Below are 57,671 nucleotides of genomic sequence, written 5' to 3' on the forward strand. Positions count from 1 at the left end.
GGGATCGTCCGGTCGCTGGCGGCCCGGAAGTTCGACGCGAGCTGACCGGTGCCGATCCTGCCGGGCTAGTCCGGCAGGATCGGCACCGTCACACCCTGATCCCGGCCCAGCAGCACCGCGCGGGTGACGGCCGAGGAACCGAAGCGGTCGCGGAGGCTGTCGAGCGTGCTGTCGAGCGAACTGCTCGTGTACGGGTCGAACGGCAGCGCCAGCTGTTGCGGGCAGTCGTCCTCGAGGTTGGCCACCGCGACTCCGACGAGGGTGATGCCCTGGCGTTCGATCATCGGCATCGCGTTGTTCAGCAGGCCCCGGGCCGTCGTGAGGATCGTCTGCGTCTGAGCCGACGGCTGCGCGAGTGTGTGCGAACGCGTGACCCGGGTGAAGTCGTCGAACCGCAGCCGGAGCACCACCGTGCGCCCGACCCGCTTGCCGCGGCGCAGCCGGCCGGCCACCCGGTCGACCAACGTCACCAGCGCGGCGTCCACGTCCTCCCTCGACTTCGGTCTGCGCCCCAGAGCGTGCTGCGCGCCGACGGATCTCCGCCTGCGCCCCACCTGCACGGGACGTGGATCTCGTGCCCACGCGAGCGCGTGGAGGTGGTGGCCCGCCGCGGGTCCGACGACGGACACGAGCAGCTCTTCGGGATAGTGGGCGAGCTGCCCGACGGTGGCAATCCCGGCGTCGCGGAGCTTGACCGACGTCACCGCCCCGACACCCCACAGCCTTTCGACCGGCAGCGGATGGAGGAACTCGATCTCGTGGTCCGGCGGCACGTGCAACAGTCCGTCGGGTTTGCCCACCGCGCTGGCGACCTTGGCGAGGAACTTCGTTCTCGCGATTCCGACCGTGATCGGCAGACCCACCTGCTCGCGTACGTCGCGGCGCAGACGCGCCGCGATGTCGACCGGCGCGCCCGCGATCTTGCGGAGACCGGCGACGTCGAGGAAGGCCTCGTCGATCGACAGTCCCTCGACCAGGGGCGTCGTCCGGCCGAACACCTCGAACACCGCCTTGCTCGCGGCCGCATACGCCGACATTCGTGGGCGCACCACGACGGCGTGCGGGCACAGGCGCAGCGCCTGCGCACCGCTGCTGGCGGTGCGCACCCCGTACGCCTTCGCCTCGTAGCTCGCGGCCAGCACGACGCCGCCGCCGACGATCACCGGACGCCCCCGCAGGCCGGGGTCGTCCCGTTGCTCCACCGAGGCGTAGAACGCATCGAGGTCGGCGTGCAGGATGGTCGCCTCGGCGCCACTCGAGATGCGCGGGCGCGGCGAATCGGACACGAACATATGTTCGCATCGACCACCGACAGAAGTCGAGCGTCGTTCAGGCCGACAACAGTGTTCGCAGTGCGGTGGGTGTCTCGCCGAGGTGGGCCCGGATGGTCCTGGTCATGTGCGCCTGATCCGAGAATCCCAGGCCAGCGGCGAGGCCGGCGAGGTCACGGTCGCCGTTCTCGATCCGCTCGAGCGCCCGCCCGACGCGAACCCTGTTGCGGTACCTGGTGAGCGAGACGCCCATGACTGCACTGAACGCACGACTGAGCGCGAACGGTGACACCCCGAACCGCTCGGCAAGCGGTATCAGACCGTCCGAGCCGGGCTCGTCGTCGAGGACCGCCGCGCGGGCAGCCGCGGCCACTGCGTGGTCCGGAATGCCGCCGCGCCGGTGTGAACACGACCGCGCCCGCGACGCGGCGAGCGCGGCAACCGTGACGAGCCGGACGACCTCCTCGGCGAGGGCGAAATGGACGTCACCGGTCCGGCCGGCACGGAGCAGGCGTCGATGAAGAAGATCGACGCGGGCATCGACGTACACATCCGAACGGCCGAGCGTCCAGTCGTCACCGGCGATCGCACGCCAGAGCTCGGGCCGGACACTGATCGACGTGCACCGGTCTCCACCGGCGGGGTGCGCGAACTGTTCCACTTCGCCCGGTACTCCGAGATACGCGACGGTCGTGTCGGCCATCGACTCGCGTCTGCCGATCCGGCGAACGAATCGGCCGCCGCGGACGAGCACGAACCGGTGATCATCCCGCACTTCCACGTCCGACCAGCCCGGGTGCACGGCGCAGCAGTCCACCGCCCAGACGCTAACGCCCGGCAGACGTGCGACCTCGCTCACCGCCACAACGGGGACGTTACCCGTGGGGCCCGACACCTTCCCGCACATGCGATGGCCTGCAAGGATCTTCAATCCTCACGGCAGTTCCTCGCGGCAGGCTGGAGTCATGTCATACATCTACGAGTCCACCCACATCGATGTCACGCCCGCTGCCGCGTGGGACGCTCTGCGCGACTGGGGTGCGTTGCACACGCGGCTCGCCGCGGGTTTCGTCACCGCTTCGGTGATCGATCGGGGAGATCGGGTCATCACGTTCTTCGACGGTTCCGTCGTCCGGGAGCGTCTCGTCTCGTGCGACGAGGACGCGCGCCGACTGGCCTGGTCGATCGTCGACGGCCCCTACCGGCATCACAATGCTTCCGCCCAGGTGAGCGACGACGGCCACGGCGCGACCGTGTTCGTCTGGATCGCGGACATCCTGCCCGCGACTCTCACGGACCGGACCGCGGAGATGATGGAATTCGGCATCGACGCCGTTCGGCGGACCCTCGAAAGCGCCGATCGCGTCGTCGGCACCCGGTGAGACACCGACGGCCCGATCCGGTTCAGGAGGACTGAGCCGGATCGGGCCGCGCGGATGCTGATCTGTGCAGGTTCTACGGTGAGGCGATTGCCGCGCTCATCACGCGGATGGCACTCACGAGACCGTCGATGAGGTCTCCGTCGCCGAACGACGACACGGCGGCGGTGGCGCCGAGCTGAGCGACCCGGTCGGTGACCCGGTTGGCCACGGCCCGGCCGCTGCGGATCTCGACCGTCCGCTGGTTGGGCGAGACCGCGATGAGCACGGACCGTTCCGCCTCGGGCGTCGTCGGGAACAGCGCGTCGGCGCCGGCCGCGGTGTCGTCGCCGAGGTCGCCGATGTACGCGTTGAAGCGCACCTTCGTCTTGCGGGTGCCTTCGGTGAGGGCATCGTCGAGGCGGACGAGTTCGTCCGTCGTGAACGGCAGGTCGTCGGTGAACGGCTCACCGACGCGGTGCACGCCCGAGATGCGACCGCTGGAGGTCACGACGCTGCCGACAGGCAGATTGTCCGCGGATACCGCGGACGCGGGAATCAGGTCACCACTTGCCACTTGCCGAGCCTCCAATCAGGTCTGCCGAACCGGCGTGCGCGCCGTGGTGTCCGCCGTGATGACCGTGCGTGGTCACCTCGTCGACGGCGCTCCACAGCACCGGCGCGTGCGTCCATTCCTCACCGAGGTGGAACGCGGGCGGCACGGGGCCCGGCGTCTTCTTGCCGACGAACGACATCCCCGCGAAGAAGGCGGTGATCAACGCCGGAATTCCTACGAATATCAGCACTGTCTCGAGAATGCTCACAACGCAAACGGTAGCCCAGAACCGTGCGAGGGGAAGCGTCAGGGCCGAACTTCGCGAAGCGGACGCGCGGAACGCTCAGGCGGCGCCTTCACCGAGGTAGGGCATCCAGGACGGGTGCAGGTCCTTGGTGGACGCCAGCAGTCGCCAGTGCGGCCCCGACGGAGGCACGAGGGAGGCCCTGAGCGTCCAGCCGAGTTCGGTCAGCAACTTGTCTGCCTTGCGGTGGTTGCAGGGCGCGCAGCAGGCCACGCAGTTCTCCCACGAATGCTCGCCGCCGCGACTGCGGGGAACTACGTGATCGACGGTCTCGGCCTTGGCGCCGCAGTAGGCGCACCGGAACCGGTCCCGGTGCATGAGGGCTGCGCGGGTCATCGGAACGCGGGCGCGATACGGGACGCGGACGTAGTTCCGGAGGCGGATCACGGACGGCACCTGTACGGACCACTGCTCGGAGTGGACGACCGGGGCCTGGGGATCCTCGTGGACGGTATCGGCCTTACCGCAGGTCATCAACACCACGGCGCGGCGGGCAGGAAGGGCGGTGAGCGGCTCGTAGGTGACATTCAGGAGAAGCACCCGGCGCTTGATCCAGAGCGGAACCGCATTCTCGCCCGGGAAAGAAGGCTCTGCGCTGTGCGCGGAGCCTTCGGTGATCACTTGTAAAGCAAACGCCCCTGAAACCCCGGCACTCCGGGCATCAGTGGGCACGAGTTGTCGGTGCGCGCGGGCGCTGTGTCGATTCTTCATGCGACCTCCGGGAGATTGCCACCAAGTGCACCATGAATTGCCTGCTCGTGCACGTCCATTTCCGACAAAAATGCAGGACGTTCGGTGAACAGACGGTGACGAAGACCGTTCGCGCCCGCACGTGCACAATGGAAGGCGCCATGACTGACGTGCAGCAGACCTTCTACGAGGCGGTGGGCGGAGCGGAGACGTTCCGCAAACTCACCGCGCGCTTCTACGAGGAAGTCGCCAAGGACGACATCGTGCGGCCCCTCTACCCCGAGGAAGACCTGGGCCCGGCCGAGCGCCGGATGCGGATGTTCCTCGAGCAGTACTGGGGCGGACCGCACACCTATTCGGACGAGCGCGGCCACCCACGACTGCGGATGCGTCACCAGCCGTTCAAGATCGGCCCGATCGAGCGGGACGCCTGGCTCCGGTGCATGCACACGGCCATCGCGTCGATCGACACCGGAACCCTCGACGACGCCCACCGCAAGGCCCTCTCCGAGTACATGGACATGGCCGCGGCGTCGATGGTGAACTCCGCCTTCTGAAACCGCCCCGCCTCGATTACGCCGGTCGAGTCGTGGTGCGGGCGATCGTTTGGCACGATGGGCGTTTGTGAGCACTCCCGCCGAAACGTCCGCCGACGACACACAGCCGGCACCCTGGTGGTCCGACGCCGTCTTCTACCAGATCTATCCCCGCTCGTTCGCCGACGCGAACGGTGACGGTGTCGGCGACCTCCACGGAGTGCGGGACAAGCTGGGATACCTCGAACTGCTCGGTGTCGACGCCCTCTGGCTGAGCCCGGTCATGCGCTCCCCGATGGCCGATCACGGTTACGACGTGTCCGATCCCCGCGACATCGACCCACTGTTCGGTGACCTCGCGACCATGGACGCACTGATCGAGGCCGCGCACGCGCGCCAGATCAAGGTGACGATGGACCTGGTACCCAATCACACCAGCGTCGAGCACGAATGGTTCGGCGCCGCCCTGGCCTCGCCGCCGGGCAGTCCCGAACGGAACCGGTACATCTTCCGCGACGGTCGCGGTGAGGACGGCGCAGAGCCGCCCAACAACTGGCCGAGCATCTTCGGCGGGCCGGCGTGGACGCGGATCACCGAGGCCGACGGCAAGCCGGGCCAGTGGTACCTGCACATTTTCGCGACGGAACAGCCCGACCTGAACTGGGACAACCCGGAGGTCGTCGAGGATCTCACGAAGACGCTCCGGTTCTGGCTGGACCGCGGCGTCGACGGATTCCGCATCGACGTCGCGCACGGCATGGCGAAGCCGGAAGGTCTGCCGGATCATGACTGGTCCGCCAACGAACTGCTGCAGAACTCCGACGACGATCCGCGGTTCGACAACCCCGCGGTCCACGACATCCACCGCGGCATCCGCAAGGTCCTCGACGAGTACCCGGGCACGATGGCGGTCGGGGAGATCTGGGTTCGCGACAACGAACGCTTCGGCGAGTACATCCGGCCCGACGAACTGCATCTCGGGTTCAACTTCCGGCTGGCCGAGGCCGAGTTCTCGGCGGAGACGGTCCGGGAGGCGATCGAGAACTCCCTGACCGCCGTCGACCAGGTGGGCGGGACACCCACCTGGACCCTGTCGAACCACGACGTCGAACGGGAAGTCACCCGGTACGGCGGCGGCGAGATCGGCACGGCACGCGCCCGGGCCATGATCCTCGTCGAACTGGCGCTGCCGGGTGCGGCGTTCCTGTACAACGGCGCCGAACTCGGCCTGCCCAACGTCGACCTGCCCGATTCGGCGCTGCAGGACCCGGTGTGGGAACGGTCCGGTCACACCGAACGCGGCCGCGACGGCTGCCGTGTGCCCGTTCCGTGGGAGGGCACCGAACCGCCGTTCGGATTCAGCACCGGCGAGCCCTGGCTGCCGATGCCACCCGAGTGGGCGGACCTCACCGTCGAGTCGCAACTCGAGGACGTCACGTCGACGCTGTCGCTGTACCGGGCCGCACTCGAACTGCGCTCGCTGCGTCCGGAGTTCTCCGGGCCCGGGGTCGACTGGTACGGGAGCCCCGCCGGCTGCTTCGCCTTCCGCAGGCGCGGCGGGCTGATCTGCGCCCTCAACGCCACCGGCGCACCGATCTCGCTGCCACCCGGCGAGGTGCTGCTCAGCAGCGCGCCGCTCGTCGAGGGACAGCTCCCACCGAACGCGGCTGCGTGGCTCATCTGACCCGCACTCCCGCAGTTGCCGCGGTCGTCGCAGCATCGATCCTGTTCGCCACGACGGGAACCGCGCAGGCTCTTGCGTCCCGCTCCCTCGGATACGACCTCGACCCGCTGGCCGTCGGCTCGGCCCGGGTGGTGGCCGCGGGTGCGCTCCTCGCGGCGTTCGCGGCTCTGCGGGGCGGACTCGGGTTCGGTGACGGCTCCGGGATGCGCGGGTACGTGCCCGCCGTGTGGGGCGGGATCGGGGTCGCGGCGTACCAACTCGGCTTCTTCAGTGGCGTGCAGAGTGCCGGGGTGGCGGCAGGAACCATGATCGCGCTGGGTTCGGGCCCCGCGTTCACCGGTGCACTGCAATGGGCGGTGCACCGGCACCGTCCCGGTCCGGTGTGGGCCGTGTCCACCGTCATCGCGGTCGCCGGCATGGCGTTGATCGTGGCGGGCACGACGGGCGGCTCCGACTCGGCCGGGATCCTGGCGGGAGCACTGCCTGCGCTGATCGCCGGCCTCGGGTACGCCGCCTACACGGTTGCCGGGTCGTCGCTGCTCGCCGCGGGTGCGAGTCCCGAGGCGGCGATGGGACAGATGTTCGGTCTCGGTGGACTGTTCCTGATCCCCGTGCTCGTCGCGACGTGGCCCGGCGGCCTCGACACCGGGCCGGGCGCTGCGGCCGCGGTGTATCTGGCGATCGTCCCGACCGTGCTGGCGTATCTGCTGTTCGCCGCCGGTCTGCGGCGGCTGCCACCCGCGACGGTCGCGACGCTGACGCTCACCGAACCGGTGGTCGCGGCGCTGCTCGGGACCGCGGTGCTCGGCGAGCAGTTGACCCTGGTCGCGGGGCTGGGCATGGCGGCCGTCGTCGCGTCGCTCGCCGTTCTGGCGACCAGCACGCTGCGGTCCGGCTGACGGCGCGCTACCGCGCGACCGACAACGGAATCCCCCCACCGCGGTGCCGGTAGATCGACCCGAACCGGGCGTCCACCCGCAGCCACGACGCGGTGGCACGCACCCGGACCAGTTCGGCGGCGTCGATGCGCTCGAGGTCGATGTCGGCGGTAAGCCGATCCGAGCCCGCGTGCGGAACGAATCCCATCGCGGTGAGAGCGAACACCACCCGCATCGGGATGCCGACGGTGTGCTCCGCGCCCTCCACCTGCAGGACTTCCTGGTCGAGGAGTGATGCGGGCGGTCCGTGGCCGCTGCCGTGCTCCTGCGCCAGGGCCGCACCGCGCTGCGCGAGGTCGACGAGGACACGCGCCGGGACGTCGTCGAGGTGGACGAAGCCCTCCGTCGGAGGCAGAGCGCCCCGCCACGCCGAATCCATCGAAAACCCGGGATCGATGTCGGCTGCGGTCGCCGCTTCGAGGGCGGCGAGCAGTTGGTCGCCGGCAGCCGACGTGTCGTCGGGGGTGATGGTCCCCGCGACCGTGCGCACCGCCAGCGCGTCGAAACCGGTTGCCGCCCAGATCGTCAGGCGGCCGGGTCCCCGTTGACGCAGACGCACCACCGTCGACTCGTCCAACCGGACCACCCGCGTGAGGAACGTGGCGAGATCACCGCGTTCCGTCGCGTCCGGGATCGACAGGACGCGCTCATGCACGCTGCCAGCTCTCGAGGTACGCACGCTCGACGTCGGTGATTCTGCGCAGTCGCTGGGTGTCGATGTCGAACGCCGCGATCTGCGTGGAGGCGATGATGGACGGCGCGACCGAGACGTCGACGCCCTTCGGGCGGACCTCGTAGTTGATCGTGAAATCGACCGCGCGCACCTTCTCCACCCACATCAGGACGTCGAGCGGTGAATCGCTGTGCCGGAGTTGCCCGCGGTAGCGCACATGGAGGTCCGCGATGACCGCGCCGTCACGCAACGTGACAGTGGGCCGGTCGTCCTCGAACAGCCAGGGAATCCGCGCCTCCTCCAGCAACGTCACCATCCGTGCGTGGTTGATGTGCTGGAAGACGTCCATGTCCGACCATCGAACTTCGACCTCCGCGTGAAAGCCCTCGCTCAACGTCATACCTCCGATCGGGTGCCCATACCTCGCACCATGCTGCGTACCTGACGCGCCGCCACCGAGAGCGTCGCGAGGTCAAGGGTCCCAGACTCGAAAATTTCGGTGAGAGCGGACCTCGCCCTGGCCAGCCGGGACGCGTTCGTCGACTCCCAGTCGTCGATCTTCTCCTGCGGCGTCTCGTGAGGTTCACCACCCAGGAGCACTTCCATCGTGAGCTGACGCAGCGAACTGTAGAGGTCGTCGCGCAACGCGAGGCGGGCCAGCGAATGCCAGCGGTCACCCCGCGCGAGAGTGGACACGGCGCTCAGCAGCCAGTCGATGCCGAGGTGCGCGTCGAGTTCGTAGTACAGCTCGGCGACCTCGTCGATGTCGCGTTCGGCGATGTCGGCGATGTCGCTGATGTCGAGCAGGCAGAACTTGTCCAGAAGCCGGAACACCTCGAACGCGAGGTCCTCGGGCGCTCCGCGGACGACGAGCGGACGCGCCCGCGTCTCCACGTCGGCGAGCTGATGCCCCCGCACGAGCTGCGGCACTCTCGGCGAGAGTGCGCGGAAGTCGGCCGAGTACCGGGCGATCTCGGCGCCCACCGCGAGGGGCTGAGGCCGGTTGGTCAGGAACCAGCGGGACGCGCGGTCGAGAACCCGGCCGGACTCGAGAATCAGGTCGTCCTCGATGTCCGCCGCGATGTTCGCCGACCGGATCCTCGACCACAGCTCGGGCAGGGCGAAGATCTCGGTGACCGCCGCGTAGGCGCGGATGGCGTCGGTGCTGCTGGCACCCGCCTCGTCCGCCAATCGGTACGCGAAGGTGATGCCGCCGTTGTCGATGGTCTCGTTCGCGAGCATCGTCGCCACGATCTGCCTGCGCAGAGGATGCGCCTTGATCGCGGTGCGGAACCGCTTGCGCAACACTGTCGGGAAGTACCGCGGCAGCCGCGGCGCGAACGTCTCGCTGTCGGGCAGGTCGGTCGCGAGGAGGTCGTCCTTGAGCGTGAGTTTCACGTGCGCGGTGAGGGTCGCGAGTTCCGGAGAGGTCAGTCCCTGCCCCGCCTGCCTGCGTCGTGCGATCTCCTCGTCGGTGGGCAGGGCCTCGAGTTTCCGGTCGAGTCCGCGACGGGACGCCAGGTGCTCGATCTGGCGGCGGTGCACACTCAGCATCGGAACCGCGCTGGTCCGGGAGACACCGAGGAGATCGTTCTGCGCGATGTTGTTCGCGAGCACGAGTTGGGCGACCTCGTCGGTCATCGACGCCAGCAGAGGATTACGTTCCTCCCGTGGCAACCCGCCGCTGCTCACCAGCGAGTCCAGCAGGATTTTGATGTTCACCTCGTGATCGGAGCAGTCGACGCCCGCGGAGTTGTCGATCGCGTCGGTGTTGATCCGGCCACCGTTCTGGCTGTACTCGATCCGGCCGAGCGCGGTCACCCCGAGGTTGCCGCCCTCGCCCACCACCTTCGCCCGCACTTCGTTGCCGTCGACGCGCACGGAGTCGTTGCTCTTGTCGCCCACCATCGCGTTGGTCTCGGTGGACGCCTTGACGTACGTGCCGATGCCACCGTTCCACAGCAGGTCGACCGGGGCACGCAGGATCGCCCGGACCAGTTCCGGCGGGGAGAGTTCGGTGACGGCGTCGTCGAGTCCGAGCGCGGTGCGCGCAGCGGCACTGATCGGGACCGATTTGCGGGTCCGGTCCCACACTCCCCCGCCCTCGCTGATGATGCTGGTGTCGTAATCGGCCCACGACGACCGGGGCAGCGCGAACATGCGGGACCGCTCCGCGAAGGACCTGGCGGCGTCGGGCTCGGGGTCGAGGAAGATGTGCCGGTGGTCGAACGCCGCCACCAGCCGGATGTGCCGGCTCAGGAGCATGCCGTTTCCGAACACGTCGCCGCTCATGTCACCGACACCGACCGCAGAGAAGTCCTGGGTCTGGGTGTCGACGCCCATCTCCCGGAAGTGCCGTTTCACGCTCTCCCAGGCGCCGCGCGCGGTGATGCCCATCCCCTTGTGGTCGTACCCGGCCGACCCACCGGACGCGAACGCGTCGCCGAGCCAGAATTTGTACTGTTCCGCAACAGAATTGGCGAGGTCGGAGAATTTCGCGGTCCCCTTGTCCGCGGCCACGACGAGATACCGGTCGTCGCCGTCGCGCCGCACCACCCGGGCCGGAGGCACGATCTCCCCCGACGCCTGATCGACGTTGTCGGTGAGGTCCAGGAGCCCGCAGATGAATGTGCGGTAGCAGTCCTGGCCTGCCTCCAGTGCGGCCGCGCGGTCGGCCGCCGCGTCGCCCGAGGGCGTCGGCGGATTCTTGACGACGAAGCCGCCCTTCGCGCCGACCGGGACGATCACCGCGTTCTTGACGGCTTGAGCCTTCGCCAACCCCAGGATCTCGGTGCGGAAATCCTCGCGCCGGTCCGACCAGCGCAGCCCGCCGCGGGCGACGGATCCGAACCGCAGGTGCACACCCTCGACGTCGGGCGAGTACACGAAGATCTCGTACTTCGGGCGGGGCTTCGGCAGTTCCTGGATCGAGGTCGGATCGAGTTTGATCGACAGGTACGACTGCGGCTCCCCGGTGCGGCCGACGACGAAGTAGTTGGTGCGCAGCGTCGACTTGATCAGCCCGAACAGACCGCGCAGGATGCGGTCCGCGTCGAGGCTGACCACGGCGTCGATGTACTCCCGCAGACGGGTGTCGAGTTCGGCGACGAGGTCGGGTGAGGGCGTCTCCGGGTCGAACATCGCTTCGAACAACTCGACGAGCGTGTACGCGGAGCGGGGATTCGCCAGCGCCACCCCCTCGATGTGGAACTGGCTGTAGGGAAACCCCGCCTGGCGCAGGTACTTTGCGTACGCCCGCAGGATCACGGCCTGCCGCCACGACACTCCCGCCCGCAGGATCAGCTCGTTGAACCGGTCGGCCTCCGCCCGCCCGAACCAGACCGCGGTGAAGGCGTCCGTGAACCGCTCCTGAAGCTTCGGTGCGGCGGCGGACGCCTCCTCGGCGGCGAGTTCGGCGTCCAGGTCGTCCTCGACCGAGGAGCGGAGCAGCTCCGCGGGGACCGACAGCCCGAAATCGTAGATCCAGCACGTCAACCCGTCCGGCCGCGGAATCAGGTAGGGCCGTTCGTCGAGCACCTCCACACCCAGGCTCTGCAGCACCGGAAGCACCTGGCTCAGGGAAATGCCGTCCCCGCCCACATACAGGGTGAATCGCCAGTGCCCGACCTCCGCCCCGGGGTCGCGGTAGAGCAGCAGATCGATGGAACCGTCTTCGAGCGCCTCCAGCCTCGCGAGATCCGACAACGCGCGCGTGGCGTCGAAATCCTCCTTGTACCCTTCGGGCAGGACGGCGGCATAACGCTGCGCCAGAACGGGATCCACACCGGTGGTCACCGGGAGAAGGTCACCGAGATGGTCGTCCCAGCTGCGGCTCGCCTCGGCCAGCATGCCCTGGACCCGCTCACGGTCGGCGTCCGAGAGGTCGAGCCGCGACCCCATCTGTTCGGCGCTCTTGCGGATCGTCACGTGCAGCAACGCCAGGTCGGACTCTGTGACGCGCGCGGTGTATTCCAAAGTGCCGCCGCCGAATTCCCGAAGCAGGATGTCCTGCATCGCGAGCCGGACCCGGGTGGTGTACCGGTCGCGGGGCAGGTAGATCAGGCAGGAGACGAATCGTCCGAGGAAATCCTCGCGCACGAACAGACGCACCTGACGCCGGAGCCCGATGCTGTGCACGGCGGTCACCGTGTCGAAGAGGGTGTCGGCGTCGCTCGAGAACAGCTCCGTGCGCGGGAACGACTGGATGACCTCCAGCATCGCCTGCCCCGAGTACGAATTCAACTGGAACCCGGCCCGATCGATCACCTTGCGCACCCGGCGGGCGATCACGGGAATGTCGAGGACGTTCTCGTGCAGCGCCGTGACCGTGAAAACACCGAGGAAGCGGTGCTCACCGGTGATGTTGCCGTTCTCGTCGAGGATGCTCACGCCGACGAAGAACGGGTAGACCGAGCGGTGCACGGTCGCGGGGAACGAACCCTGCGTGAGCACGAGCAGGGGACGGTCGGGGATCTCGGCGGCCGGCGGCAGACTCAGCGGGCCTTCGGTGACCGTGTCGGAGCGCAGCAGTCCGAGACCGCTGCCCGGCACCACCTGCAGGCTGCGGGCGCCGGAGCTGTCCGGCTCCCCCAGTTCGAAGCGGCGGTAGCCGAGCGCCGCGTAATTGCCCTGCGACATCCATCGCAGCAGATCGGCGCAGTCCTCCAGGTCGTCTTTCGACACGCCGGGACAGGGTGTGGACATCTCGAGTTCGTCGGCGAGCGTCCGCTCGAGCTTGCGCATGATGTCGGTGTCCCGGACCACCTGGCGCACGTCGGCGAGGACGGTGCCGACTTCCTTCTCGAGTGTGTCGAGAACCGCGGAGTCGGCACGTGGATCGAGTTGGACGTGGATCCACGACTCGGAGATGGCGTCCTCGTCGGCATCCTTGGCCTTGTCTCCCATGAGGATTCCGCGCAGCGCGCCGATCGGATCGCGCCGGACCGAGATGATCGGGTGCACGAATTCGCTGATCCCGATGCCCAGACGGTTCAGCAGCGCGGTGATCGATTCGACGAGCAGCGGCATGTCGTCCGTCACGATCTGCAGGGACGCACCGAGTTCGTGCCCATCGCCCGGACGGTAGACCCGGGTGACCGCGCGTTCCGGCGGACGGTGCAGGGCAACTGTCAGATGCGCGCCGAGCACGGCCCCGGAGGCACCGTTGACGGCGCTCTCGCTGTCACCGCGATCGACGTGACGGAAATACACGGCTGCGAGAGTCGGCACCTGAGACCGGAGACCTTCGGGCAGATTCCGCGCCCACTCCGCATCTTTCAGTGCTGCCGATTCCGTCATCGGGGCTCACTTCCTCTTCGTTCCGATCGCCGCGGGCAACTCTCTCGAGACTAGCCCGCGGCGATGGGAACAGAGGGTGAAGTTCGGGCACCCGCGTGCCGGATCCGTCAGCCGGTGGTCACCTGCGCGAGGTACTGCTCGAGCGCGTTCCGCTCCGCCTCGGACAGCGGACGCGAGCGTTCGGTCTTCACGTCGAACGCCACCATCAGGGCGTCGCCCGTCGCGCAGCGGACCCCGTCGCGGTTCGTGACGACGTGCCGGATCGTGTACGACGAGTTGCCGACATGGAGTACCGACACGTCGATCGTCAGCGGCCCGGAGGCGTCGGTGACGGGACGCAGGAATTCCACGTCCATCTTGCGCACCACCGTGGCGCCCGCCCGGGCTCCCACCGACTCCAGCTCCGAGGACAGGAAATGCACACGTGCTTCCTGCATGTACTCGACGAAGCGGGTGTTGTTGACGTGCCCCAACCGGTCGGAGTCACCCCACCGGACCTGAATCTCGTATGTGAAGACCTTCGGCTCCACCAGGTCAGTCCCTCGTGAGCTTGCGGTGCGTCACCCGGTGCGGACGTGCCGCGTCGGGTCCGAGCCGCTCGACCTTGTTGGCCTCGTAGCCCTCGAAGTTGCCCTCGTACCAGTACCAGGCGGCCTCGTTGTCGCCGAAGCCACCCTCCCACGCGAGGATGTGCGTGCAGGTGCGGTCGAGGAACCAGCGGTCGTGGGAGATCACGACGGCGCAGCCGGGGAACTGCTCGAGGGCGTTCTCCAGCGAACCGAGGGTTTCGACGTCGAGGTCGTTGGTCGGTTCGTCGAGCAGGATCAGGTTTCCGCCCTGCTTGAGCGTCATCGCGAGGTTCAGGCGGTTGCGCTCACCACCGGAGAGAACGCCCGCCGGCTTCTGCTGATCGTGGCCCTTGAACCCGAACGAGCTGATGTACGCGCGCGACGGCATCTCCGTCTGGCCGACCACGATGTGATCGAGACCGTCGGACACGACCTCCCACACCGTCTTGTCGGGGTTGATGCCCGTGCGGTTCTGGTCGACGTAGCTGAGCTTGACGGTCTGACCGATCTTCACCTCACCGGCGTCCGGCTCCTCGAGCCCGACGATGGTCTTGAACAGCGTCGTCTTACCGACACCGTTGGGGCCGATCACGCCGACGATGCCGTTACGCGGCAGGGTGAACGACAGGTCCTTGATCAGAACCCGGCCGTCGAAGCCCTTGTCGAGGCTCGAAACCTCGACCACGACGTCGCCGAGACGCGGCGGCGCCGGGATCTGGATCTCGTCGAAGTCCAGCTTGCGGGTCTTCTCGGCTTCGTTGGCCATTTCCTCGTAGCGGTCGAGGCGGGCCTTGTTCTTGGCCTGACGGGCCTTCGCTCCCGAGCGGACCCAGGCCAGTTCCTCCTTGAGGCGCTTCTGCAGCTTCTGGTCCTTCTTGCCCGCGACCTCGAGCCTGGCGGCCTTCTGCTCCAGGTAGGTGGAGTAGTTGCCCTCGTAGGGGTACAGGCGACCGCGGTCGACCTCACAGATCCACTGGGCGACGTGGTCGAGGAAGTACCTGTCGTGGGTGACGGCCAGGATCGCACCCGGGTAGGCGGCCAGGTGCTGCTCCAGCCACAGGACGCTTTCGGCGTCGAGGTGGTTGGTCGGCTCGTCGAGCAGCAGCAGGTCGGGCTTGCTGAGCAGGAGCTTGCAGAGGGCGACGCGACGCTTCTCACCACCGGAGAGGTGAGTGACCATCTCCTCCGGCGGCGGACAGCGCAGAGCGTCCATCGCCTGCTCGAGCTGGGAATCGATCTCCCACGCGTCGGCATGGTCGAGCTTCTCCTGGAGCTCGCCCATCTCCTCCATCAGCTCGTCGGAGTAGTCGGTGGCCATCAGCTCGGCGATCTCGTTGTACCGCTTGAGCTGGACCATGGTTTCACCGAGGCCCTCTTCGACGTTCTCGCGAACGGTCTTGGTCTCGTCCAAGTGCGGTTCCTGCATGAGGATCCCGACGGTGGCACCCGGAGCGATGAACGCTTCACCGTTGCCCGGCTGATCCAGCCCCGCCATGATCTTGAGGATGCTGGACTTACCCGCGCCGTTCGGGCCGACCACACCGATCTTGGCGCCGGGGTAGAAGCTCATCGTGACGTCATCGAGGATGACCTTGTCACCGTGCGCCTTGCGCACCTTCTTCATCGTGTAAATGAACTCAGCCATGGGGCCAGCCTAATGGTGAAGTGCGATGAACCCACATCGCGGAGGGTCGGGGACGTGATCGGGGGCTTCGCCGGAAGAAGCCGCGGGCACCGGCGCCGCGGATGCGGGGTGGGCGCCGATACCCGCTGGTGCGCTACGCGACGAGGGACCGAGTGGCGACCTGTTCCGTCGCCTGGGTCGCCGCACCCCCGTCCCCGGTTCTGGGCGCGCGCTCGAGGACGACCGTGCACCGGGCGAGATCCGGTCCGATCGCGGTCGCACTCAGCTCCAGGTCGGAGCGGGCTATGCCGTCCCGCGTCGTGTACTCCGTGGTGCGCAACTCGCCGGTCACGATCACCGGATCCCCCTTCGCGATCGACTGGTCGACACCGGCCATCAGTCGCCGCCTGCAGGTCACCGTGAGGTAGAGCGTGCTCCCGTCGCGCCACTCGCCCGTCGCGTGATCACGGCGCCGGACCGTGCTCGCCATCCGGAAACTGAGGAACTCGTCACCGGCCGCATTCGACCGGGTGACCGGGCCGGTGATGACCGTTCCGACCACGGTGCCGTGTGTTTCGTACATTCGCTCTACCCCCTGTGAGTGCGGCAAGGTGCCTTCACTCACAGCGTGCCGTCCGCCACCGCCGTTGTCGGGGGGCATCCGAAATCTGTGGAGAAACGGTGCGGGTGTGGATGAAACAGCCGAAACGGCGGCTGAAGCTCCGACCGTGTCGGATCCACGTGCTAGCGGTCAGTGCCCGGCTTCTCGGTCCCGTCGCGCCAGTTCCGCGAACATCGCGTTGTGCGCTGCCAGGTCGGCGTCGTCGTCGCGGTCGGCGGCCCGGTCGACCCGCCGCGCCGTGCGGCCGTCGCTCCGGGACCACTGAATGAGCAGGGCCATCATCACCAGCACCAGCGGGATCTCACCGGTCGCCCACGCGATGCTGCCACCCAGTTGCTGGTCGCCCACCAGGTCGGCGTTCCAGCCCAGTCCGAGCGACCGGTAGTACCACTCGCCCATCACGGCGCCCATGCTCATCAACGCCACACCGAAGAAAGCGTGGAACGGTAGCGAGCCGAACACCATCGCGAGCTTCGTCACCGGCTGGAGTTTGCGCGGCGACGGATCGATGCCGATCGCGACCCAGTAGAAGAGGTAGCCGCTCAGCAGGAAGTGCAGGTTCATCAGGACGTGCGCGGAGTGCGAGTCCACGGCGGCCTCGAAGATCCCGCCGAGGTACAGGGCGTAGAACCCGCCGACGAACAGCACGGCGGCGACGACGGGATGGGTGATGAACCGGGAGAACGGGCTGTGCAGCGCGGTCAGGATCCACTCACGCAGGCCCGGCACACCGTTCTTGCCCGCCGGATCGAGAGCGCGCAGGGCCAGCGTGATCGGTGCGCCGAGCACCAGCAGGACCGGGGCCAGCATCGACAGCGCCATGTGCGCGCCCATGTGCACGCTGAACACGGCCGGTGAGTAGCGGCCGACGCCCGAGGACGTCGCGACCAGGAGCACCACGCATCCGCACATCCACGCGACGGTCCGGCCGACCGGCCAGCTGTCGCCGCGACGCCGAAGTTTGCGCAAGCCGAGCGCGTAGACGACGGCCAGCACGATCGCGGCGGTGCCGTAGAGGAGGTCGAATCGCCAGTCCAGCATCAGCCGGGCGAACGTCGGCGGCCCCGCGAGGTTGTAGCCGAGTTCCACCTCCGTGAGGGTGGGCGCCGCGGTCGGCGGGGGCGGCGGTGTGCGGCCGAGCCCGACGGCGAGACCGATCGTGGCGGCGAAGACCATGGCCTCGGCGCCGGCGAAACGGATCAGGTTGCCACGGCTGGCCGGGTCCTTCTGCAGTGCGGGCAACGCCCGTCGACGCTGCGCCCAACCGAAGACGCCCAGGATGACGAGCGCCACGATCTTCGCGACCACCAGGCGTCCGTACGTGGTGTCGACGAGGTCACCGATCTGGACGCGGACGAGCGCATTCACCACACCGCTGACCGCCATGACGACGAAGCAGACCGTCGCGACCGCGGAGAACCGGCGCGCCGCCACGTCGGTGTAGGCGCCGCGCCGGCGCGCATGGGCGAGGAGAGCGAACAGGCCGCCGGCCCACAGCGAGGCCGCGACGAGGTGCAGGATCAGACTGTTCGTCGCCATGTCGTGTGAACCGCCCGACGACGAGTGACCCGTCAACGCGAGCGGCATCAGTCCGAGGATGCCGACGACCAGAAGGATCGGCGTCCACCACCACCGCAGGACGAGCCGGGATGCGATCGCGAGGACGATCGCGATGATCGCGGTCCAGCGCCAGGCGCCGGCGAGTTCGACCTGATCGATCGAATTGAAGATGTTGGCCGGTTTGACCGCCTCGGCGAAGGGTTGCCCGGACGTGTCCGACAATGTCAACGGGACGAGGACGAGGGCGGTCGCGGCCCACACGATCGCGGCGTACGACGCGGTCCGGACCGCGCGGTAGCCGTCCACGTCCAGGACACCCGATTTCTGCGGCGGTACGAAGAACGCCGCGAGCAGCAACGACCCGATGGTGATGACCGCAGCGATCTCCGACACGGCCCGCATCGCGGGCAGCCCGTAGGTGGTGATCGGTCCGGGATCCGGAATTCCCAGCAGCACGAGCGCCTGAGCAGCGGAAAGTCCGACGACGATTGCCGCAACCAGACCGGCGATGAGTCCGCCGACGACGAACAGGGCGGTCGAATCGGCGCGATTAGGGGGTTTCGATGCCGGGTCGGACGCCGCGAGCTGGGGTGTAGCCATACATCAAGGGTAGGACCTACGACAGGCCGTCGGAGACGCGAGGGTCGGTCGCCGTTCCGGCTACCGTCGACGGGGACTGTCCCGAGGGAACGAGAGGCTGAGATGGCTGAGTTTCTGATCATCGCTGTGGCGCTGTTCTTCGCGGGCATGGGTGTGTACGGGCTCGCCGTGCCTGCCCGGCTGGTCGCCCCGTTCGGTCTGTCCGCGGATTCGGCGACCTCCCGCTCCGAGGTGCGCGCGGTCTACGGCGGCTTCGGTGTCGCGGTGGCAGCCCTGCTGTTCTTCGCGGCTTTCGACGCGTACGGCATCCGATCCGTCGCCTCGGTGACCGTGGCCGTCGCCCTGCTGGGGATGGCATTCGGCCGGGTCGTGTCGGCCGTCGCCGACCGGCCGACCCGCTTCTACCCCGTGTGGTTCTACTTCGTGGTCGAGCTCGTTCTCGCGGGACTCCTGCTCTCCGCGGCCGGCCTGGGCTCGTGACGCGGACACCACAGCCCCGGTCGGAGCGCTCGAGGCGGCAGGTAATATTTGCTGCGCGCCTCCGTAGCTCAGGGGATAGAGCAAGAGCCTTCTAATCTCTTGGTCGCAGGTTCGAATCCTGCCGGGGGCACCAAAACTCGAGGTAGAGACGATTTACTTCGGCTCCCAGATTCCCGAATATTCGCGGATCACACTTTTATCCCACAGTTTGCGCAGGATCCGGCAAGCGCGTCGGCCGCGATCGCGTGGCTCCGATCCGCGCCGAGAGCCCCGCGTCGTCGAGCCGGGTGGCCACGGTCCGGCGGAAGCTGTGCGTTCCGACCCAGTCGAAGCCGAGGACGCCGCGCGCGTCTCCACTGCCCGCCGAAGTTGTCGGGGTCTCGGTACGTGCCCGCCGAGGACGGAAATATGACGTGCTCGAGGCCCCGCCGTGACCACGCGGACCGGGGGATCGTTGAACATGCCGTGACCTCAGAATATGACGCGAGGCTGCTAGCGTAGGCCTCTTTATTCGGGGACCAGGAGCGCTCCGCGATGAAGTACACCGTCTCGATCGAGATCGCCCTGCCTCGGGAGAGAGTGGTACAGCTGCTCGCCGACTCGGCACACCTGCCGAAGTGGCTGCGGGGTCTGGTGCTGCACGAGCCGCTGAGTGGGGCGCACGGGCAGGTCGGTACCACATCGCGGGTCGTGATGCAGATGGGGAAGCAGAAGATCGAGTGCACCGAGACCATCACGCGTCGGGAACCGGCAGACCTGCGCGGGATCCCGAAAGGGAGCGTCGTTCACTTCGACCGCGAGATCGTCGGCGAGGGCATGTGGAGCGCCGTGCGCGACCGGCTGACCGAAGCGGGTCCGGAGTTGACGCTCTGGGTGAGCGAGAGCGAATACCGGTTCAGCGGCTTGCTGATGCGGCTGGTGGGGCTCCTGATGCCCGGCGCCTTCCGCAAGCAGTCGCAACAGCACATGCAGGACTTCAAGGCGTTCGCCGAGCAGGGAAAGGATGTCCGCGAAGCGAAGGACTGATCTACGATCAGCGCTCGTCTCCCGAAGAGTGGGGAGAAGCCGACGTGACGGCGGGCCGACCCCTGTCGGGAACGTGCTCGGGGCGGGGATCACCTGGACGAACAGGAATCGGGGGTCCGTCGTCAGCCCTTCAGGAACGCCAGCAGGTCGGCGTTGATCGTCTCCGCTTGCGTGGTGGGCATGCCGTGAGGGAAGTCCTGGTACGTCTTCAACGTCCCGTTCACGAGAAGCTTCGCGGACAGTGGTCCGGCGTCGGCGTACGGAACGATCTGGTCGTCTTCGCTGTGCATCACCAGCACCGGCACCGTGATCTTCTTCAGATCCTCGGTGAAGTCGGTCTGCGAGAAGGCGACGATGCCGTCGTAGTGAGCCTTGGCCCCACCCATCATCCCTTGGCGCCACCAGTTCTCGATGATCGCCTCGGACGATTCCACGCCCGGTCGGTTGAATCCGTAGAACGGCCCCGACGGCAGGTCGCGATAGAACTTCGAGCGATTGGCGGCGAGCTGGGCCTGCAAGTCGTCGAACACATCCTTGGGAAGGCCGCCCGGGTTCGCCTCCGTTTTCACCATCAGCGGCGGCACCGCGCTGATCAGTGCGGCCTTCGACACCCGGCTCTCCCCGTGCCGCGCGAGATAGTGCACCACCTCGCCGCCGCCCGTCGAATGGCCGACATGGATGGCGTTCTGGAGGTCGAGATGCGCGGTCAGCTCCGCGAGGTCGTCGGCGTAGTGGTCCATGTCGTGGCCGTCACCGGTCTGGGTGGAGCGCCCGTGACCGCGCCGATCGTGGGCGATGACGCGATAGCCGTGCTGGAGGAAGAACAGCATCTGGGTGTCCCAGTCGTCGGCCGACAGCGGCCAGCCGTGGCTGAACACGATGGGTTGACCGGTTCCCCAGTCCTTGTAGAAGATCTCCGTGCCATCCTGGGTAGTGATCGTGCCCATGGGTTGCCTTCCTTGACCGCTCTGGGATGACGCTGATGAGGACGAATTCAGTACATCAAACTTCGGTACGCCACAGGGTGGCTTCGACCGGCGACGTCCTGTACGACCGTCCGATAGGTATTGCGCCCCTCGTCCGTACCGGGGGTTGCGTACTCGCGCGTAACAAACCGACCAATTAGTCTTGTTCGCGCATCGCCCCAACCCGACGGGGCAACGGTGCACCGGGACCCGCCACGATCCTCCGCGAGTGGCGGGTTCCCGCGTTCAGCTGCCTTTACTCGCGCATCCGGCGTCAGCTCTCCGGTGGAACCTCGAACACCAGCAGAGTGCTGGTGGCGGTGGCGACGAGTCGGCCCTGCGAGTCGGTGACCTCACCTTCCGCGAACGCGATGCGGCGACCCGACTTCTTCACGACTCCGATGGCCGTGAGGGCCCCCGAGTCCCGGGTCGCCCCGCGGATGTAGTTGACCTTGATCTCGACCGACGTGTAGCCCCACCCCGCGGGCAACGTGGTGTGCACGGCGCAGCCGGCGACCGAATCGAGCAGGGTGCACACGGCGCCACCGTGGATGGCGCCGATCGGGTTGTACTGCGACTCGTCGGGGTCCAGCGCGAAGACGACCCTTCCGGGTTCGGCCTCGAGGAACCGCAGGTTCATCAGGCTGGCGATCGGGGGCGCGGGAATGTCGCCGCCGAGGATCGCCCGCAGGTAGCCGAGGCCGTCGAGTTCTCGCGCTTTCCGCGCCGGGCCTGCCGGGTCGCGCCACTCGACGGTCCTAGACCGCACCTCTCCCCACTCCGCGTCCGCCGCGCCCTCGACAGTCGCCACTGCACCGTTTCCGGACTCGCTCACTATGCCGCCCCCTGCCGCGCCGGTTGTGGGTAGAGCACGTCGAGGTCACCCGACAGTGCCGCCTTGACGGTGCGGGAGGTGTCGTCGGCGAGGACTTCGTGAGCGCCGGACTCGATGCCGTCGAAGGCCAGTCGCGCGACCTCGGCCGCGGAGATCTTCGGCACGTCCAGACCGCTCGTCATATCGGTGTCCATGTACCCGAGGTGCAGTCCGACCACCTGGATGTTCTGCGCTGCGAGTTCGGCACGCATCGCGTTGGTGGCACTCCACAGGGCGGCTTTCGAGACGCTGTACGAGCCACCGATGGCCAGCCAGGACAGGACGGAGTGCACGTTGAGGATCGCGCCGCCCCCATTGGCGGCGATGATCGGTGCGAGGGCGCGAGTGACGTTGAGCGGGCCGTAGAGGTTGGTTTCGAGTTCCCGGCGCATTCCGTCGAGATCACCCGTGAGCGGCGACTCGCCGATGAGGATGCCGGCGTTGTTGATCAGCACGCCGAGGTCCCCGACGTACTCCGCGGCGGCGTAGACCGATTCGGGGTTCGTGACATCCAGCTCGACGGGCACGACCCGCGGATGCTCTTCGATCGTCGACGCGTCACGCGCCGACGCGTAGACCGTTCGCGCTCCCCGCGCGAGTGCCTCGGCGACGAAGGCACGTCCGAGCCCGCGGCCCGCTCCGGTGACCAGCACCGTTCGATCTTGAATCGTGGTCATGACGACCCCTTCGAGAGAGTAAGTCTGCTTTTCCAACTAACTACCTTCACGACAGTAATCCCTATTAGTTGGAAAACACAACCCTCTATGATGGAGTGCATGAACACCGCCGACACCGAGCGAGCGACACCCGAGATCGTCATGGACCGCATGCCACTGGCGCCGAGACCCTGCGCGATCGCCGCCACCATGGAACTGATCGGCGACCGCTGGTCCATGCTGGTGATCCGCGAACTGAGTTACGGGGTGCACCGCTTCGACCGGATTGCCGGGTACATCGGCGTCTCGCGCGACATCCTCACCGCGCGACTACGCAAACTCGAGGAGGTCGGCGTCATCGAACGCCGCCAGTACTCCGAGCACCCTCCCCGTTTCGAGTACCACCTCACCCCCGCGGGCGAGGACCTGCGACCGCTACTGCTCTCGCTGTTCCAATGGGGCAGCAAGTGGGCCGTCGACGAGGCGCCGTCGGTGCTCGTGCACGAATGCGGGCACTCACTGGAGCTGGAACACCGCTGCGCGCACTGCGGCGAGGCCGTCGAGAACACCTCTGTCGCAATGCATTCCCGCACACCACTGCGGGAGTCCTGACCTCTCCGCACGGCGCGATACAGGACGTCTGACGCCAGGTCTATAGTTTCCAAAGTAAACGTCAGGTAACGAATTCCTCACACGTCAGGCAGGTGGGTCTGTGTCAACGCGCGACCAGGTAGCAGAGATCTACGAGCAGGTCCGCCTGCGGAACGCCGGAGAACCCGAGTTCCACCAGGCAGCCGCCGAGGTCTTCGAGTCGCTCCAGGTCGTGCTCGACCACCACCCGCACTACGCCGACTCCGGATTGATCGAGCGACTGTGCGAGCCCGAGCGTCAGATCATCTTCCGGGTGCCGTGGGTCGACGACTCCGGCAACGTGCACGTCAACCGTGGTTTCCGCGTGCAGTACAACAGCGTGCTCGGCCCCTACAAGGGTGGCCTGCGGTTCCACCCGAGCGTGAACCTGGGAATCGTCAAGTTCCTCGGCTTCGAGCAGATCTTCAAGAACGCCCTCACCGGACTTCCGATCGGCGGCGGCAAGGGCGGTTCCGATTTCGACCCCAAGGGCCGCTCGGAGGCCGAGATCATGAGGTTCTGCCAGTCGTTCATGACCGAGCTGCATCGCCACATCGGCGAGTACACCGACGTCCCGGCAGGTGACATCGGCGTCGGCGGGCGCGAGATCGGCTACCTGTTCGGCCAGTACAAGCGCCTCACCAACTCCTACGAGTCGGGGGTCCTCACCGGTAAGGGCCTCACCTGGGGCGGTTCGCAGGTGCGTCGCGAGGCGACGGGGTACGGCGTCGCCTACTTCGTCGCCGAGATGCTGAAGGCGGCGAACAGCTCACTGGGCGGAAAGACCGTCGTCGTCTCGGGCTCCGGAAACGTCGCGATCTATGCGATCGAGAAGGTGCACCAGCTCGGCGGAATCGCAATTGCGAGCTCCGATTCCTCTGGATACCTCGTCGACGAGAAGGGCATCGACCTCGAGCTCCTGAAGGAGATCAAGGAGGTGCGGCGCGGACGGATCAGCGAGTACGCGGACACGGTTCCGCACGCCCGGTTCGTGCCGAACGGCTCCATCTGGGATGTGCCCTGCGACGTCGCGCTCCCCTGCGCCACCCAGAACGAACTCGACGAAGCGGCCGCCAAGACACTGGTCGCGAACGGCGTGCAGGCGGTCGCCGAGGGCGCGAACATGCCCACGACCCCGCAGGGCGTCCAGGTGTTCCGTGATGCCTCGGTGGCGTTCGCCCCGGGCAAGGCGGCCAACGCGGGCGGCGTCGCCACGTCGGCACTCGAGATGCAGCAGAACGCATCCCGTGACTCGTGGGGCTTCGAATACACGGACGAGCGGTTGGCCGGAATCATGCGCGGCATCCACGAGCGGACCGTGGCCACGGCCGCCGAGTACGGCATGCCGGGCGACTATGTGCACGGCGCGAACATCGCCGGTTTCGTGAAGGTGGCCGACGCCATGATCTCGCTCGGCGTCATCTAGCAGAACGAGAAGGGCGCGGCCGTCGCCGGCCGCGCCCCACCGTTCGACGGCGCGAACGTGTCAGCTCACCTGACACTGCGTCTGCCCCCATTCGACCCAGCACATCTGCTTGACGTCGGGCCGGGGGTTCTTGGTGGGCAGCGGCTGGGAACAGCCGGTCTCACAGATCGGCTTGGCCGACGCCATACCGGCGGCACCGGTCAGCGAAATGGCAAGGGCTGCAAAGCCGGCGAGCGCGATACGCGCGGTGGTGGAGATTGCGATGGGGGACATGGGTTCCTTTCGGGGGCGGTTTTCGTGCTGCACCCAGCATCGGCCGGGCGCCCTGTCCGCAGAAAGGCCGCCGAGGGTGCAATGAACACACCCTCGGCGGCCGGATCTCTACCCTGGGCGATACGCCCGGTCGACTTACTCAGTCGACCGGCTTGTCCTCGCCCTCGTCTTCGCGGGCCTTCTTCGCGGCCTCGCGCATCTCGATGCCGTCGGACACCCAGTCACCGATCTCCCGGGTGACATCCCGGACGGCGCCCGCGATGATCGTCGCGATGTGGCCCACGTGCGTGGCCGCGGACTCCGTCAGTTCCTGCACGGTGTCCTTGCGCCGCTCGAACTTCCCCACCATGTGTTTCGCCTCTCAGGCTGCAGTCTTCTGCCGCTCGACGATAACACCGGGAGGGGTGTCGGACGAGACGAGACCGGGCGGCAGTGCGAACGTGAAGATCTTCCCCCACACGGAGCCGATCTGCTTGAAGAAGCCACCGGTGTTGTAGGGCAGCCCGTGCTTCTCGCACAGTGCCTTCACGGCGGGTGCCATCTCCGGGTACCGGTGGGCGGGCAGGTCCGGGAACAGGTGGTGCTCGATCTGGTGCGACAGGTTGCCCGACATGATGTGGAACAGCGGGCTCCCCTCGATATTCGCGCTGCCGAGCATCTGCCGGACGTACCACTCGCCGCGGGTTTCCTCCGCGGTCTCGTCCTCGGTGAAACTCTGCACGCCGGTGGGGAAATGGCCGCAGAAGATGATGGAGTACGCCCACACGTTGCGAATCAGGTTGGCGGTCACGTTGCCGAGCAGTGTGGGGACGAACAGCGGCCCGGTGAGCGCGGGGAAGATCACGTAGTCCTTGAGCACCTGCCGACCGGCCTTGCGCCACCAGCCCTTCAGCAGCGGCTTGACGTCGCGCCACTTCCGCTTGCCCTGGATCACGTTCTCCGCTTCCAGGTCGTGCATCATGACGCCCCATTCGAACAGCATCATCAGAAAGAAGGCGTAGACCGGGTTCCCCAGGTAGTAGGGGTTCCACTTCTGCGCCTCGTCGATCCGCAAGATGCCGTAGCCGATGTCCCGGTCCCGGCCGAGGATGTTGGTGTACGTGTGGTGCATGTAGTTGTGGGAATGCTTCCACTGATCAGCCGGGCAGACGGTGTCCCACTCGAACACACGGGAGTTCAGGCCCGGTTCCCGCATCCAGTCGTACTGGCCGTGCATGACGTTGTGGCCGATCTCCATGTTGTCGAGAATCTTCGACACACCGAGAGCCCCGACCCCGGCGATCCAGGCCGGCGGGAAGAAGCCGAGGTACATCAGCCCGCGGCCGGCGACCTCGAATCCCCTCTGCGCCTTGATGATCTTGTAGATGTATTCGCGGTCCTCGGCGCCGAGGTCCGCAACCGTCCGGTCGCGGAGGGCGTCCAGTTCCCGGCCGATCTCTTCGACCTGGTCGTGACTGAGCACCACCGGGGCGTCGTTACGGGAACCGTCGGAGCCGTCGACGAACGGGAGGAACGAGAGCGAGAGTCCAAACATGTCGGTCTCCAAACGTTGAAATGTCGAGTGAAAATCAGATGTCGAGGGCGACGTCGCCCACCGGAACCGAGACGCACAGCTGGATCGCCTTGTCCGGATCGGTGTCGGTGTCGCCGGTGCGGACGTTCTTGGTGCACCCCGACTTCTTCACCGTGGTGCAGGAGAAGCAGATGCCCATCCGGCATCCGTACTCGGGATGGAGCCCGGCGGCCTCCGCCTGTTCGAGCAGCGTCGCTCCGGAATTGTCCGCGGTGACACCGCTGGCGGTGAAGGACACCTCACCACCGGCCTCACCCTCCGCCGGGGCTGCGGCGGGAGCGAATTCCTCGGTGTGCAGACGGTCCTCGATGCCGAGTTCGCGGTACACCTCCCGAACGCCACGCATCAGTCCGGGCGGGCCGCACAGGAAGGTTTCGGCGTCCGCGTACCAGGGCGCCACCGCGTCGAGGTGCTCCTGGCCGAAGAACCCGTGGAGATGGCCGCAGGTCTCCTGATCGGTGTATGCCAGCACGAGCGAGACGTTGGCGTTCGCGTCCGCGAGTGCGCGCAACTCGTCGAGGTACGCGACGTCGTTTTCGGTGTACGCGTAGTGCAGAAAAGTGATGCTTCCGAAGTGCTGCTCGTCGACGAGGGTGCGCAGCATCGACAGAACCGGGGTGATTCCGCTGCCTCCGCTCACCAGCAGGACCCGGCGAGGGCGAGGAGACGGAAGGGTGAATTCTCCCGCCGCCTGAGACAGGTCGAGCACGAGACCGGGGCTCGCGTGGGCGTGCAGGTACTGCGAGACCAGCCCCTCGGGATGCGCCTTGATCGTCAGCTCGACGAGTCCGTCGGTGGACGCCTGTGCATTGGCCGGTGAGTAGCACCGGGTGTGCCGAATCCCGTCGATCACGACGCCCACCTGCACGAACTGCCCCGCACGGAATCCGCGCCACTGACGGGTGGGGCGCAGCGTGAGGGTGACGGTGTCGGCGGTGGACCGCCGGACCTCGACCACTTCGGCGCGCAGGTCGCGCACGGTGACCATGGGAGTGACGAGTTCGAGGTAGCGGTCGAGCTGGTGCGGAGTGGCCATCGCCTCGAACAACGACAGCAGCGAGAACCTGCGTCCCTCCGCCGGACGACTGGTGTGGGCAACTGACACGTCAGCCTCCTCCATTTGAGTGCACGGCTGTACACTGACAATAGTGTGACAGAGAGGGACAGGAAGTTGTCAATCGGAATGTGACCGCACGCACACTCGAGGCAGGGATCGGATACGCATGCCGGATGACGAGTACGAGCACCCGGAGATGACCGGTGTCGGCACTGTCACGAATACACTCACTGCCGTGAGTCAGTCGACCGGCGCCGAACCGGAGAGCAGGGCAGCCCGCAAGGAGCGCACGAGGAAGGCCCTTCTCGACGGCACGCTCGAACTCATGGCGGATCGGAGTTTCGCCGGCGTGAGCCTGCGCGAGATCGCCCGCACCGCGGGAATCGTGCCCACCGCGTTCTACCGCCACTTCGCGTCCATCGAGGAGCTCGGCGTGGTGCTCGTCGAGGAGGGCATGCGAATTCTGCGGCAGATGCTGCGCGACGCCCGGCGCACCCCGAGCACCAAGAGCGCAGGCGCATCCCTCGACATCCTCGTCCGGCAGGTCCGCAGCCACGAGGCGCAGTTCCGGTTCCTCAGCCGTGAACGCTACGGCGGCGTCCCCGAAATTCGCCGGGCGATCGCTACCGAGATGAAACTGTTCGTCAGCGAACTCACGGTGGATCTGTCCCGCATCGAGGGTCTGCAGTCCTGGGACCACGACGACCTGGAGATGGCGGCCGACCTGATCGTGTCCACCATGTTCGCCGTCGTCGTCGATCTGCTCGAGGCCGATCGTCCCGGAAGCCGAAGCGAGGCCGAGGTGGTTGCGCGCGCCGAACGGCAACTGCGCCTGATCGTGCTCGGCATGAGCGGGTGGAATCCCGGAAAGTAGTCGCGCTCTCGCCGTACGGTGGGGGCATGCTGTCAACCTCGGAACACGCGCACATCACCCTCGGCGACCTGACATTCGACGTCACGACCAGCGGTCCGGCCGACGGCGTCCCCGTCGTTCTGCTGCACGGGTTTCCGGAGAGCGCCGCGTCCTGGGAACCCGTCAGTGCCCTGCTGAACGAGTCCGGTCTGCGGACGTACGCCCCGAACCAGCGCGGATACTCGCCCGGCGCGCGACCCGACGGAGTCGACTCCTACCGGATCGACCACCTCGTCGGGGACGTGATCGGACTCCTCGACGCACTCGACCTCGACACGGCGCATCTCGTCGGCCACGACTGGGGCGCCGCCGTGGCCTGGGTAGTCGCGGCCAGGCACGCCGACCGGATCACCTCGCTCACCACCGTGTCGGTGCCACATCCCGGCGCATTCGGCTGGGCGCTGCGCGAGGACGCCGATCAGAAGGAACGCTCCTCCTACATCCGGCTCCTGAGAATGGAGGGGAAGGCCGAGCGGGTCCTCCTCGACGAGAACGCGCACTCACTGCGCGCCATGTTCGGTGACGTCGTCCCGCCGGCACTCGTCGACCGGCACGTCGCGCTGCTCAGCGAACCGGGAGCGATGACCGCCGCACTGAACTGGTACCGCGCCATGACGAGCGACTTCGAGGCGACACCCGCCGTCACCGTTCCCACGACCTACGTCTGGAGCACCGGCGACATCGCGCTCGGGCGTGCGGGAGCGGAAAGGTGCGGCGAGTTCGTCGATGCGCCCTACGAGTTCGTCGTCCTGGACGGTGCCACGCACTGGATCCCGGAGCAGCGGCCCGACGCCCTCGCGGAGGCGATCCTCACGCGTACCGGAACCGCACCGAACTGAAATCCGCCGTTCCCCTCGACGGGGCGTTCGTTCTGGTTTGATGACACTACTCGTCTCGTGCACCCAGGGAGGGCACCATGAGTGGCATCGCAATCCTTCTCGTCGGCGCCGTTCTGTGCTTCGCCGGTGTCGGTTCACTCCACGTCGCCGTCCTCGCTTCGGGATTCGGCCTCGGCTGGCTCCTCGCGGATCTGCTGTCGCTGTCACTCGAGACGACGTTCCTGGTCGCGGCGATCGGGGCGGTCGTGGCGTGGGTGGCCACCACCCTGATCTTCAAGTTCGCCGCATTCTTTCTCGGGATCATCACCGGCGCCGTCATCGGGGCCAAGCTCAGTCGTGTCCTGCAACCCGACGACGCGAATTGGCTCCTCAGCGGAATCGTGATCGTCGCACTCGCCGTCGCCTGTGGTTTCATCGCCGACCGGTACCGGGCGCGGGCGTTGTTGTGGCTCACGGCGCTCGGCGGCGCCAGCATGGTGTTGACGGGACTCGGGCTGGCCATCCCTCCACTGGGTTTCCTGGAGGATCCGAACGAGGGCACCCAGCAGTTCTTCGCCACGGTGATCTGGATCGTCGTGGCCGCGGCGGGCTGGCTGACGCAGCGGCGGCTGTTCCCGGAGAAGCTCCGGATCGTCGCGCGAGGCGCTAGTCGCGTTCGGGCGCCTTCACCACCGTCAGCGCGGCGAGCCCGATCGCGAGCACGATCACCAGACCGAGGATCCCCGCCCGATCCGCCGCGAACCACCAGGCGAACAATCCGAAGAGGGTGGGCGAGAGGAACGACACCGCGCGGCCGGTGGTCGCGTACAGGCCGAACATCTGCCCCTCCCGGCCGGGCGGTGTGATCCGGGCCAGGAACGTGCGCGCGGACGACTGCGCGGGACCGACGAATAGACACAGCAGCAGTCCGAAGATCCAGAACATGGCCGGTCCCGAGACGGCCATCAGGACGACACCGACGATGATCATCGCGATCAGGGACGTCATGATCACGGTCTTCGGCCCGATCCGGTCGTCGAACCGGCCGGCGGTGAGCGCGCCGAGCGCGGAGACGACGTTGGCCGCGACGCCGAACAGCAGCACGTCACCCGCACCGATGCCGTAGACGTTGACGGCGAGGACGGCGCCGAACGTGAAGACACCGGCCAGTCCGTCGCGGAACAACGCACTCGCCACCAGGAAGTAGACGGTGCGCCGGTCGGCGGACCAGAGGTCGCGGAGATCGCGCCACAACACCCGGTACGACTCGACGAAGCCGGCCTTGTCCGCACCCGGATCCGCGTGCGGGCGGGGTAGCTCGGGGACCTTCAGCAGCACGGGAATTGCGAAGACCGCGAACCAGACGGCGGCCAGCAGCGCCACCATCCGGATGTTCAGGCCGCCGTCCGTGGTGAGGCCGAGGAATCCCCGGTTGTCGCCGTCACCGGAGATGAAACCGAAGTAGCACACCAGCAGGAGCACGATCCCACCGAAATAGCCCATCGCCCAGCCGAACCCGGACACTCGGCCGATGTTCGCCGGCGTCGACACCTGCCTGAGCATCGCGTTGTACGGGACGCCGGCCAGTTCGAAGATCACCGAACCGGCGGCCAGCAGCACCAGCCCGAGCCACAGGTACTGATACGAGTCGCGGACGAAGAACATCGCCGCCATGCATCCGACCGTCGCGAACGTGAGCACGCCGAGCGCCCACTTGCGTCGTCCCGCGGCGTCGAATCGCTGCCCGGTGACGGGGGCGAGCACGGCGATGAGGAAACCGGCGATGCCGAGCGACCACCCGAGCCACGTGCTCGCGGAGATCGATCCCGGCAGGTCCTCCCCCACCGCGTCCGTCAGGTACACGGAGAAGACGAACGTGAGGATCACGGCGTTGAACGCGGCCGATCCCCAGTCCCACAGCCCCCACGCGACAACCTGTCTGCGCGTCGCGGCCTCGCCGATCCCGGCCGGCGGACGAACGTCGGTGCTCATGCCCGCGAGCCTATGCGAGCGAACGGGGAGTTCGTGCGGTCTGACGCGACGAGCGTCCCGTTCGGACGGAAGGACGTAGTGTGCACTCAGTTGCATACGCACCTCGTTGCATACATACTTCTGTTCGTGGCCCTCGAACATGCGCTTCTCGTCTCCCTGACCGAGCACTCCGGCTCGGGCTACGAATTGGCGCGCCGGTTCGACAAGTCCATCGGCTTCTTCCAGAGCGCCACCCACCAGCAGATCTACCGCGTCCTCAAACGGATGGACGAGTCCGGCTGGGTCGACGCCGAGGTCGTGGCGCAGGACGGCAGACCCGACAAGAAGGTGTACCGGGTCAGCGCGGCCGGGCGCGCGGAACTCGAGCGCTGGATCGCCGAACCGACCGAGCCCAATCACCTGCGTAACGAGCTGGCAGTGAAGATCCGCGCCGCTCAGCACGGTGACATCGCCGCACTCACGGCCGAGGTCGCTCGCCACCGCGACGGGCACGCCGCCCGGCTCGAGGTCTACCGCATGATCGAAAAACGCGACTTTCCCGCACCGGAGCAGCTCTCCGGGGCAGCCCTGCACCAGTACCTCGTCCTGCGCGGCGGAATCCGCGTCGAAGAGGGATTCGCCGACTGGTGCCAAGAAGTACTCGACGCGCTCGCACAGTAAGGACACGCCGCCAATGACTCAGTTCCCTCAGCTCCTCGCTCCCCTCGACCTCGGTTTCACGACGCTGAAGAACCGGGTGATCATGGGCTCCATCCACACCGGGCTCGAAGATCGCGCGAAGGACGTTCCCCGTCTGGCCGAGTACTTCGCCGAGCGTGCCCGCGGAGGTGTCGCGCTGATCGTCACCGGCGGATACGCGCCCAACCGGACGGGCTGGCTGCTGCCGTTCGGCGCCAAGCTCACCAACCGTGTCGAGGCCCGGCGGCACCGCGCGATCACGAAGGCGGTGCACGACGAGGGCGGCAAGATCGCCCTGCAGATCCTGCACGCCGGCCGGTACAGCTACCAGCCCTTCAGCGTCTCCGCCTCGTCGATCAAGGCCCCGATCAACCCGTTCCGGCCCCGCAAACTCACGGGCCGCGGCGTGCGCTGGCAGATCCGCAACTTCGTCCGCTGCGCCCGGCTCGCGCAGCAGGCGAACTACGACGGCGTCGAGATCATGGGCGGCGAGGGCTACTTCATCAACCAGTTCCTGTGCGAGCGCACCAACAAGCGCACCGACATGTGGGGCGGCACTCCCGAGAACCGCAGGCGGATGGCCGTCGAGATCGTCCGCCGCACGCGCAAGGCGGTGGGCCCGAACTTCATCATCATCTTCCGCCTGTCGATGGCCGATCTCGTCGAGGGCGGTCAGACATGGGACGAGATCGTCTCGCTGGCACAGGAAGTGGAGGCCGCAGGCGCGACCATCATCAACACCGACATCGGCTGGCATGAATCCCGTGTTCCCACGATCGTGACGTCGGTGCCGCGGGCCGCGTTCGCCGACATCACCGGCAAGCTCGAGAAGCACGTGAGCATCCCCGTGGCCGCGTCGAACCGGATCAACATGCCGGAGGTCGCCGAGGAAATCCTGACCCGCGGTGACGCGCAGCTCATCTCGATGGCACGGCCGATGCTCGCCGATCCCGACTGGGTGCGGAAGGCGGAGGCAGGCACCCCCGACGAGATCAACACGTGCATCGCGTGCAACCAGGCCTGCCTCGACCATGCCTTCGTCCGCAAGCACGTGTCGTGCCTGCTGAATCCGCGTGCGGGCCGGGAGACGGAACTGACGCTCTCCCCCACCCGGGCCGCGAAGCGTGTCGCCGTCGTCGGCGCCGGCCCCGCGGGACTGTCCGCGGCACTGGGCCTGGCACAGCGCGGCCACTCGGTGACCCTGTTCGAGGCGGATTCGGAGATCGGCGGCCAGTTCGGCATCGCCCGCAAGATCCCCGGCAAGGAGGAGTTCGCGGAGACGATCCGGTACTACAACCGCCAGCTTCCACTCGCCGGTGTCGACGTCCGGCTCGACAGCCGCGTCACCGCGACCGAGCTGGTCGGCGAGTACGACGAGGTGATCGTCGCGACCGGTGTGACGCCGCGCGTTCCGTCCATTCCGGGCATCGACCACCCGAAGGTGCTCACGTATCCGGAGGTCGTGCGGGGCGGCAAGCCCGTCGGGCAGTCGGTCGCCGTGATCGGGGCCGGTGGGATCGGCGTCGACGTCAGCGAGTTCCTCACCCACGAGCACTCCCCGACGCTCGACCTGAAGGAGTGGAAGCAGGAGTGGGGTGTCACCGAACCCGAAGCGGCGGCGGGCGCCCTCACCACACCCATTCCCGAACCGTCGCCGCGCGAGGTGTACCTGCTGCAGCGCAAGAGCGGCCGGATCGGCGCCGGACTCGCGAAGACCACGGGCTGGGTCCACCGGGCAGCGCTGAAGAACAAGGGCGTGCAGGAACTGTCCGGGGTCAACTACGAGCGCATCGACGACGACGGCCTGCACATCACATTCGGCGCCAAGCGCGAGAAGCCCCGCACCCTCGCCGTCGACAACGTCGTGATCTGCGCAGGTCAGGAATCGGTGCGTGACCTCGTCGACGAACTGACCGTCGCCGGCGTCACCACCCACGTCATCGGCGGCGCCGACGTCGCAGCCGAACTCGACGCCAAACGTGCCATCGAGCAGGGCACCCGGCTCGCCGCACGCATCTGACGCACTACGCTGCTGACCGTGAGCTTGCCGAACCCCACTCCCAGTGCCCGCGCCGTCGTGACCGGCGCCTCGTCCGGAATCGGCGAGGCGCTGGCGACTGATCTCGCCTCCCGGGGCCACTCCCTGATCCTCGTCGCACGCCGCGGCGAGGTGATGGAGTCACTCGCCGGGACCCTGCGCGACAAGCACGGCGTCGAGGTCGACGTGCGCGCCTGCGATCTGTCGGATCGCGACGCGCGGGCCACCCTCGTCACCGAACTGTCCGGACGTGAGATCAGCGTCCTGTGCAACAACGCGGGCATCGCCACGTTCGGCCCGGTCGCCGAACTCGATCCCGCGTACGAGCGGGCCCAGGTGGAACTCAACGCCGTTGCGGTGCACGACCTCACCCTCGCGGTGTTGCCCGGGATGATCGAACGCAAGTCCGGCGCCATCCTCATGGTCGGCTCCGCGGCAGGCAACATGCCCATCCCTCACAACGCCACGTACGCGGCCAGCAAGGCGTTCGTCAACACCTTCTCCGAGTCGCTGCGCGGCGAACTCAAGGGGACGGGAGTGAACGTCACCCTCCTCGCACCCGGCCCGGTCCGCACCGAGGAGCCCGATCCGGCGGAGGCGTCGATCGTGGACAAGCTGGTGCCCGACTTCCTGTGGATCTCCAGCGAATACACCGCCAAGGTGTCGCTCGACGGGCTGGCCGACAACAAGATGCGCGTCGTGCCCGGCATCATCAGCAAGGCGATGTCCGTTGCCGGGCAGTACAGCCCGCGCGCGGTGGTCGCCCCGATCGTCGGAACGTTCTACAGGAAGCTGGGCGGATGACCCCCGGGTGAATGTACCGTTCACCGCTGCCGAGGCGCTGAAAGGTACATTCGCCCAGCGTTTCTAGCGCCTGCGACGTTTGCCCGTCCCGAAGATACTGCGGGAGATCTCGCGCCCGGCGGCCGACGCGGCCGAGCGGAGGAAGCTCTTCACCGCGGAGTTCCCGAGAATCTGCTCGGCCATGTTCGGACCCTCCGGCTGTGCGGGCGGCGGTGCCGGCAGGTCGGGCAGCGGGGGCAGGTCGAGGCCCGGTTCCGTGGCCGGCGCTCCGGCGACCTTGGCCGTCAGCTTCTCGTACGCCGATTCCCGGTCGACGGTCTGCCCGTACTTCGCCGACAGCGGGCTCGACGACGCCGCGGCCGTGATCGCGTCGTTGCCGATGGTGTCCATCAGCGAGCGGGGAGGCCGAATCCTCGTCCACGCCACCGGCGTCGGCGCGCCCCGTTCCGACAGGACCGTGACGATCGCCTCACCGATGCCCAGTGAGGTGAGAGCCTTCTCGAGGTCGTAGTTCTCGGTGGTCGGGTACGTTCGTACCGTTTTCGTCAGCGCCTTCTGGTCGTCGGGGGTGAAGGCGCGCAGCGCGTGCTGGATCCGGGCGCCGAGCTGCGACAGCACCGCATTCGGGACGTCCGTCGGCAACTGGGTGCAGAAGAAGACCCCCACACCCTTGGAGCGGATGAGCTTCACGGTCTGTTCCACCTGCTGCAGAAACGCCTTCGACGCGTCCGCGAAGAGCAGGTGCGCCTCATCGAAGATGAAGACGAGCTTGGGTTTGTCGAGATCACCTTCCTCGGGCAACGTCTGGAACAGGTCTGCCAGCACCCACATCAGGAAGGTGGAGAACAATGCCGGGCGCGCGGCCTGGGCGCCCAACTCGAACAACGCGATCACGCCCTTGCCGTCGATCACCCGGAGCAGGTCTTCGGTCTCCAGCTCGGGCTCCCCGAAGAACGTGTCGCCGCCGTCGGCTTCGAGATTGACGAGGGCCCTGAGGATCACACCGGCCGTGGCCGGGGACACGCCGCCGATGCCCTTCAGATCGGCCTTGCCCTCGTCGCTGGTGAGATGCGCGATGACCGATCGCAGATCCAACAGGTCGAGCAGCGCGAGCCCCTGAACGTCGGCCCAGTGGAAGATCAGCCCCAGCGTGGACTCCTGAGTCTCGTTGAGCCCGAGAACCTTGGCGAGCAGGATCGGCCCGAACGCCGTGATGGTCGCGCGGACGGGAATGCCCAGGCCTTCCGTTCCCAGCGAGAGGAATTCGACCGGGGATCCCGCCGGCCGCCACTCGTCGTCACCCGTCTCGGACGCTCGGGCCGTGATTTTGTCGCCCGCCTCACCCGGCTGTGACAGGCCCGACAGGTCGCCCTTCACGTCGGCCATCACCACGGGAACCCCTGCAGCCGACAGTTGCTCGGCAATACCCTGCAGCGTCTTCGTCTTTCCCGTCCCGGTGGCGCCGGCGACGAGTCCGTGCCGGTTGACCGTCGCGAGGGGGATGCGCACCCGGGCCGCCCGATCCACGGCGCCGTCGAGAACCACGGTGCCCAGCTCCAGAGCCGCACCCTCCGAGGAGTATCCGGCCGCGATGGCCGCGGCGGCACCGGAGGGGGCGGCGACGCCTGCAGGAGCACGGTTCTCTTCAACCTCCGCGTCCCGGGCTTCCTGCTCCGCCGCCTCTGCCGCTGCCGCGGCCTCCGCCGCGATCCTGGCCGCTTCGGCGGCCGCCGCCCTCGCCGCCGCCGCCCTTTCCGCCGGAGTCGAGGTCGCGCCACCGTCCTGCGATTGCTGGGTCATCCAAGCCCTCCTCGGATCACGCACGTCGGGAGAAAGTGTCCACCGCAGACTTTATCCCGTCACTCACGTGACTACTGTGTTCCTGGTGCAGGACAAACTTGTGTGGATCGACTGTGAAATGACCGGGCTCCGGCTCGGTACCGACAAGCTGATCGAGATCGCAGCTCTGGTCACGGACAGCGAGCTGAACGTGCTCGGTGAGGGTGTCGACATCGTCATCCACGCCGACGACGACGCGCTCGCGGCCATGCCCGACGTGGTGACCAAGATGCACGAGAACTCGGGGCTGACCGACGAGGTCCGGCAGTCCACGGTCACGCTCGCCGAGGCCGAGCAGCAGGTGCTCGCCTACATCCGCGAGCACGTGCCGGTCGCCGGGACGGCGCCGCTCGCAGGCAACTCGATCGCGACCGACCGCGGATTCATCGCCCGCGACATGCCGGACCTCGACACCTACCTGCACTACCGGATGATCGACGTCAGCTCCATCAAGGAACTGTCCCGGCGCTGGTACCCGCGGATCTACTTCGGTCAGCCCGAAAAGGGTCTCGCCCACCGCGCCCTGGCCGATATCAAGGAGTCGATCCGGGAACTGAAGTACTACCGGAAGACGGCGTTCGTGGCCGAGCCCGGACCGTCTACCAGCGACATCGCCGCCGTTGTCGAGGAACTCGGGCCAGCCTGAGATACCGATTGGCTTCTCGGGCACCGGACGCGCTAGTATCTTCCTCGCCGAAGTTACTGCCCCCGGGCGGTGTCTGAAGCACATGGTGAGTGTAGTTCAGTTGGTAGAGCACCAGGTTGTGATCCTGGCTGTCGCGGGTTCGAGTCCCGTCACTCACCCCAAACGGAAAGCCCCCGGCCTCGGCCGGGGGCTTTCCTCTTTGCGATTGGTCTGACGCCTGCTGTCAGGCGTTGGCATTGCCCGCCTTCCAGACATCCCACGGGATGTTCCAGTCACCGAGGCCGTCCGTGCCCGACAGCGTGCCGCCCAGCGTGTTCTTGACGATCACGATGTCGCCGCGCTTCGTGTTGTCGTACACCCACTTCGCGTTGGACGGGCTGAGGTTCAGGCAGCCGTGGCTCGCGTTCGAGTAGCCCTGCTGCCCCACCGACCACGGCGCCGAGTGGAAGAAGATGCCGCTGTAGGACATTCGCGTGGCCCAGTCGACGGGAGTCTTGTATCCCTGCGGGGAGTTGACCGGCACGCCGTAGGTGGACGAGTCCATGACGAGGTTCGCGAACCGGTCGCCGATGATGTAGACGCCGTTGTCGGTGGGTGTGTCGTCCTTACCCATCGACGTGGGCATCGTCATGATCACTTCGCCGTTGCGCTCGAACGTCACCTGCTTGGTGTTGTCGTCCGCCGTCGCGACGAGGGCGTCGCCGATGGTGAAGGCCGTGTGGACGTCCTCCTGGCCGAACAGTCCGTCACCGAGGTCGCGGCCGTACACGGCGACCTTGACGTCCACGGCGGTGCCGGGGGCCCAGTAGCTCTGCGGACGCCACCGCACCTCACGGTTGTTCACCCAGTAGAACGCGCCCTCGACGGGCGGATTCGTCGTGACGGTGATGCCGGCCTCCGCCGCCTTGCGGTCGGGGATGTTCTCGTCGAACTGGACCGCGATCGGCTGACCGATGCCCACCACGTCGCCCTCCGACGGCATCACGTACGGCTTGGTGACGTTGCCGGGTGCGCTGGTGGTGAACGCGGATGTCGAGGTGGTACCGCCGCCCAGTCCGTTCGCCTTCACCTCGAGCCGGTACTCCTTGTCGTAGCCCAGCGGCTCCGTGTTGACCCAGGACAACCCGTCGGGCGCGATGGCGCCGTCGACCGTCTCACCCTCGGGGTTGAGCATGGTGACCGCCGCCAGCGTGCCGTCGGCCACCGTCACCGTCACCGGCTGTCCGGGCGAGAATCCCACCGCACCATCGACGGCCGACGCCGTCAGCTTCGGCTTGATGAGCTCGGTGACCGGATTGGAATCGATCGGCGCCTCACCTTCCGACGTGACGCTGTCGGCACCGGAGACGGTGCACCCCGCGATCGACACTGCGAATACGAGTGATGCCGCCACAATCGTCGCCGTCTTCGAGACGGATCTCACCGATTGCGCACGCACGCGCCCGCCACGCCCCACACCCATGGATAACCCCACTTCACGTCCTCGCTCCGAATTCACGTTCAAGCCGGCACGTCCCTCGCCTTCGCAAGACGAATCGGCACGTCGAGACCGTGTGGTCTCCAATGATGCCAGCCACTGGAGACCGGTTCCAACCAAGCGCCGAGCCGCTCAATAACGTTCGAATATCAATCGTGACCAGCGGCGCTCTTGTTACGCGCCACCGTGCGGATCGGGTCGCCACGGGCAGTCGCCACCAGGCGATTTGCATTCCCGAGAAGCGACCCGCTAATGTTCTGTCTCGCAAGAGCGAGCGCCTATAGCTCAGTTGGTAGAGCAAGTGACTCTTAATCACTGGGTCCGGGGTTCGAGTCCCTGTGGGCGCACTTGCACGAAGGCCCCCATCCTCTCACGAGGATGGGGGCCTTTCTCATGTCACCACCATCACAGCGTGCGTGCGGGGCGGTCAGATGACGAACGGGCCGCCGGAACGTGAAGTCACTGCGAACTTCACATCCGACGGCCCGTTCGAGGGTCGTTCAGCGCAACGCTTTGCGGAGCACCAGGAGCCCTGCCACCGCACCCACGGCGATCAGTCCGTACTTGACCGCCGGCTCGTTCAGCTTGGCGATCAGCGTCCGCTTCGTGTTCTCCATGAGACGCTTCGGGTTGGTGCGGACCGTCAATTCGTCGAGAGTGCTCGCGAGCTGATTACGCGCGTTCTCGATCTCACGCTCGATGCTCTCGGTGTCCCTGGGCACGTGTCCTCCAACTTGTTCGACTGGTTCGATCAGCGAGAGCGACGCTACCGCGACAATCCCACACTTGCGTCAACCGTAGACGAGAACACGCGACCTGCGACTCCGTCTCCCCCGATCGCGCCGCGGCCCACGGTCAGACCTTCCCGGTAGCCTGACTTCTCGTGACCGACAACAGCAGACTCGCACCCGGAGACACCGCCCCCGCCTTCACACTGCCCGACGCCGACGGCAACGACGTGTCGCTCGCCGACTACCGCGGCCGCAAGGTCGTCGTGTACTTCTACCCGGCGGCGAGCACGCCGGGCTGCACCAAACAGGCCTGCGATTTCCGCGACAACCTCGCCGACCTGAACGGCGCAGGCCTGGACGTGATCGGCATCTCCCCCGACAAGCCGGCGAAGCTGGCCAAGTTCCGCGACAACGAGGAACTGACGTTCCCCCTCCTGTCCGATCCCGACAAGGCCACACTCGAGGCGTGGGGCGCGTTCGGCGAGAAGAAGATGTACGGCAAGACGGTGCAGGGTGTCATCCGCTCCACGTTCCTCGTCGACGAGGACGGGAAGATCGAAGTGGCCCAGTACAACGTCCGCGCCACCGGCCACGTCGCGAAACTGCGCCGGGACCTGTCCGTCTGATCCACGCGACGGGCGGCTGCGACTCGTCAGCCGCCCGTGAGCCGTTCGATGCCGTCGAGCATCCGGTCGAGGCCGAATCGGAAGTCGTGTTCGAGCCAGTGCGCGTCGTCGGCGTCGCCGGCATCGAACGCACCCCCGGCGATCGCCGCCCGCAGTGCGGGAAACCGCTTCTCGTCGAGCAGTAGCGGGAGCAGCCGGGCGTAGTCGACCTGCTCCACCTTCGCCGACCGTTCCAGGTCCAGCGCGAACCGCGCCCGCCCGATCACGAACAGCGAAACATTCAGCACCACTTGCAGCTTCCGGTCCTCGCTCAGGCCGGTGTCGGCCAGCGACCGCAGACCGGCCTCCAGCCACGCGAGATTGTTGGGGCCCGTCGGAGGCGCGGAGATGGTCACCTCCGGCCACCACGCGTGCGTCCGGACCGCCCGGTACTCGCCCAGCGCCCACGATTCGAGTCGGTCCCGCCAGCCCCCCGTGACGACGAGTCCGCGGGGCTCACCGATTGCCCGATCGGCCATCAGCTCCACCAGGTCGTCCTTGCTGTCCACGTAGCGGTACAGCGACATGGTGGTGAATCCGAGTTGCTTGGCGACCCGGCTCATGGACAGACCCGCGAGGCCTTCGGCGTCCGCCACCTCGATGGCGGCGTCGACCACCCGCTCGAGGCTCAACCCCTTCCGGGGGCCGCGGGTCCCCGGTTCCTCGATCCCCCAGGCCAGCCGGACGGCCTTGGGCAGGGCCACGGTGGGGTCGTCGGGGGTTTCGTTCGGTCGGGGCATGCACGTGTCCACTTCGTCGGGGTCTTGCGCTCATCCTAAAACTGCGTACGCTGCACACCATGAGTATACGAGATACACAGTTTTGCGCGTCGGCCGTCTCGGTCACCGGTTTACGCAAGGCATACGGAGACGTCACCGTCCTCGACGGAGTCGACCTCGACGTGCCGCCAGGCAGCGTGTTCGCGCTCCTCGGCGCCAACGGTGCGGGAAAGACGACGATGGTCCGCATCCTGTCGACCCTGACACCGCCTGACGCGGGCACCGTGCACGTCGCCGGGCACGACCTTCGCTGCGACCCTCAGGGAGTGCGGCGGAAGATCAGCCTCACCGGGCAGTACGCGGCGGTCGACGACCTTCTCACCGGCGAGGAGAACCTCCGGCTCATGGCCCGGCTGAGCCACCTCGGCCGCGCAGAGGGCAAGCGGCGCGCCCGCGAGCTACTCGAGCAGTTCGACCTGGTGGACGCGAGAACCCGCCGCGCAGGGACGTACTCGGGTGGGATGATCCGGCGCCTCGATCTGGCGATGAGCCTCATCTCGCGGCCCGACATCATCTTCCTCGACGAACCGACCACCGGTCTCGACCCGCGCAGCCGGCAGTCCATGTGGGAGATGATCCGAAGACTGGTCGACGGCGGCGTCACCATCTTCCTGACCACCCAATACCTCGAGGAAGCCGACCGGCTGGCAGACCGGGTCGCCGTCCTCGACGGCGGCAGGGTCGTGGCCGAGGGCACTCCTGACGAGCTGAAGCGACTCGTGCCCGGCGGTCACCTCGAGCTCACGTTCACCCGGCCGTCCGAACTGCACGACGTCGCCCAGGCCTTCGACGACGCCGTCCTCGACGCCGACCGCCTGGCCGTTCAGGTCCCGACCGACGGCAGCATCGGCCAGCTGAAGACGCTGCTCGGACGAATCGACGACCAGAGCGTCACCGTCGACAAGCTCTCGCTCCACTCCCCCGATCTCGACGACGTCTTCTTCGCTCTCACCGACAACTCGAACGCTTCTCCGATCCGGAACGAGGCCGCAGCCCGATGATCCCGAACACGCAGTCACGCCCCCTCGACGACTACGCGGCGATGACCGGCCGCAGCCTGACGCGCCTGCTCCGCAGCCCGGACACGATGATCATGGGCGTCGCCCTTCCGGTGATGCTGCTGCTGTTGTTCGTGTACGTCTTCGGCGGAGCCATGCAGACCGCCACCGGCTACCTCGACTACGTGGTGCCCGGAATCATCCTGCTCTGCGCCGGTTTCGGATCCTCACAGACGGCGGTGAGCGTCACCGGCGACATGGTGCACGGCATCGTCGACCGATTCCGGTCCATGCCCATCGCACGTTCGGCGTTCCTGTTCGGCCATGTCGCGTCCAGTGTCATCCGCAATCTCCTCACGTCCCTCGTCGTGATCGGCGTCGCGATGATCATGGGATTCGGGCCCACCGCAGGCCCGATACAGTGGCTGGCCGCACTCGCGATCGTCGCCCTGTTCATCCTCGCCATCTCCTGGCTGGCGACGGCGCTCGGGCTCCTCGCCGGCACCGAGGAAGCCGCCAACGGGTTCACCTTCTTCCTGCTCTTCCTCCCCTACGTCAGCAGCGCGTTCGTTCCCACCGACACGATGCCGAGCTGGCTACACGCCTTCGCCGAGAACCAGCCCGTCACGCCGGTGATCGAAACGGTCCGTGGCCTACTGCTCGGCACACCCGTCGACGACACAGCTCTGATCGCGGTGTTGTGGTGTGTCGGAATCGCCTGTGCCGGCTACTTGTGGGCGATCACATTGTTCACCCGGAGAGCGGCTCGATGAGTCGTCTCCGCCAGGTGAAACCTGACGCGTCACCGGGAGGGATCTTCGGAATCCGGACGAAAGACGGATAGCCTGGGGCGGTGGAGTCTTCAGTCAGCAAGCAAGCGCCGCGCCGAGTGGACCCGGCGTTGGAGCTGCAGTCGGACCCGCAGGAACTCCTGCCCCGCAGACGGCCGACCCAGGAACGTAGTCGCCGGAAGTTCGACGCGCTGCTCACGGCATCGCGGGAGTTGCTGGTGGACGTGGGATTCGAATCGTTCACGTGCGAAGAGGTCGCCGCACGCGCGGACGTCCCGATCGGCACCCTCTACCAGTTCTTCGCGAACAAGTACGTGATCGTCTGCGAACTCAACCGGCAGGACCTCGTCGGAGTCCAGCACGAGATCGCCCAGTTCAACGGTGAGGTCCCGTCCCTCGACTGGCTGCGGTTCCTCAATTCCTTCGTCGACCACATGGCAGGCCTGTGGACGTCCGACCCGTCGAGGCGCGAGGTGTGGCTGGCGATGCAGTCGACGCCGTCGACGCGCGCCACCGGCGCCATCCACGAGAAGGCGTTCGCGGAGCAGGTGTCACGGATGCTCGCGCCGCTCACCCCGCAGACGTCGCGGGAGCGGCGCACGATGATGGCCGAGGTGCTCGTCCACGTCGTGTACTCGATGCTCAACTTCTCCGTGCAGGACAACCAGAGCCACGCGGACGCCGTCGCCGAACTCAAACGGCTGATGGTGGCATACCTGTTGGTCGCCGAGAAGGAATCGCGCTCCACCTAGGCGCTACGCGCCTGTGCGCCCTTCCGGTTGCCGGAGCTACCAGAAAGGCGCACGGGCGCCGGAGGCGCCTACAGGGACTCGATGACGGCGAACGCGCCCGCCATGTCTCCGTCGTGTGTGAGGGAGATGTGAATCTTCACATCGGTCAGATGCTTGGCGACGTCTCCGCGTAAGCGGATGCTCGGTCGCCCCCACGCATCCGTCACCACCTCGATCAGGTGGTGGATCATCTCGGGCAGCACCGGCGGGCTGGCGAAGAGAGACGTGGACCAGGCCTTGATCACTGCCTCCTTCGCAGCCCACCGGGCGGCGAAATGTCTAGCCGGATCGGAGCTCCGGGTCACGGCGTCCCGACGCTCGCCCGGTGTGAAGTTGTCGAGCATTGCCGTCCCTGGCCGGTCCAGCTGCTCGGCGAACTCCGACACCGTCACGAGATCGAAGCCGATCCCCAGAACTCCCATCCGTCGTTCCTACTTGCAGCCGGGCAGACCCGAGCTGTACACGTCGTCCGATCCCAGGCGCGCGGCCTCGGTGAGCAGGACGTCCGCCTCGAGCTGACGGGACGCCGCAGCCGGGACGCTGTCGCCGCCGAAGCGACGATCCGCCGGACGCTCGTACAGGCTGCCGCCGCCGACCATGGCCTTCGCCAGTCGACGCTGACCCTCGACGGTGCGCTTGCGTGCCTGCTCGAGGTACGCCTCACGCTTGTCGGCCGGGATGGCCTCGACGAACGCCTGCGAGTGCACGACCGCGACCATGCCCGACACGTGCCCGAAGCCGAGGCTGGTCAGCAGACCGGCCTTCAGCGGGAACTGCTCGCCGAAGCGGAGCGGCTCCCGAGCCCACACGAGGTGTTCGAACTCGGCCATCTTCTCGTCGACGCAGTCGAGGCTGCGGTTCGGCGGAACGATGCCCTGGTCCAGCACCTGGCAGAGACCGATCAGCTGGAACGCTGCGGCACCACCCTTGGCGTGTCCGGTGAGGCTCTTCTGCGAGACCACGAACAGCGGCGCACCGTCGCTGCGGCCGAGTGCCCCGGCGAGGCGCTCGTGCAGCTCCGCCTCGTTGGGATCGTTGGCCGCGGTGGACGTGTCGTGCTTGGAGATCACCGAGATGTCGTCGGCGCTGACACCGAGCTTGCCGAGGGACTGGGCGAGCTGCGAATTCGCTCCCCCACGACCCGCACCGAGCGCACCGATTCCGGGAGCCGGGATCGACGTGTGGACACCGTCCGCGAACGAGCCGGCGTAGGCGACCACACCGAGGACGGGCAGGCCCATCTCGAGTGCCAGGTCACCGCGGGCCAGCAGGATCGTGCCACCACCCTGCGACTCGACGAACCCGCCGCGACGACGGTCGTTGGCCCGCGAGAATCGACGGTCGTCGATGCCCTTGGCCCGCATGTCGTCGGTCTTGGCCGTGGCGGACATGTCACCGAATCCGATGATGCCTTCCGCGCTGAGGTCGTCGAACCCGCCGGCGACCACGAGCTGGGCCTTGCCGAGCTTGATCTTGTCGACGCCCTCTTCGACGGACACCGCGGCCGTGGCGCACGCCGCAACCGGGTGAACCATGGCGCCGTAACCGCCGACGTAGGACTGGACCACGTGCGCCGCAATCACATTCGGCAGGGCTTCCTGCAGGATGTCGTTCGGCCGGTTCTCGCCGAGCAGCGTGTCGATGTACAGCGACCTCATGGAAGTCATGCCGCCCATGCCGGTGCCCTGGGTGTTGGCGACCAGCGAGGGGTGCACCCACCGCAGCAGTTCGCTGGGCGTGAACCCACCGGTGAGGAACGCGTCCACCGTGGCGACGATGTTCCACAGGCCCACGCGGTCGACGGAGTCGGCCATGTCGGCGGGGATGCCCCACTTGGTGACGTCGAATCCGGTCGGGATCTGACCACCCACGCTGCGCGTGAGCTTCATCTTGCGGGGGACGCGGATCTCGGTGCCCGCACGGCGGGTGACCTGCCAGTCACCGCTGTCCGGAACCGGGGTCGCAACCGTGTTCTCCGGGTCGGCCTCCACGAAGGCCAGTGCCTCCGCCTCGGTGCTGACGACGAAGCTCAGGTCCTTGTCGAGGAAGACCGACGTGAGGAGCGGTGCGGTGTTCTCGACCATGGCGCCGTCGTCCGCGTAGCGGCGGATGCCGCAGCGCTCGACGACCGTGTCGTGGTACTTGTCCGCGATCTCGGCCTCCGGAACCAGTTCCCCGGTCTCGGCGTCGTACCAGCCTGCGGACGGCGTGGTCTCCCACACGACGAGTCCGGTGTTCCAGGCGAGTTCGAGAACGCCTGCCGCCGAAAGCTCTTCGTCGACCTCCATCTCGAAGCGGGTACGCGAGGAACCGAACGGTCCGAGCTCACCGGCGCCGACGATGACGACGAGGTCCTCCGGAGCCGCAGTGACGCCGGACCAGGCCGGTGCCACCGACGCGGAGACCCGCGGCGGGGCGGGCAGAGCCGCGATGGTGTCGAGCTCGTCCGCATCCGCGTCGGCCTCGGCAGCTGCGGTCGCAGCTTCCTGAGCCTGCTTCGCCAGCGCGGGCAGGTCCAGGTTCGCCTGGGCGAGCCCACCGGTCAGATCGGCCGCGAGCGGCTCGGTGGAGGCGAGGCGACGTGCCTCGGGCTCGCACCACTGCAGCAGCTCGGTGGCCATTTCCTGGGTGGACCAGGTACGGACTCCGGCACCTTCGACGGCCTCGACCAGCGGGTCGTTGCCGCCCATGAGGCCGGTTCCGCGGACCCAGCCGATGAGAGCGTGCACCAGGGTGACACGCTCGGCCCAGTTGCGCTCGGCCTTCCAGCGGCCGACCACTGCGTCCAGCGCGGCCTTGGCCTCGCCGTACGCACCGTCGCCACCGAACAGGCCGCGGTTCGGGGAACCGGGCAGGACCACGTGCAGGTGGGTGTCGACGTCACGGTCGTAACCGATCTTCGACAGTCCGCCGATCAGGCGCTCCACCGACCACAGGAGAACGCGCATCTCCATTTCGGCGCGGGCGCCGGCGTCGGCGAGGTCGCCTGCCACGCGGGGCGCGGCGAACGGGAACAGCAGCGTCGGGGTGACCGCTTCCTTGACGAGCTTCTTCGATCCACCGGCCGTCTCGTACTGCGCTTCACCGATCCACTCGATGAGCGCGTCGATGTCCGTGTAGGACGCCATGTTCGCGGGGACCACCCACAGGGCGGCACCGGCGCGAGCATTACGGCGGTAGAGGTCGCGGTAGAAGCCGAGACGCTTGTCGTCGAGACGCGAGGTGGTCACGAAGACCGTCGCGCCGCCGGCGAGGAGCTTGCCTGCGACCGAGGCCGCGATGGAGCCCTTGCTGGCACCGGTGACGACGGCGACCTGGTCTGCCCATTCCGGGGTCTCGTCGGTGACGACGACTGCCGCCTCCGCGATGCGTCCGTACTTCTCGGCCAGAGCCGTGCGACCCTCGTCGGTTGCGCGGGCCTGCCACCATGCGGCCTGCGCCGCAACGGACTTGCCTGCACCGGCGAAGCCTTCGATCTCGAGAGACTCCACGCCTGCCGCATCGATCCACAGACGAGCGAGGTCCTCACGTGCGCTGGCCCAGCGGTCGTCGAGCAGGACCGCCCGCTTGGCGTCGAACGCCGGAGCGACCAGGCGCGGCCAGTCGGAACCGAGTTCCGCCGACACGAGGTCGACGAGTTCGGTGTCGGTCGGCTGCGCTGCCGTCGCCGTGTCGCCTGCGAAGCCGAGCTGCTCGAGCACGAGGCGGGCGGCCGAGGCCAGCACGCCGTCGCGGCCCGTGATGTGCTCGGTGAACTCGCCCAGTGCCGCGGCGTCGACGGTGCCACCGGCTCCGCCACCCGAGGACGGGAGGGAGACGCTGATCCCGCGGCGCGAGGCCACTGCGGCCACTGCGCTGTCGATGACGGCGTCCACTGCGGCGCCGTCGGCGAGACCGCCGCCGGCCAGACCACCGAGGTCACCACCACGGATGCTGGAACCGTCGCGGGTTCCGAGCGCCACCTCTGCGGTGACGTGGTACGCCCAACCGTCGCCGAGTTCCCAGACCTTCTTCACACGGTCTGCGATGGCCGCCGGACGACGACCCGAGGGGCCGAAGACCTTGCGGAGGTGATCGTTGATCGAGTCGGACAGCACCGGGCCGAACGGCTTGTACGTGCGGGCCAGGGAGTCGACCGTGCCGGCGAGCGAGCCCATGTCGGCGTCAGCGGCACCGTCGATCGCGCCGAGCGAGAGCTCGGAGCCGAGGTCGACGAGCAGCTGGTTACGCCGCGAGGACACACCGTCGCACAGCGCCTCGATCGTGTCGACGGGGCCGACCTGATCGGGACGGAGCTTGGTCCACAGGCTGATCAGGACCTTGGTGGCGTCAGCGGCCTTGAACGCGATGTCGTCGGGACGCGGTCCGCCGGACGGTGCAGCGGCCGGGGCCGGGGCGGCGGCACCCGCAGCCGATGCGGCGGGCGCCTCGGCTGCGGGTGCTGCGGGCTCGTCGTCCTCGACCGGCGCCGGATCGACGTCGGTGGAGTACACGATGGACGCTTCACGCTCGATGTTGAGGACCTCGACCGGGTAGCCGAAGCGGCCCGGCAGCTTCAGGGTCTGCGACGCGAGGTTCGCGACGGTCGGGACGGAGCCCAGACCGATCTCCACGAACCGCTCGACACCCAGTCCACCCTCGGACTCGTCGGCGAACAGCAGGTCCTGCGTCTCGATCCAGCGCACCGGGCTGGCGAACTGCCAGGCCAGGAGCTCGGTGAGGACCACGCGGGTGAGCTGAACCGGCTTCTTCGCCCAGGAGTCGAAGTCCTTCAGCACCTTGTCGAGGGGCTTCGACGGCACCAGGTCGGCGATCTCCTGCACGAACTCCTTCTTCAGGGAGAACGGCTTGGGGACCAGGTTCGGGATGTAACGCCCGATCAGGATGGCCGGGTCGATGTCCTGCGGAAGCAGTTCCTCGAGACGTCCGCGGAAGTCGTCGACGCCGCCACGCAGCACCGTCGAGTGGAACGGGACGTCGATGCCCGGGACCATGATGTACGCGCGCTTGCCACCGAAAGCCTCACGGCGGATGTCGATTTCGACCTCCAGCGCGTTGAGTCCGGCGACGGTACCGGCGATGGCGTACTGCGAGCCACGCAGGTTCAGGTTCACGATCTGCAGGAACTCACCGGTCGCCTCGGCGACACCGGCGACGAACGCCTCGACGTCGTCGTCGGCCAGACCGATCTGCGACGGGCGGATGGCAGCCATCCGGTAGTCGGAGCGGCCGGCCTCGTCGCGGGGAACGAGTGCGTGCATCGCGGAACCACGCTGGAAGACCACCTCGAGAACAGCTTCGAGAGGCAGCACACCGGCGACGGCGGCGAGAGCGTTGTACTCACCGACCGAGTGGCCTGCGAGCAGGGCACCCTCGACGAAGGCACCGGACTCGCGGAGCTCGGCGACCTGAGCCACACCGAGCGTCGCCATCGCGACCTGGGTGAACTGGGTCAGGTGCAGGACGCCGTCCGGGTGCTTGTGCTCGACACCGCGGGCCTTGACGACCGTCGGGTTGTCGCGGACCACGGCGAGGATCGAGAAGCCGAGGGCCTTGCGGGTGTGCTTGTCGGCGCGGTCCCAGATCTCACGGGCGGCCTTGGAGCGGGCGCGGGCGTCGAGGCCCATGCCGGGACGCTGGATGCCCTGTCCGGGGAACGCGTAGACGGTCTTCGGGGCGGCGGTGCGACCCGTTGCGACCATCACCAGTTCACCGTCGATACGGCAACCGACCTCGACAATCTCGGCGCCACGGTCCACGGCGATGCGGTCGACGCGGACATCGATCTCGGCGCCCGGGCGAACCATGCCCAGGAAGCGTGCGGTCCAGGCGGTGAGGCGACGCGGCGGCGTCTTGGTCTCGGCCGGATCCACGGCGGTGACGACCTGCTGAGCAGCGGCGGAGAGCCACATGCCGTGCACGATCGGGCTGCCGAGGCCGGCGAGCAGTGCCGCGTTGTCGGAGGTGTGGATCGGGTTGTGGTCGCCCGACACCTGGGCGAAGGAGCCCATGTTGCGGGGAGCGACGATCGTGGTGTCGCGGCGACGACGACGCGGGGTGTCGACGGCCTCGTCACTCAGCGAGCCACCGGCGCGGGCCGGGTCGGACAGTTCGCCCTTGCCGGTGCGGCCGCGGATCGCGAAGCGCTCCGACAGGGTGACGACGGCAGGCGCGTCCAGGCCCTCGCCGAGCATGGCGCCGACCTCGACCTTGACCTCGACGACGCGGCCCAGGTCGGTGTCGAGAACCGAGGCGACCTCGGCCTTGACGACGAGAATGCTGGTCTCCGAAGGCAGTTCGCCGACGAAATCGACACCGTGGTCCAGGTGGACCAGGTCGAGCATGCCCTCGATGACGGACAGCGAGTCTTCGGTCTTGGCAGCACCGAGCACGGCGAACACGGCCGGCCAGCAAGCGCCGACGACCACGTCGGGGACGGCCTTGCCGCTGACGCTCAGCGTCGTGGGCAGACCCGAGCCGGTGACACCGGCATGGTCGGCGACCAGGTCGGGCGTCCAGGCGAGGTTGAGGCGTGCGACACCGTTCTTGACGGCGGGCAGTTCCTGACCGGCAGCGACCGCGAGGAGTGCGGTCATCGACTTCTCGGCGTCGGCCTCGGTGACCACGGGAGCGCCACCGTCCGCGACGGACGCGGGAACGGTGATGGTGATCTGGACGGACTTGGCTGCCACCAGCGGGACGGTGAGGAGCACCTGCTGGTCGTCGATGACGGACAGCTCGGCACCGGTGGTCTCGTGCACCGCGAGGGTGTCGGACTCGATCGACCACTTGTCGAGGTCACCGAGCCGGCGAACCGGGTTCAGCGTCAGGCGCGAGGCCCACTGGATGTCGGGAGCCGACAGCACGGTGTCGAGGAGGCCGCGGGCGATGTCCGCGTGACGACGTGCGGGCAGCGACAGCGGCGCGACACCGGCGGTGACCAGCTCGTCGTACGTGGCCTTCTCGAAGCGGTCCAGCAGCTCGCCGACAGGCTCGTCGACGCGCGTGATGCCGGCGACGGCGACGGTGCCGGGGATGACGCAGACCTGGTCGGCCGTGTAGCGGGGATCGTGTGCCTGCCACAGCGAGTCGGAACGCCACCAGCGGCGGACGTCACCGTCGACGACGGGCACGAAGTTGACCGGCTTGCCGGGGGTCTTGCACAGCGAGACGAAGAAGGAGACGTCGGCGGGGTGCAGAACCGTGGTGGCGTAGTCGGGGTACTGCGCCTGCAGGGCGCAGACGGCTGCCTCGGGACGCTCGAGAATCGCGTCGTCGGCGAACAGGGTGGGGATGGGGCCACGGTCGACCGGGTGCAGACGCGACTCGGTGCGCTGCAGCATCTCACCGAAGCGCGCACGCCAGGTGATGTCGAGCCACGGGCTCGAGGTGGCCTCGGTGATGGCGTCCTGGACGTCGGTGCCGCAGTCGAATGCCTTCGCCGCGTCGATGCCGACGGCCAGCTCGAGGTAGCGGCGCAGCCACTGCTCGTACGTCATGGTCGCGACGTCGCCGAAGTACGGCTTCGCCGTGATGTTCAGTGCCTCGATGATCTCGTCGCGACGCTCGGCGACGGCGTCGGCGTCACCGGCGACCTCGTCGAGCAGACGGCCGGTGCGGGACGCGGCGTTGTCGATCTCGTGGATGTCGGCGCCGAGCTGGCTACGGCCGGAGGCCATGCCGCCCTCGGCGGTGCCTGCTCCGACCCAGTCCGGAGTACCGGGGGTGTCGACGAGGAGCTGCTTCACCTCGGCAGAGGTGGTCGCCTCGAGGGTGGCCATGGCGGCGGTGCCGACCAGGATGCCGTCGAGCGGCATGGCCGGGAAGCCGTGTGCGACGGACCAGCGGCCGGTCAGGTAGTCGGCAGCCTGCTCGGGCGTGCCGATGCCGCCACCGACGCACAGGACCAGGTTCGGCCGGGTACGCAGCTCGGCGTAGGTGTCGAGGAGCAGGTCGTCCAGGTCTTCCCACGAGTGGTGGCCACCGGCGCGGCCGCCCTCGATGTGGGCGATGACGGGGAACGAGGGAACCTCGTTGGCGATGCGGATGACCGAGCGGATCTGCGCGACCGTGCCCGGCTTGAACGCGACGTAGCTGAAACCGGCATCGGTGAGGTCGCCGATGATCGAGACGGCGTCCTCGAGCTCGGGGATACCGGCGGTGACGACGACACCGTCGAACGGGGCACCCGCGGCGCGGGCCTTCGGCACGAGGCGCTTGCCACCGACGTGAAGCTTCCACAGGTAGGGGTCGAGGAACATCGAGTTGAACTGCACGGCGCGGCCCGGCTCGAGCAGCCCGGTGAGCTTCTCGACGTTGTCGGCGAAGATCTGCTCGGTGACCTGGCCACCGCCGGCGAGCTCGGCCCAGTGGCCTGCGTTGGCTGCTGCGGCGACGATCGTCGGGTCGACCGTGGTCGGGGTCATGCCGGCGAGCAGGATCGGCGAACGACCGGTCAGCTTCGTGAATGCGGTCTCGACGCCGATGCGGCCGCCCGGCAGCGACACCGGCTTCGGGAGGAACTCGGTCCACGCGGCGGGAACCTCGGGGGTTGCGCCGGGGGTGAGCAGGTTGCGGTGACCGCCACGGGTCGCGGCGGCGACGATGCCGACGCCCTGGCCGCGGACACTGGCCGACGTCATACGGGTGAGGAGGTCACCGGGTCCGAGATCGAGGATCCACGCGGCACCGGCTTCGAGGGTGCTGTCGACGGCGGCGACCCAGTCGACGGGATCGACGAGGCAGGCGCTCGTGAGAGCGCGGGCCTTCTCCTCGTCGAGACCGCAGCGCACGGCCCACTGGCCTACGATGTCGATCGTCTCCGCGAGTGCGGGGTGGTGGAAGCCGATCTCGACCGCGAGGGACTCGAAGACGGGCGCGAAGATGGATCCCCCACGCTTCTTGGCGTCGCGCTCACGGGCCTCGTCGGCCTCGATCTGCTCGCACCGCTGCTGGACGCGTGCCAGCTGGGCGGGCGGGCCGGACAGCACGACGCGGCGACGGGCGTTACGGATGCCGAGGACGGCAGCACGCTCGGGCTCGAGGCCCTCGGCGAGCTCCTCGACGATCTGACGGAGTCGTTCCGGGTCGACGTTGGAGACAGCCAGCATCGGGGTGGAGTCGGCGGCGGCAATCACTCCGCGACGACGGCCGACGAGGCCGGCGGCCGCACCGATGAGCTGAGCGAGGGCGAGGAGTTCGCCGTCCTTCTGACCCGAGGAGGCAACGGCCTCCGCGGCGAGGAGTCCCTGGGAGTGGCCGATCACCGACACGGGAGCCGTAACCGCGGGATCGAGGCCCTGAGCAGCCAGCGCACGCAACGCTGCGATCTGGGTGAGGAAGACGCCGGGGAGAGACACCGCCGCCGAGGTGAGCGCTGCCGCGGAGGGTCCGGCCGCCTGGGCGCCGTCCTCTTCGTCGGCGAGTTCCTGCTCGAGGATCCACGCGATGGGGTCGAATCCGACCGGGCGCACGACGAGGAGTTCCTGCGCCACGGGGGCCAGGTAGTCGGCCGCGTCGTTGACGATCGTGGTGAGTGCCGGCTCGAGTCCGTTGTCGCGGCTCAGTTCCTCCAGCGAGCTCAGCCAGGGTGCACCCTGACCACCGAAGGCGAGCGCGTACGGCTCACCTCCGAGCAGACGATCCACGAGGGTGCCCTTGCTCGACGACCGAGTGTCGTCCCGGTCTACGCCGATGCGCCGCGAACCCTTCGAGTTTTTTCCGTTTCCTGCGGGTGTCGTGTCGTCAATCGTCACGCGTATGTCCTCTCCTGGTCCCCTCTGGGGGGAGGTGGGGATAGTGTCTGCCGCCCTCGGCATCGTGTGCCAGCTGTATCGGCTCTGATCAGCTCTTCCGGGCTGTTCAAGGTTGACACAGAATCATGAGGATTTCCTCACGTTCACGAGCCGCCCCGGTGTCACAGCCGTGCATCGGAGAAATATCGCGTGATGTCCCTCACAGATCTCCCGCGAAGTGACCGGTGGGTAGATCGCGTCCGCGCTGTACGGAGGCGGTGCAAGGACGTCCAAGAACCTGAGGAAAGCCTCATATTAATCGTTATCAATCTGTTACCACCTTGACGAAGCCCCAGGTTCATGCAGGTCCGCGCCCCCGAATCCGGGTCCGCGACCAGCGAAAGCGAACCTGTCGGACCCTCGCACTAATGTTCGAATCCAGGAACTGCCGACAGCCATTCTCCGGGGGGAAGAAATGAGCACAGCCCACGTCCGCGCCCTACTCGATCACGTCGCCGCCGAACTGCCGCGAGAGCTTTGGCCGCATTGGACGGAGGGCTGGCCGCACGAGATCGAAGCCGGGCTGCTCGATGCCGCGTTCTCCGCACGCGCGACGTACGGCACACCCACCACGGGGGTTCGCGCCGTCATCACCCGCTGGCGCGATCACCGGGCCGCACCCCTCGACGACCTCACGGCACTCGCCGCGCACGCCGATGAACCCGAAGGCCTCCTGGCCGTCCTGAACAATCGGCAGCGAGTACCGGGGAACTACACCACCAAGGCCGAGGCCGTCGCCTCGGCGGCACGCTCGCTCGCCGAGCTGGGCTGCACCACCTCGGCGGATCTCCGCGACGACGAGGCCCAGCGGAACGCGATCGTGGGGGTGCCCGGGTTCGGTATCGCCACCTGGGAGTGCTTCGCCATGCAACTCGGCGTCCGCACCACCGGAACTCACCAATTGGTGTGCGATTTTCTCGGCGAGGCACTCGATCTCGAATCACCCCCATCGACTGCAGCCACCGAAGACCTCGTCGCCGCAGCAGCAGCGCGGCTCGAGATCACACCTACCGCCTTCACCCACGCCGTCTGGCGATACCAGCGCGCGCAGCGGCGGGTGGCGGGTGCGCGATGAAGTACACGCGGGAATTGCCCGAGCAGGCGGTCGCAGAATCGACGGGCTACGCCGGCGTCATGCGCTACCTCGGACTGAAGCCCGCTGGTGGGTGGGACGCACGCGCACCTGAGTCGGCAGATCAAGAAGTTCGGGATCGTTACGACGCATTTCACGGGGAGTGCACACACCAAGGGCAAGCCGGCTCGCAATCGCATGTCGTGGGAGGAGATTCTCGTGGAACGACCACCAGGTAGCGCACGAGTGAAACCACATCTGTTGCGCCGGGCCCTGATCGAGGCCGGAGTCGTATACGAATGCGTTCTCTGCGGCCTCGGTGACGACTGGTGCGGACTCCCACTGATCCTGCACGTGGACCACATACGGGTCACCCGTCGGACTCCCGCTTGGAGCAAGTTCGATTCCTGTGCCCCAACTGCCACAGCCAGACTGCGACGTGGGCCGGATGAAAGAGCCGCGACGGGGGCGAACGAGCCGATTGACATGTGTTGCGGGGGGTGCATTGGATCATGGCGTAGTCTGTCCATCGCGCGCGAGTGGCGTAATTAGGCAGCCGCGTCAGGTTTAGGTCCTGGTGTCCGAAAGGACGTGGGGGTTCGAGTCCCCCCTCGCGCACTTCTCGGGCTTTTCGCCCATTCGGCGGTTACATCTTCGACAGCGCCTCGCGGCCCGTCGGGCGCACGTGGCGGCTGTGACCGCCGCCATAGCGGCAACCTCTCCTAGCAGCGCATTCAGCGATTCAGGTACCGTCGTTACGTGTCCGGTAACCGTAAGCAACGCCGCCCCGCGCTGATTCTGTTGGTGGTCGTCGGGGCTGTCGGGTGCCTTGCACTCGGCTGGTGGCAGTGGACACGTTTCGAAGCGGTGGGCGGGACCGGCCAGAATCTCGGATATGCGTTCCAGTGGCCGCTGTTCGCGGCGTTCCTCGTCTACGCCTATCGGCGATTCGTGCAGCTCGAGGACGCCGAACCGGCTGACCCCGCCGACGTCCCGGATGCTCCCACCGAACTGCGGGAGATCCCGGCAGACGTCTTGCCCCCTCGCCCCTCGGTGGCCGAGGACGATGATCCGGACGATCTCGAGAGCCGGCAGATTTCGCAGTACAACCAGTACCTCGCCGAGCTGTCCGCTCGCGAGACCGATAGGAGCACCACGTGAGCACGGGCCAAGACGAGACGACTGCCGGTTCGGTCGCAGACACCGCGAAGCAGAAGAAGATCGCCCCCGCGCTCCTGCGCTACCGCGTCCTCGCCTACGCCACCGGTGTGTGGCTGCTGGTCCTCACCGCAGAGATGGTGGCCAAGTACATCTTCAAGGTCGACAACCTGCCCACCTGGATCGCCGTGGTCCACGGCTGGGTGTACTTCGTCTACCTGCTGGTGACGCTCGACCTGGCGGTCAAGGTGCGCTGGCCCGCGGGCCGGACGGTCGGGACGCTCCTCGCGGGCACCATCCCGTTCCTGTCGTTCTACGTGGAGCACCAGCGGACCAAGCAGGTCCGCCGCGACTTCGGTCTCTGATCGAACCGGTCGGCTCCCTCACATGACGACCGGCTGCCCGGTGATCATCGCGATCACGTAGGTCAGCCAGGCGAGCGGTGTCTGCGGCACCATCATCGGCGACATGAGAAACCTCCTCCCGTCAAGCGTAGCGAGTGTCAGCGCCCGGTGAGCGCCGCCAGGGCGGGGACGAGCTGAACGAGCGCCCGCCCTCGGTGCGAGGACGCGTCCTTCTCCTCGGATGACAGCTGGGCGGCCGATCGGGTGTCCCCGTCGGGCACGAACACCGGGTCGTAGCCGAACCCGCCGTCGCCGACGGGCTCGCGGGCGATGCTCCCCCGCCATTCGCCGCGGACCACCGATTCCTCGCCACCGGGCACCACGAGCGCGCACGCCGAGACGAACGCCGCTCCCCTGCGGTCGTCGGGCACGTCACCGAGCTGAGCCAGGACCAGGGCGGTGTTCGCGGGATCGTTTCCGTGCGTGCCCGACCACCGTGCGGACAAAATTCCGGGCATGCCGTTCAGTGCGTCCACCTCGATTCCGGAATCGTCTGCGACACAGGGCAATCCGGTTGCGGCGGCACCGTCGCGCGCTTTCGCCAGGGCGTTCTCCTCGAACGTCGCACCCGTTTCGGGGGCCTCGGGGTACTCGGGCACGGCATCGAGTCCGACCAGTTCGATTCCGTCGACACCGGCTGCCGCGAGCACCCGATGCAGTTCCCGGAGTTTCTTCGCGTTGCGGCTCGCCACCAGCACTCGTGTGGTTCCCGGCACCGAGCTAGCTCCCGAACTTCTTCTTCGACGTCTCCGGGACCTTCGGCTCCGGAAGCACACCGGGGTAGGGCAGTTCGAGTGCGGCCTTCTGGATCTCGAACAGCTGCTCGCACCCTGCGAGCGCGGAATCCAGCAGTTTGTCGAGCGTGCTCCGCGGGAACGTCGCGCCCTCGCCGGTGCCCTGGATCTCGACGAGAGTACCGGTGTCGGTGGCCACCACGTTCATGTCGACCTCGGCGCGCGAGTCCTCCTCGTACGGCAGGTCGAGGCGCACACGGCCGTCGACGACGCCCACACTCACCGCGGCGATGCCGCAGGAGATCGGCTGGGGGTCGGCGAGACGGCCGGCGGCGCGGAGGTAGGTCACCGCGTCGACCAGGGCCACGTAGGCGCCGGTGATGGCGGCGGTGCGAGTCCCGCCGTCGGCCTGCAGCACGTCGCAGTCGAGGGCGATGGTGTTCTCACCGATGGCGGCGAGGTCGATGCAGGCGCGGAGGGAGCGTCCGACCAGCCGGCTGATCTCCTGGGTCCGTCCACCGACCTTGCCCTTGACGGACTCTCGGCCGCTGCGGGTGTGGGTGGCGGCGGGCAGCATGGCGTACTCGGCCGTCAGCCAGCCGAGTCCGGAACCCTGACGCCAGCGGGGAACACCGTCCTCGACGCTGGCCGTACACATCACCCTGGTGTTTCCGAATTCCACCAGCACCGATCCCGCGGGATGAGTGGTGAAACCCCGGGTGATCTTGACCTCGCGGAGTTCGTCGTCCGCCCTACCGTCTTCTCGTGTGGTCACGGCAGAGAGCCTAGTCGCCCCCGTCCGGGGGGCGGGCACACGGCTTCAGACGGTGTAGACGCCGCCCGCGGACACCGCGTGCACGGGGCCGGAGAATTCGGCCTTGGCCTCGGCGATGACGTCTTCACGCGACGTCCACGGCGGTATGTGGGTGAGCAGCAGTTCGGCGACACCGGCGCGGTGTGCGACCTGACCGGCCTCGGTGCCCGAGAGGTGGATCCCTTCGGGCCGGTCCGGACTGTGTGTCCACGACGCCTCGGCGAGCAGTACGTCGGCCGCGCGGGCGAGGTCGATCACTTCTTCGCACATGCCGGTGTCGCCGGTGTACACGAGGGTGCGCCCGGCGCCGTTGGTCACGCGGAACCCGTACGCCTCGGGCGGGTGGTTGACCCGGCGCGCGGTGATGGTGAGGTCGCCGAACGTGACCGGTTCGCCGTCGGCCCAGTGGTGCAGGTCGATCGTGTCGGAGATGTCGTCGATGTCGCCGCCGCACTCCGCGGACGCGACGCCGATCCGGCGGGCGGTGTCGGA

General features: G+C 67.6%; 51 protein-coding genes, 4 tRNA genes and 2 pseudogenes (2 of these 57 cut by a window edge). 28 read left to right on the forward strand and 29 right to left on the reverse strand.

Features of this window, described 5'->3' with window-relative positions; all coding sequences use genetic code 11:
• Positions 1-45: the end of an aminopeptidase N gene (gene pepN / locus CJ177_RS38570; RefSeq protein ID WP_095870236.1), read on the forward strand. Its footprint begins 2,535 nt before the window's first position; 45 of the gene's 2,580 nt are visible here — the last part of the coding sequence; its start codon lies beyond the left edge, outside the window; its stop codon occupies positions 43-45.
• Between the two features lie 20 nt (positions 46-65).
• On the opposite strand, the gene dinB is transcribed toward pepN, so the two are convergent.
• Positions 66-1,292: a DNA polymerase IV gene (gene dinB / locus CJ177_RS38575; protein ID WP_005248208.1), complete on the reverse strand. Its 1,227-nt coding sequence runs from the start codon at positions 1,290-1,292 to the stop codon at positions 66-68.
• A 37-nt stretch (positions 1,293-1,329) separates the two neighbouring features.
• Positions 1,330-2,130 (reverse strand): helix-turn-helix domain-containing protein, encoded by an 801-nt coding sequence (locus CJ177_RS48785; RefSeq protein ID WP_257014893.1) that lies wholly within the window; start codon positions 2,128-2,130, stop codon positions 1,330-1,332.
• Between the two features lie 106 nt (positions 2,131-2,236).
• On the opposite strand from CJ177_RS48785, the gene CJ177_RS38585 reads away from it, so the two are divergent.
• Entirely contained in the window at positions 2,237-2,653 is a 417-nt protein-coding gene (locus CJ177_RS38585) for an SRPBCC family protein (RefSeq protein WP_061045787.1), read from the forward strand.
• Positions 2,654-2,726: 73 nt separating this feature from the next.
• On the opposite strand, the gene CJ177_RS38590 is transcribed toward CJ177_RS38585, so the two are convergent.
• From CJ177_RS38590 to CJ177_RS38600, 3 genes are all read right to left on the reverse strand, one after another.
• The gene (locus tag CJ177_RS38590; protein WP_005248214.1) at positions 2,727-3,206 is read right to left on the reverse strand and encodes a DUF5130 domain-containing protein; all 480 of its coding nucleotides are present in this window, start codon (positions 3,204-3,206) and stop codon (positions 2,727-2,729) included.
• Positions 3,193-3,453 (reverse strand): hypothetical protein, encoded by a 261-nt coding sequence (locus CJ177_RS38595; RefSeq protein ID WP_005248217.1) that lies wholly within the window; start codon positions 3,451-3,453, stop codon positions 3,193-3,195. Before CJ177_RS38595 ends, CJ177_RS38590 begins: the two co-directional genes overlap by 14 nt.
• A gap of 75 nt (positions 3,454-3,528) precedes the next feature.
• Positions 3,529-4,200, reverse strand: a complete 672-nt coding sequence (locus tag CJ177_RS38600; protein ID WP_005248218.1) for an HNH endonuclease — start codon at positions 4,198-4,200, stop codon at positions 3,529-3,531.
• Between the two features lie 140 nt (positions 4,201-4,340).
• Between CJ177_RS38600 and CJ177_RS38605 the strand changes: the two genes are divergently transcribed.
• From CJ177_RS38605 to CJ177_RS38615, 3 genes are all read left to right on the forward strand, one after another.
• Positions 4,341-4,736, forward strand: a complete 396-nt coding sequence (locus tag CJ177_RS38605) for a globin (protein ID WP_005264320.1) — start codon at positions 4,341-4,343, stop codon at positions 4,734-4,736.
• 67 nt (positions 4,737-4,803) lie between these two features.
• Complete coding sequence (locus tag CJ177_RS38610) at positions 4,804-6,399, forward strand: glycoside hydrolase family 13 protein (protein ID WP_005248221.1); 1,596 nt, start codon at positions 4,804-4,806, stop codon at positions 6,397-6,399.
• The gene (locus tag CJ177_RS38615) at positions 6,387-7,298 is read left to right on the forward strand and encodes a DMT family transporter (RefSeq protein ID WP_005248223.1); all 912 of its coding nucleotides are present in this window, start codon (positions 6,387-6,389) and stop codon (positions 7,296-7,298) included. Before CJ177_RS38610 ends, CJ177_RS38615 begins: the two co-directional genes overlap by 13 nt.
• Positions 7,299-7,305: 7 nt before the next feature.
• Here CJ177_RS38615 and CJ177_RS38620 read toward each other — a convergent pair whose 3' ends face one another.
• The 7 genes from CJ177_RS38620 to CJ177_RS38650 all read right to left on the reverse strand — a co-directional run bounded on the left by CJ177_RS38620 (position 7,306) and on the right by CJ177_RS38650 (position 18,283).
• The gene (locus CJ177_RS38620) at positions 7,306-7,992 is read right to left on the reverse strand and encodes a hypothetical protein (protein WP_025432966.1); all 687 of its coding nucleotides are present in this window, start codon (positions 7,990-7,992) and stop codon (positions 7,306-7,308) included.
• On the reverse strand, positions 7,985-8,410 hold the full coding sequence (locus CJ177_RS38625; protein ID WP_005264316.1) for a thioesterase family protein: 426 nt from the start codon (positions 8,408-8,410) through the stop codon (positions 7,985-7,987). The genes CJ177_RS38620 and CJ177_RS38625 overlap by 8 nt, the downstream gene beginning before the upstream one ends.
• Positions 8,407-13,308 carry an NAD-glutamate dehydrogenase gene (locus tag CJ177_RS38630; protein ID WP_061045785.1) on the reverse strand — a complete coding sequence of 1,634 codons (4,902 nt, stop codon included), beginning with the start codon at positions 13,306-13,308 and terminating at the stop codon, positions 8,407-8,409. The genes CJ177_RS38625 and CJ177_RS38630 overlap by 4 nt, the downstream gene beginning before the upstream one ends.
• A 107-nt stretch (positions 13,309-13,415) precedes the next feature.
• The gene (locus tag CJ177_RS38635; protein WP_005248239.1) at positions 13,416-13,841 is read right to left on the reverse strand and encodes a thioesterase family protein; all 426 of its coding nucleotides are present in this window, start codon (positions 13,839-13,841) and stop codon (positions 13,416-13,418) included.
• Position 13,842: 1 nt separating this feature from the next.
• On the reverse strand, positions 13,843-15,522 hold the full coding sequence (gene ettA, locus CJ177_RS38640) for an energy-dependent translational throttle protein EttA (RefSeq protein WP_005248242.1): 1,680 nt from the start codon (positions 15,520-15,522) through the stop codon (positions 13,843-13,845).
• A 133-nt stretch (positions 15,523-15,655) separates the two neighbouring features.
• Positions 15,656-16,084, reverse strand: coding sequence for a single-stranded DNA-binding protein (locus tag CJ177_RS38645; RefSeq protein WP_025432967.1), 429 nt, complete (start codon positions 16,082-16,084; stop codon positions 15,656-15,658).
• Positions 16,085-16,252: 168 nt separating this feature from the next.
• On the reverse strand, positions 16,253-18,283 hold the full coding sequence (locus CJ177_RS38650; RefSeq protein WP_005248246.1) for a cytochrome c oxidase assembly protein: 2,031 nt from the start codon (positions 18,281-18,283) through the stop codon (positions 16,253-16,255).
• A gap of 102 nt (positions 18,284-18,385) precedes the next feature.
• On the opposite strand from CJ177_RS38650, the gene CJ177_RS38655 reads away from it, so the two are divergent.
• From CJ177_RS38655 to CJ177_RS38665, 3 genes are all read left to right on the forward strand, one after another.
• Positions 18,386-18,763: a DUF4345 domain-containing protein gene (locus tag CJ177_RS38655; protein ID WP_005248247.1), complete on the forward strand. Its 378-nt coding sequence runs from the start codon at positions 18,386-18,388 to the stop codon at positions 18,761-18,763.
• A 57-nt stretch (positions 18,764-18,820) separates the two neighbouring features.
• Positions 18,821-18,896 (forward strand) — tRNA-Arg (locus CJ177_RS38660).
• 401 nt (positions 18,897-19,297) lie between these two features.
• Positions 19,298-19,789 (forward strand): SRPBCC family protein, encoded by a 492-nt coding sequence (locus CJ177_RS38665; RefSeq protein WP_005248248.1) that lies wholly within the window; start codon positions 19,298-19,300, stop codon positions 19,787-19,789.
• 122 nt (positions 19,790-19,911) lie between these two features.
• Here the strand turns inward: CJ177_RS38665 and CJ177_RS38670 are convergent, their stop codons facing one another.
• The 3 genes from CJ177_RS38670 to CJ177_RS38680 all read right to left on the reverse strand — a co-directional run bounded on the left by CJ177_RS38670 (position 19,912) and on the right by CJ177_RS38680 (position 22,305).
• Entirely contained in the window at positions 19,912-20,736 is an 825-nt protein-coding gene (locus CJ177_RS38670; RefSeq protein WP_005248250.1) for an alpha/beta fold hydrolase, read from the reverse strand.
• Between the two features lie 292 nt (positions 20,737-21,028).
• Complete coding sequence (locus CJ177_RS38675; protein ID WP_095870206.1) at positions 21,029-21,589, reverse strand: PaaI family thioesterase; 561 nt, start codon at positions 21,587-21,589, stop codon at positions 21,029-21,031.
• A complete protein-coding gene (locus CJ177_RS38680) occupies positions 21,589-22,305 on the reverse strand; it encodes an SDR family oxidoreductase (RefSeq protein WP_005248253.1) in 717 nt (238 codons plus the stop codon). Before CJ177_RS38680 ends, CJ177_RS38675 begins: the two co-directional genes overlap by 1 nt.
• Positions 22,306-22,392: 87 nt before the next feature.
• On the opposite strand from CJ177_RS38680, the gene CJ177_RS38685 reads away from it, so the two are divergent.
• Positions 22,393-22,896, forward strand: coding sequence for a helix-turn-helix domain-containing protein (locus CJ177_RS38685; RefSeq protein WP_025432969.1), 504 nt, complete (start codon positions 22,393-22,395; stop codon positions 22,894-22,896).
• A gap of 100 nt (positions 22,897-22,996) precedes the next feature.
• A complete protein-coding gene (gdhA, locus tag CJ177_RS38690) occupies positions 22,997-24,340 on the forward strand; it encodes an NADP-specific glutamate dehydrogenase (RefSeq protein WP_061045780.1) in 1,344 nt (447 codons plus the stop codon).
• Between the two features lie 60 nt (positions 24,341-24,400).
• Here gdhA and CJ177_RS38695 read toward each other — a convergent pair whose 3' ends face one another.
• The 4 genes from CJ177_RS38695 to CJ177_RS38710 all read right to left on the reverse strand — a co-directional run bounded on the left by CJ177_RS38695 (position 24,401) and on the right by CJ177_RS38710 (position 27,291).
• Positions 24,401-24,613 carry a hypothetical protein gene (locus CJ177_RS38695; RefSeq protein WP_257014894.1) on the reverse strand — a complete coding sequence of 71 codons (213 nt, stop codon included), beginning with the start codon at positions 24,611-24,613 and terminating at the stop codon, positions 24,401-24,403.
• A 139-nt stretch (positions 24,614-24,752) separates the two neighbouring features.
• Positions 24,753-24,962 carry a hypothetical protein gene (locus CJ177_RS38700; RefSeq protein WP_005248259.1) on the reverse strand — a complete coding sequence of 70 codons (210 nt, stop codon included), beginning with the start codon at positions 24,960-24,962 and terminating at the stop codon, positions 24,753-24,755.
• A gap of 12 nt (positions 24,963-24,974) precedes the next feature.
• Positions 24,975-26,147, reverse strand: a complete 1,173-nt coding sequence (locus CJ177_RS38705) for an acyl-CoA desaturase (RefSeq protein ID WP_061045779.1) — start codon at positions 26,145-26,147, stop codon at positions 24,975-24,977.
• A 34-nt stretch (positions 26,148-26,181) separates the two neighbouring features.
• Positions 26,182-27,291, reverse strand: coding sequence for a ferredoxin reductase (locus CJ177_RS38710; RefSeq protein ID WP_095870208.1), 1,110 nt, complete (start codon positions 27,289-27,291; stop codon positions 26,182-26,184).
• A gap of 118 nt (positions 27,292-27,409) precedes the next feature.
• Here CJ177_RS38710 and CJ177_RS38715 point away from each other — a divergent pair, with 118 nt between their 5' ends.
• From CJ177_RS38715 to CJ177_RS49245, 3 genes and pseudogenes are all read left to right on the forward strand, one after another.
• Positions 27,410-28,117 carry a TetR family transcriptional regulator gene (locus tag CJ177_RS38715; protein WP_095870209.1) on the forward strand — a complete coding sequence of 236 codons (708 nt, stop codon included), beginning with the start codon at positions 27,410-27,412 and terminating at the stop codon, positions 28,115-28,117.
• Between the two features lie 26 nt (positions 28,118-28,143).
• The gene (locus tag CJ177_RS38720) at positions 28,144-28,995 is read left to right on the forward strand and encodes an alpha/beta fold hydrolase (RefSeq protein ID WP_005248265.1); all 852 of its coding nucleotides are present in this window, start codon (positions 28,144-28,146) and stop codon (positions 28,993-28,995) included.
• Between the two features lie 77 nt (positions 28,996-29,072).
• Positions 29,073-29,627: pseudogene (locus CJ177_RS49245) on the forward strand (DUF4203 domain-containing protein); the annotation flags it as partial.
• A gap of 13 nt (positions 29,628-29,640) precedes the next feature.
• Here CJ177_RS49245 and CJ177_RS38730 read toward each other — a convergent pair.
• Positions 29,641-30,966 (reverse strand): MFS transporter, encoded by a 1,326-nt coding sequence (locus CJ177_RS38730; protein WP_005248269.1) that lies wholly within the window; start codon positions 30,964-30,966, stop codon positions 29,641-29,643.
• 126 nt (positions 30,967-31,092) lie between these two features.
• Between CJ177_RS38730 and CJ177_RS38735 the strand changes: the two genes are divergently transcribed.
• Genes CJ177_RS38735 through cmrA form a run of 3 tightly spaced genes read left to right on the forward strand, consistent with a single transcriptional unit; the run spans position 31,093 to position 34,486 of the window.
• Positions 31,093-31,626 (forward strand): PadR family transcriptional regulator, encoded by a 534-nt coding sequence (locus CJ177_RS38735; protein ID WP_005248270.1) that lies wholly within the window; start codon positions 31,093-31,095, stop codon positions 31,624-31,626.
• Between the two features lie 13 nt (positions 31,627-31,639).
• Positions 31,640-33,664, forward strand: coding sequence for an NADPH-dependent 2,4-dienoyl-CoA reductase (locus CJ177_RS38740; protein ID WP_095870210.1), 2,025 nt, complete (start codon positions 31,640-31,642; stop codon positions 33,662-33,664).
• An 18-nt stretch (positions 33,665-33,682) separates the two neighbouring features.
• On the forward strand, positions 33,683-34,486 hold the full coding sequence (gene cmrA, locus CJ177_RS38745; RefSeq protein ID WP_005248273.1) for a mycolate reductase: 804 nt from the start codon (positions 33,683-33,685) through the stop codon (positions 34,484-34,486).
• A 63-nt stretch (positions 34,487-34,549) separates the two neighbouring features.
• Here the strand turns inward: cmrA and CJ177_RS38750 are convergent, their stop codons facing one another.
• Complete coding sequence (locus CJ177_RS38750) at positions 34,550-36,286, reverse strand: helicase HerA-like domain-containing protein (protein ID WP_061699019.1); 1,737 nt, start codon at positions 36,284-36,286, stop codon at positions 34,550-34,552.
• 85 nt (positions 36,287-36,371) lie between these two features.
• Between CJ177_RS38750 and orn the strand changes: the two genes are divergently transcribed.
• Positions 36,372-36,971: an oligoribonuclease gene (gene orn, locus CJ177_RS38755; RefSeq protein WP_095870237.1), complete on the forward strand. Its 600-nt coding sequence runs from the start codon at positions 36,372-36,374 to the stop codon at positions 36,969-36,971.
• A gap of 85 nt (positions 36,972-37,056) precedes the next feature.
• Positions 37,057-37,132 (forward strand) — tRNA-His (locus CJ177_RS38760).
• A 62-nt stretch (positions 37,133-37,194) separates the two neighbouring features.
• On the opposite strand, the gene CJ177_RS38765 is transcribed toward CJ177_RS38760, so the two are convergent.
• Complete coding sequence (locus tag CJ177_RS38765) at positions 37,195-38,433, reverse strand: Ig-like domain-containing protein (protein ID WP_025432971.1); 1,239 nt, start codon at positions 38,431-38,433, stop codon at positions 37,195-37,197.
• 289 nt (positions 38,434-38,722) lie between these two features.
• Here CJ177_RS38765 and CJ177_RS38770 point away from each other — a divergent pair.
• Positions 38,723-38,795 (forward strand) — tRNA-Lys (locus CJ177_RS38770).
• Positions 38,796-38,948: 153 nt separating this feature from the next.
• Here the strand turns inward: CJ177_RS38770 and CJ177_RS38775 are convergent.
• Complete coding sequence (locus tag CJ177_RS38775; RefSeq protein ID WP_005248277.1) at positions 38,949-39,170, reverse strand: DUF3618 domain-containing protein; 222 nt, start codon at positions 39,168-39,170, stop codon at positions 38,949-38,951.
• 161 nt (positions 39,171-39,331) lie between these two features.
• Here CJ177_RS38775 and bcp point away from each other — a divergent pair, with 161 nt between their 5' ends.
• Positions 39,332-39,805, forward strand: coding sequence for a thioredoxin-dependent thiol peroxidase (bcp, locus tag CJ177_RS38780; protein ID WP_005248278.1), 474 nt, complete (start codon positions 39,332-39,334; stop codon positions 39,803-39,805).
• Positions 39,806-39,831: 26 nt separating this feature from the next.
• Here the strand turns inward: bcp and CJ177_RS38785 are convergent, their stop codons facing one another.
• Complete coding sequence (locus CJ177_RS38785; protein WP_025432972.1) at positions 39,832-40,584, reverse strand: TetR/AcrR family transcriptional regulator; 753 nt, start codon at positions 40,582-40,584, stop codon at positions 39,832-39,834.
• 59 nt (positions 40,585-40,643) lie between these two features.
• Here CJ177_RS38785 and CJ177_RS38790 point away from each other — a divergent pair, with 59 nt between their 5' ends.
• The 3 genes from CJ177_RS38790 to CJ177_RS38800 all read left to right on the forward strand — a co-directional run bounded on the left by CJ177_RS38790 (position 40,644) and on the right by CJ177_RS38800 (position 43,164).
• Positions 40,644-41,624, forward strand: a complete 981-nt coding sequence (locus CJ177_RS38790; RefSeq protein WP_095870211.1) for an ATP-binding cassette domain-containing protein — start codon at positions 40,644-40,646, stop codon at positions 41,622-41,624.
• A complete protein-coding gene (locus CJ177_RS38795) occupies positions 41,621-42,394 on the forward strand; it encodes an ABC transporter permease (protein ID WP_095870212.1) in 774 nt (257 codons plus the stop codon). Before CJ177_RS38790 ends, CJ177_RS38795 begins: the two co-directional genes overlap by 4 nt.
• 80 nt (positions 42,395-42,474) lie before the next feature.
• Positions 42,475-43,164 (forward strand): TetR family transcriptional regulator, encoded by a 690-nt coding sequence (locus CJ177_RS38800; RefSeq protein WP_005248286.1) that lies wholly within the window; start codon positions 42,475-42,477, stop codon positions 43,162-43,164.
• 68 nt (positions 43,165-43,232) lie between these two features.
• Here CJ177_RS38800 and CJ177_RS38805 read toward each other — a convergent pair whose 3' ends face one another.
• Positions 43,233-43,625, reverse strand: a complete 393-nt coding sequence (locus tag CJ177_RS38805; RefSeq protein WP_005248288.1) for a holo-ACP synthase — start codon at positions 43,623-43,625, stop codon at positions 43,233-43,235.
• 9 nt (positions 43,626-43,634) lie between these two features.
• Positions 43,635-52,958 carry a type I polyketide synthase gene (locus CJ177_RS38810; RefSeq protein WP_095870213.1) on the reverse strand — a complete coding sequence of 3,108 codons (9,324 nt, stop codon included), beginning with the start codon at positions 52,956-52,958 and terminating at the stop codon, positions 43,635-43,637.
• A gap of 454 nt (positions 52,959-53,412) precedes the next feature.
• Between CJ177_RS38810 and CJ177_RS38815 the strand changes: the two genes are divergently transcribed.
• From CJ177_RS38815 to CJ177_RS38835, 5 genes and pseudogenes are all read left to right on the forward strand, one after another.
• Entirely contained in the window at positions 53,413-54,072 is a 660-nt protein-coding gene (locus CJ177_RS38815) for a hypothetical protein (protein WP_005248292.1), read from the forward strand.
• A pseudogene (locus CJ177_RS48790) lies at positions 54,069-54,521 on the forward strand (HNH endonuclease). Before CJ177_RS38815 ends, CJ177_RS48790 begins: the two are co-directional and overlap by 4 nt.
• 81 nt (positions 54,522-54,602) lie before the next feature.
• Positions 54,603-54,687 (forward strand) — tRNA-Leu (locus tag CJ177_RS38825).
• 141 nt (positions 54,688-54,828) lie between these two features.
• The gene (locus CJ177_RS38830; protein ID WP_005248296.1) at positions 54,829-55,230 is read left to right on the forward strand and encodes a hypothetical protein; all 402 of its coding nucleotides are present in this window, start codon (positions 54,829-54,831) and stop codon (positions 55,228-55,230) included.
• A complete protein-coding gene (locus CJ177_RS38835) occupies positions 55,227-55,592 on the forward strand; it encodes a DUF3817 domain-containing protein (protein ID WP_005248298.1) in 366 nt (121 codons plus the stop codon). Before CJ177_RS38830 ends, CJ177_RS38835 begins: the two co-directional genes overlap by 4 nt.
• Before the next feature lie 137 nt (positions 55,593-55,729).
• On the opposite strand, the gene rdgB is transcribed toward CJ177_RS38835, so the two are convergent.
• The 3 genes in view from rdgB to CJ177_RS38850 are tightly spaced (at most 45 nt apart) and all read right to left on the reverse strand, a layout consistent with a single transcriptional unit that may run on beyond the window.
• Positions 55,730-56,347 (reverse strand): RdgB/HAM1 family non-canonical purine NTP pyrophosphatase, encoded by a 618-nt coding sequence (rdgB, locus tag CJ177_RS38840; RefSeq protein ID WP_005248299.1) that lies wholly within the window; start codon positions 56,345-56,347, stop codon positions 55,730-55,732.
• 4 nt (positions 56,348-56,351) lie between these two features.
• A complete protein-coding gene (gene rph, locus CJ177_RS38845; protein ID WP_005248301.1) occupies positions 56,352-57,140 on the reverse strand; it encodes a ribonuclease PH in 789 nt (262 codons plus the stop codon).
• 45 nt (positions 57,141-57,185) lie between these two features.
• Positions 57,186-57,671, reverse strand: the 3' portion of a protein-coding gene (locus CJ177_RS38850) for a cyclic nucleotide-degrading phosphodiesterase (RefSeq protein ID WP_179443392.1). It continues 273 nt past the right edge of the window; the window shows 486 of its 759 coding nt (coding positions 274-759); its start codon lies off the right edge, out of view; its stop codon occupies positions 57,186-57,188.

This window comes from Rhodococcus sp. ACPA1 (assembly GCF_002300195.1).
GTDB lineage: Bacteria > Actinomycetota > Actinomycetes > Mycobacteriales > Mycobacteriaceae > Rhodococcus_F > Rhodococcus_F opacus.

Coding starts and splice junctions, on each gene's coding strand:
- dinB (WP_005248208.1), bottom strand. CDS start 1,292: ATGTTCGTGTCCGATTCGCCGCGCCCGCGCATCTCGAGTGGCGCCGAG.
- CJ177_RS38585 (WP_061045787.1), top strand. CDS start 2,237: ATGTCATACATCTACGAGTCCACCCACATCGATGTCACGCCCGCTGCC.
- CJ177_RS38600 (WP_005248218.1), bottom strand. CDS start 4,200: ATGAAGAATCGACACAGCGCCCGCGCGCACCGACAACTCGTGCCCACT.
- CJ177_RS38605 (WP_005264320.1), top strand. CDS start 4,341: ATGACTGACGTGCAGCAGACCTTCTACGAGGCGGTGGGCGGAGCGGAG.
- CJ177_RS38625 (WP_005264316.1), bottom strand. CDS start 8,410: ATGACGTTGAGCGAGGGCTTTCACGCGGAGGTCGAAGTTCGATGGTCG.
- CJ177_RS38630 (WP_061045785.1), bottom strand. CDS start 13,308: ATGACGGAATCGGCAGCACTGAAAGATGCGGAGTGGGCGCGGAATCTG.
- ettA (WP_005248242.1), bottom strand. CDS start 15,522: ATGGCTGAGTTCATTTACACGATGAAGAAGGTGCGCAAGGCGCACGGT.
- CJ177_RS38645 (WP_025432967.1), bottom strand. CDS start 16,084: ATGTACGAAACACACGGCACCGTGGTCGGAACGGTCATCACCGGCCCG.
- CJ177_RS38650 (WP_005248246.1), bottom strand. CDS start 18,283: ATGGCTACACCCCAGCTCGCGGCGTCCGACCCGGCATCGAAACCCCCT.
- CJ177_RS38655 (WP_005248247.1), top strand. CDS start 18,386: ATGGCTGAGTTTCTGATCATCGCTGTGGCGCTGTTCTTCGCGGGCATG.
- CJ177_RS38665 (WP_005248248.1), top strand. CDS start 19,298: ATGAAGTACACCGTCTCGATCGAGATCGCCCTGCCTCGGGAGAGAGTG.
- CJ177_RS38670 (WP_005248250.1), bottom strand. CDS start 20,736: ATGGGCACGATCACTACCCAGGATGGCACGGAGATCTTCTACAAGGAC.
- CJ177_RS38680 (WP_005248253.1), bottom strand. CDS start 22,305: ATGACCACGATTCAAGATCGAACGGTGCTGGTCACCGGAGCGGGCCGC.
- CJ177_RS38685 (WP_025432969.1), top strand. CDS start 22,393: ATGATGGAGTGCATGAACACCGCCGACACCGAGCGAGCGACACCCGAG.
- CJ177_RS38695 (WP_257014894.1), bottom strand. CDS start 24,613: ATGTCCCCCATCGCAATCTCCACCACCGCGCGTATCGCGCTCGCCGGC.
- CJ177_RS38700 (WP_005248259.1), bottom strand. CDS start 24,962: ATGGTGGGGAAGTTCGAGCGGCGCAAGGACACCGTGCAGGAACTGACG.
- CJ177_RS38705 (WP_061045779.1), bottom strand. CDS start 26,147: ATGTTTGGACTCTCGCTCTCGTTCCTCCCGTTCGTCGACGGCTCCGAC.
- CJ177_RS38715 (WP_095870209.1), top strand. CDS start 27,410: ATGCCGGATGACGAGTACGAGCACCCGGAGATGACCGGTGTCGGCACT.
- CJ177_RS38720 (WP_005248265.1), top strand. CDS start 28,144: ATGCTGTCAACCTCGGAACACGCGCACATCACCCTCGGCGACCTGACA.
- CJ177_RS38730 (WP_005248269.1), bottom strand. CDS start 30,966: ATGAGCACCGACGTTCGTCCGCCGGCCGGGATCGGCGAGGCCGCGACG.
- CJ177_RS38740 (WP_095870210.1), top strand. CDS start 31,640: ATGACTCAGTTCCCTCAGCTCCTCGCTCCCCTCGACCTCGGTTTCACG.
- CJ177_RS38750 (WP_061699019.1), bottom strand. CDS start 36,286: ATGACCCAGCAATCGCAGGACGGTGGCGCGACCTCGACTCCGGCGGAA.
- CJ177_RS38765 (WP_025432971.1), bottom strand. CDS start 38,433: ATGGGTGTGGGGCGTGGCGGGCGCGTGCGTGCGCAATCGGTGAGATCC.
- CJ177_RS38785 (WP_025432972.1), bottom strand. CDS start 40,584: ATGCCCCGACCGAACGAAACCCCCGACGACCCCACCGTGGCCCTGCCC.
- CJ177_RS38790 (WP_095870211.1), top strand. CDS start 40,644: ATGAGTATACGAGATACACAGTTTTGCGCGTCGGCCGTCTCGGTCACC.
- CJ177_RS38795 (WP_095870212.1), top strand. CDS start 41,621: ATGATCCCGAACACGCAGTCACGCCCCCTCGACGACTACGCGGCGATG.
- CJ177_RS38805 (WP_005248288.1), bottom strand. CDS start 43,625: ATGGGAGTTCTGGGGATCGGCTTCGATCTCGTGACGGTGTCGGAGTTC.
- CJ177_RS38815 (WP_005248292.1), top strand. CDS start 53,413: ATGAGCACAGCCCACGTCCGCGCCCTACTCGATCACGTCGCCGCCGAA.